32 protein-coding genes are annotated in these 44,743 nt (G+C 39.4%); 21 read left to right on the top strand and 11 right to left on the bottom strand.

Going from position 1 to position 44,743, the window contains the following annotated elements; genetic code table 11:
• Positions 1-154: 154 nt before the first annotated feature.
• Both ACFSR8_RS06280 and ACFSR8_RS06285 read right to left on the bottom strand, forming a co-directional pair.
• Positions 155-574 carry a hypothetical protein gene (locus ACFSR8_RS06280; RefSeq protein ID WP_380290165.1) on the bottom strand — a complete coding sequence of 140 codons (420 nt, stop codon included), beginning with the start codon at positions 572-574 and terminating at the stop codon, positions 155-157.
• Between the two features lie 61 nt (positions 575-635).
• The gene (locus ACFSR8_RS06285) at positions 636-872 is read right to left on the bottom strand and encodes a hypothetical protein (RefSeq protein WP_380290167.1); all 237 of its coding nucleotides are present in this window, start codon (positions 870-872) and stop codon (positions 636-638) included.
• 148 nt (positions 873-1,020) lie between these two features.
• Between ACFSR8_RS06285 and ACFSR8_RS06290 the strand changes: the two genes are divergently transcribed.
• The 6 genes from ACFSR8_RS06290 to ACFSR8_RS06315 all read left to right on the top strand — a co-directional run bounded on the left by ACFSR8_RS06290 (position 1,021) and on the right by ACFSR8_RS06315 (position 11,865).
• Positions 1,021-2,961, top strand: a complete 1,941-nt coding sequence (locus ACFSR8_RS06290) for a peptidylprolyl isomerase (RefSeq protein ID WP_380290169.1) — start codon at positions 1,021-1,023, stop codon at positions 2,959-2,961.
• Between the two features lie 7 nt (positions 2,962-2,968).
• Positions 2,969-3,823, top strand: a complete 855-nt coding sequence (locus ACFSR8_RS06295) for a peptidyl-prolyl cis-trans isomerase (RefSeq protein WP_380290171.1) — start codon at positions 2,969-2,971, stop codon at positions 3,821-3,823.
• Positions 3,786-5,240, top strand: coding sequence for a peptidylprolyl isomerase (locus ACFSR8_RS06300; protein WP_380290173.1), 1,455 nt, complete (start codon positions 3,786-3,788; stop codon positions 5,238-5,240). The genes ACFSR8_RS06295 and ACFSR8_RS06300 overlap by 38 nt, the downstream gene beginning before the upstream one ends.
• Before the next feature lie 3 nt (positions 5,241-5,243).
• The gene (locus ACFSR8_RS06305; protein WP_380290175.1) at positions 5,244-6,197 is read left to right on the top strand and encodes an AAA family ATPase; all 954 of its coding nucleotides are present in this window, start codon (positions 5,244-5,246) and stop codon (positions 6,195-6,197) included.
• A 415-nt stretch (positions 6,198-6,612) separates the two neighbouring features.
• Positions 6,613-9,390, top strand: coding sequence for a bifunctional aconitate hydratase 2/2-methylisocitrate dehydratase (locus tag ACFSR8_RS06310; RefSeq protein WP_380290177.1), 2,778 nt, complete (start codon positions 6,613-6,615; stop codon positions 9,388-9,390).
• A 207-nt stretch (positions 9,391-9,597) separates the two neighbouring features.
• Positions 9,598-11,865 (top strand): aconitate hydratase, encoded by a 2,268-nt coding sequence (locus ACFSR8_RS06315; RefSeq protein ID WP_380290179.1) that lies wholly within the window; start codon positions 9,598-9,600, stop codon positions 11,863-11,865.
• A gap of 71 nt (positions 11,866-11,936) precedes the next feature.
• Here the strand turns inward: ACFSR8_RS06315 and ACFSR8_RS06320 are convergent, their stop codons facing one another.
• The 3 genes from ACFSR8_RS06320 to ACFSR8_RS06330 all read right to left on the bottom strand — a co-directional run bounded on the left by ACFSR8_RS06320 (position 11,937) and on the right by ACFSR8_RS06330 (position 14,561).
• The gene (locus ACFSR8_RS06320; RefSeq protein WP_449272393.1) at positions 11,937-12,524 is read right to left on the bottom strand and encodes an outer membrane beta-barrel protein; all 588 of its coding nucleotides are present in this window, start codon (positions 12,522-12,524) and stop codon (positions 11,937-11,939) included.
• 219 nt (positions 12,525-12,743) lie between these two features.
• Entirely contained in the window at positions 12,744-13,697 is a 954-nt protein-coding gene (locus tag ACFSR8_RS06325) for a transketolase family protein (RefSeq protein WP_380290183.1), read from the bottom strand.
• An 18-nt stretch (positions 13,698-13,715) separates the two neighbouring features.
• Positions 13,716-14,561, bottom strand: coding sequence for a transketolase (locus ACFSR8_RS06330; RefSeq protein ID WP_380290185.1), 846 nt, complete (start codon positions 14,559-14,561; stop codon positions 13,716-13,718).
• A gap of 162 nt (positions 14,562-14,723) precedes the next feature.
• On the opposite strand from ACFSR8_RS06330, the gene tgt reads away from it, so the two are divergent.
• From tgt to ACFSR8_RS06360, 6 genes are all read left to right on the top strand, one after another.
• On the top strand, positions 14,724-15,854 hold the full coding sequence (gene tgt / locus ACFSR8_RS06335) for a tRNA guanosine(34) transglycosylase Tgt (RefSeq protein WP_380290187.1): 1,131 nt from the start codon (positions 14,724-14,726) through the stop codon (positions 15,852-15,854).
• A gap of 13 nt (positions 15,855-15,867) precedes the next feature.
• Positions 15,868-16,944: an LptF/LptG family permease gene (locus ACFSR8_RS06340; RefSeq protein WP_380290189.1), complete on the top strand. Its 1,077-nt coding sequence runs from the start codon at positions 15,868-15,870 to the stop codon at positions 16,942-16,944.
• Positions 16,931-17,830 (top strand): DMT family transporter, encoded by a 900-nt coding sequence (locus tag ACFSR8_RS06345; protein WP_380290191.1) that lies wholly within the window; start codon positions 16,931-16,933, stop codon positions 17,828-17,830. Before ACFSR8_RS06340 ends, ACFSR8_RS06345 begins: the two co-directional genes overlap by 14 nt.
• 131 nt (positions 17,831-17,961) lie before the next feature.
• The gene (locus tag ACFSR8_RS06350) at positions 17,962-18,915 is read left to right on the top strand and encodes an acetyl-CoA carboxylase carboxyltransferase subunit alpha (RefSeq protein WP_380290193.1); all 954 of its coding nucleotides are present in this window, start codon (positions 17,962-17,964) and stop codon (positions 18,913-18,915) included.
• A 167-nt stretch (positions 18,916-19,082) separates the two neighbouring features.
• On the top strand, positions 19,083-20,624 hold the full coding sequence (gene dnaB / locus ACFSR8_RS06355; RefSeq protein ID WP_380290195.1) for a replicative DNA helicase: 1,542 nt from the start codon (positions 19,083-19,085) through the stop codon (positions 20,622-20,624).
• A 46-nt stretch (positions 20,625-20,670) separates the two neighbouring features.
• Entirely contained in the window at positions 20,671-21,930 is a 1,260-nt protein-coding gene (locus ACFSR8_RS06360) for an asparagine synthetase B (protein ID WP_380290197.1), read from the top strand.
• An 11-nt stretch (positions 21,931-21,941) separates the two neighbouring features.
• On the opposite strand, the gene ACFSR8_RS06365 is transcribed toward ACFSR8_RS06360, so the two are convergent.
• Both ACFSR8_RS06365 and ACFSR8_RS06370 read right to left on the bottom strand, forming a co-directional pair.
• Positions 21,942-22,406, bottom strand: a complete 465-nt coding sequence (locus ACFSR8_RS06365; protein WP_380290199.1) for a hypothetical protein — start codon at positions 22,404-22,406, stop codon at positions 21,942-21,944.
• A gap of 70 nt (positions 22,407-22,476) precedes the next feature.
• The gene (locus ACFSR8_RS06370) at positions 22,477-23,307 is read right to left on the bottom strand and encodes an HAD family hydrolase (RefSeq protein ID WP_380290201.1); all 831 of its coding nucleotides are present in this window, start codon (positions 23,305-23,307) and stop codon (positions 22,477-22,479) included.
• A 187-nt stretch (positions 23,308-23,494) separates the two neighbouring features.
• On the opposite strand from ACFSR8_RS06370, the gene ACFSR8_RS06375 reads away from it, so the two are divergent.
• The 9 genes from ACFSR8_RS06375 (at position 23,495) to ACFSR8_RS06415 (ending at position 40,924) form a co-directional block, all read left to right on the top strand.
• Complete coding sequence (locus ACFSR8_RS06375) at positions 23,495-23,941, top strand: hypothetical protein (RefSeq protein ID WP_380290203.1); 447 nt, start codon at positions 23,495-23,497, stop codon at positions 23,939-23,941.
• A 349-nt stretch (positions 23,942-24,290) separates the two neighbouring features.
• Complete coding sequence (locus ACFSR8_RS06380) at positions 24,291-25,613, top strand: hypothetical protein (RefSeq protein WP_380290205.1); 1,323 nt, start codon at positions 24,291-24,293, stop codon at positions 25,611-25,613.
• A 130-nt stretch (positions 25,614-25,743) separates the two neighbouring features.
• Positions 25,744-27,171, top strand: coding sequence for a T9SS type B sorting domain-containing protein (locus ACFSR8_RS06385; RefSeq protein WP_380290206.1), 1,428 nt, complete (start codon positions 25,744-25,746; stop codon positions 27,169-27,171).
• A gap of 1 nt (position 27,172) precedes the next feature.
• The gene (locus ACFSR8_RS06390) at positions 27,173-29,647 is read left to right on the top strand and encodes a PorP/SprF family type IX secretion system membrane protein (RefSeq protein WP_380290208.1); all 2,475 of its coding nucleotides are present in this window, start codon (positions 27,173-27,175) and stop codon (positions 29,645-29,647) included.
• 64 nt (positions 29,648-29,711) lie between these two features.
• On the top strand, positions 29,712-37,937 hold the full coding sequence (locus tag ACFSR8_RS06395) for a T9SS type B sorting domain-containing protein (protein WP_380290210.1): 8,226 nt from the start codon (positions 29,712-29,714) through the stop codon (positions 37,935-37,937).
• 42 nt (positions 37,938-37,979) lie between these two features.
• Positions 37,980-38,960, top strand: a complete 981-nt coding sequence (locus tag ACFSR8_RS06400) for a PorP/SprF family type IX secretion system membrane protein (protein WP_449272394.1) — start codon at positions 37,980-37,982, stop codon at positions 38,958-38,960.
• Between the two features lie 70 nt (positions 38,961-39,030).
• On the top strand, positions 39,031-39,309 hold the full coding sequence (locus ACFSR8_RS06405) for an EF-hand domain-containing protein (RefSeq protein WP_380290213.1): 279 nt from the start codon (positions 39,031-39,033) through the stop codon (positions 39,307-39,309).
• A gap of 31 nt (positions 39,310-39,340) precedes the next feature.
• Positions 39,341-39,763: a secondary thiamine-phosphate synthase enzyme YjbQ gene (locus ACFSR8_RS06410; protein ID WP_380290215.1), complete on the top strand. Its 423-nt coding sequence runs from the start codon at positions 39,341-39,343 to the stop codon at positions 39,761-39,763.
• 51 nt (positions 39,764-39,814) lie between these two features.
• Positions 39,815-40,924 carry an ATP-grasp domain-containing protein gene (locus ACFSR8_RS06415; protein ID WP_380290217.1) on the top strand — a complete coding sequence of 370 codons (1,110 nt, stop codon included), beginning with the start codon at positions 39,815-39,817 and terminating at the stop codon, positions 40,922-40,924.
• Between the two features lie 78 nt (positions 40,925-41,002).
• Here ACFSR8_RS06415 and rplT read toward each other — a convergent pair whose 3' ends face one another.
• The 4 genes from rplT to thrS form a co-directional block, all read right to left on the bottom strand.
• Positions 41,003-41,347, bottom strand: a complete 345-nt coding sequence (rplT, locus tag ACFSR8_RS06420; protein ID WP_380290219.1) for a 50S ribosomal protein L20 — start codon at positions 41,345-41,347, stop codon at positions 41,003-41,005.
• Between the two features lie 102 nt (positions 41,348-41,449).
• Positions 41,450-41,647 carry a 50S ribosomal protein L35 gene (gene rpmI, locus ACFSR8_RS06425; protein WP_019388182.1) on the bottom strand — a complete coding sequence of 66 codons (198 nt, stop codon included), beginning with the start codon at positions 41,645-41,647 and terminating at the stop codon, positions 41,450-41,452.
• Between the two features lie 104 nt (positions 41,648-41,751).
• Positions 41,752-42,270: a translation initiation factor IF-3 gene (infC, locus tag ACFSR8_RS06430; RefSeq protein WP_380290224.1), complete on the bottom strand. Its 519-nt coding sequence runs from the start codon at positions 42,268-42,270 to the stop codon at positions 41,752-41,754.
• 70 nt (positions 42,271-42,340) lie between these two features.
• Positions 42,341-44,275: a threonine--tRNA ligase gene (thrS, locus tag ACFSR8_RS06435; RefSeq protein ID WP_380290222.1), complete on the bottom strand. Its 1,935-nt coding sequence runs from the start codon at positions 44,273-44,275 to the stop codon at positions 42,341-42,343.
• Between the last annotated feature and the right edge of the window lie 468 nt (positions 44,276-44,743).

Genomic DNA, 44,743 nt, shown 5'->3' on the forward strand with positions numbered 1-44,743 from the left:
AGCTCCTTAAAACGAGTCTGTTGCAGAAATTATGGGTTTTTATGGCGGCTTGCGCAACGGTTACCAATGTTGTAAGTAGTTATTTATTATCTAAATGAATCATATATTGAAGAGTTTCTACGAATTCTTTTCATTTTATAAACAAATAATTCTGTCAATTTTTCTTTATAGGGTGTTCGGGGTTAAAACAATCTTTTCCATTAGAATCAAAAACCATTAAACAAGCAAAATAGTCAGTCATAGTTTCTTTACCGTCAGCAACTACTGTGAATTTTTCATCAATTTCATTCTGGAGATTGATGTCACTCCAAACAATTCTATTAATATTTTGTTGATGTTTTCCATCGACTTTTTTATTCCAATTCCCATAGTTTTCATACATTAATTTCATTCCGTCTAGTGCTGACTGAATTCTATAAAATCGAAGCTCATTCATATAAATTGTATCATTTTCAACTACTAATGGTGTGTTCACAATTTCGAATTTTCCATGATTTGTTTTTTTTGATACTTCTTTTGAAGATGAACAACAATATAAAATTAGGCTAAATAATATCAGAATGCATTTTTTCATAATTACTTACAACTTTATGATATGAAGTAAGTTGAAATTTTTTACTAAATCAAACGAAAAATCATCCAAAATACACCGCCCCACGATGAGGCTTCAAAGCATCCCGTACCGGCCTCATATCCGATTCATCAACTACCAAAAAAGCAATGCTATGTGCTTCGCTCAGCACTTCAACACCCGTTATATTCAAATCGAGTTGCTCCCTTTTAATGTATTCCTTTAAATGAATTTCGTGGTGCTCGGCAATCCTTTGGGCATCAGGCCCCCTAAAATCCCAAATTAGTTTTAATTGTCGCATGCGGTTTGTTTTCATTGTAAATGTCTAAAAATTATCTGTTTTGGCATCCGATTATGTGAAATAAATCTATCCCCAATACGTTTGCATTCAACTTGTTTAAAAGTGATATATTGTTATTTTTGTAGCCGTTGATTAAAAATCCTAATTTATGAAAATGAAGTGGTTTGCCCTTGTTTTTACTGTTTTATTCATTTCGACATCTTTTGCCCAAAGTGATGACGTGCTTTTTACTGTGGATGGCGATGCGGTGTTAACTTCCGAGTTTAAAAGAGTCTATAGCAAAAATCTTAATTTAGTTCAGGATGAATCCCAAAAGGACGTAGACGAATACTTAAAGTTGTTTGTCAACTATAAGGTAAAACTTAAAGAGGCACGTGCTCAGGGGTTGCATGAAAAGCCCAATTACCAAAGGGAATTGTCCAACTACAAAAAGCAGTTGGCAAAAAACTATATGTCTGACAACACCGTGAGCGAAGCCTTGGTAAAAGAGGCCTATGCACATTTTTCACAGGATGTTAAAGCCAATCATATTTTGGTAAGGGTTTCCGATAATGCCACTGCCGAGGATACTTTGGCCGCATTCAATCTCATTTCAGAAATTAAGACCCGTACCGAAACCGAGGGGTTTGAGCCAGTGCGGAAAGAAGTGCACGACGGCAAAAAAGTATACGGTGAAGAATTGGGTTGGTTTACCGCTTTCAGAATGGTATATCCTTTTGAGAAAGTAGCCTTTAATACGCCAGTTGGGGAAACTTCAGAACCGTTTAGAACTCAATTTGGTTTCCATATTGTGCATGTATTGGACAAGCGCAAATCCCCGGGGAAATGCACCGTGAAGCACATTATGGTGATGCATAAAAAGGAGGAGGGCCTTGCTGATTTCTCGGAGAACCGAATAAAGGAACTTTACCAAAAAATACAACAGGGAGAGGAATTTGAAACAATTGCCAAGGAATTTTCAGATGATAAAAACACCGCCCCAAGGGGTGGCGAACTGCAGCCTTTTTCAAGTGGGCAATTAAGTGTTCCTGAATTTGAGGAAACAGCGTTTGCGCTAGAAAACCCCGGGGATATTTCTGAGCCGATACGGACTGAGTTTGGGTGGCACATCATTAAATTGAAAGAAATCGAACCTATTGGTAGCTTTGAGCAGTTAAAATCTGAATTAGAGGCTAAGGTAAAGCGTGATGACCGCTCTAAATTAATCGAGGAAGCACTAATTGCTAAGTTGAAGAAAAAGCGAAATATTGGGGAGGAGACACCTAACTTAGAATATTTTGCCTCAATTTTGAATGACGATTTCTTTACAAGAAAATGGCAGTTGCCTGAAGATTTTAAAGCCGACCAATCATTTTTAAACATAGGAGAAAAGAGCTTAACCTTTGCTGATTTTGGGGAGTATCTTGTCAAATATCAACGTACCTCACGAGGTAGAAAACCTTTTGAGGCGATTGCAAAAGAGGCTTATAATGCCTTTTTGAGCAACGAGCTAAAAGCCTATGAAGAGGAACATCTTGAGGCTGAAAATGAAGATTTTGCTCATATTTTATCAGAATACAGGGACGGTTTGCTACTATTTGATTTGATGGAAAATACCATTTGGAAAACGGCGAAAACGGATTCTTTGGAGATTCAAAAGTATTATGATAACAATAAGGACAAATACTACTGGCCCGAACGCGTGGTTGTGGATGTGGCCTCTGCTTCAAAGCGAAAAATCATTAATAGAGTATCAAAAATGCTACACGAAGAAATGTCGTTTGAGCACATCAAAAAGTTGGTAAATACCAATGGTGATGTTCATGTGATTATTACCTCAGATACCATGCCTGCCGATCATCAGGCGCTACCAAAAGATTTTGAGTTTAAGCCGGGCATTTCAAAAGTATATAAGCACAATAAAGGTTATGTAGTTGCCAAAGTACAAGAGGTGTTGCCAAAAACTTTAAAACCTTTTGAGGATATTAAAGGCTTGGTGATGAGCGATTATCAAACCCACAAGGAATCACTTTGGCTTGCCGAGCTAAAAGAAAAGTATAAAGTGGAGGTGAACGCCGATGCCCTAAAAAAGGTAAAAGCAGAATTATAAAAAGCGAATGCAATTAAAATCCCTCATATTAGTTGTTGTTTTGGCGAGTATGGCTTCGTGCGACTTTTTTAAGAAAACTGAAGGAAAAAAGCCCATCGCCCGAGTAAATAACAGCTATTTGTACTATGAGGATTTAGAGGATGCTTTTTCCGAAGGAATTAGCAAAGCGGACAGTACTTTGATGGTCCAGAATTTTATTAATAATTGGGCCACCCAGCAATTACTTGTGGACGGTGCACTGATCAATTTGGGTGAGGACAAGCAAAAAACTTTTAGTAAACTGGTGGATCAGTACAAAAAGGACTTATACAGCAAGGCGTATTTGGAGGCTTTGGTGAGACAAAATATCGATACGTCGGTATCAAAAGAAGCGGCCACGGCCTACTACGAATCCCACAAGGATGTGTTCAAATTAAACGAGGAGCTTATCAAATTCAGATATATTCACGTAGATGAGGATATCATTGATTTGGAAACTATCAAGGATCGTTTCAGACGGTTTGACGAAGAGGACAAAAGGGCTCTAGATTCCATAGCTATTCAATTCAGATCGTACTCGTTAAATGATTCTATATGGGTGAAAATGAGCCAAGTAATTGCGAAGATTCCGGGGGTGAATTCTGAAAATAAAAGTCAACTGTTAAAAAAATCCCATTTTGTGCAACTCAAAGATTCATTAGGTTTATATTTGATGCAGATAAATGATGTGTTGTTTCGTAACGATACTGCGCCGTTGGAATATGTAAAACCTACCATTCATCAAATTGTTATCAACAGGCGCAAATTGGAACTCATAAAAAAATTGGAGAAAGATATTACTAAGGATGCTATTAAAAACAAAGAGTTTGAAATCTATAATTGACGTAAGATTGCTTTTGGTCTTGCTGTTTGTTTGGGCTTTGCCCTCGCACTCACAGGAGATCATTGAAGATGAAGTTGAAGAAGAAACACAAGAAGTGACCCAAGTAGATTCCACACAAACCTTTCAGCGCGTAAAAGTGGACGGTGTTGCAGGTGTGGTGGGCGAATATATTGTGTTGCAATCTGATATCGATAAAACATTAATTCAGATGCAGGCCCAGGGGGTGAATACCAAGGATATCACACGTTGTCAAATTTTCGGAAAATTATTGGAGGACAAACTGTATGCCCATCATGCCATTCAAGATAGTATTGAGGTGTCTGATGCTGAAATAAGGCGAAGTGTGGACTACCAATTGCAGCAGTTTTTGCAACAGGTAAATGGGAATATGGACCGCCTTTTGGAATTTTATAAAAAGGAAGATGAGGAAAGCTTGAAGGAAGAAATGTTTGAGATTAATAAATCCCAGATGTTGGCACAACGTATGCAGGCTAAAATTATTGAAGAGGTTGAGGTGACCCCTGAAGAGGTGAGGCAGTTTTTCAATAAGATTCCAGAGGAAGAAAGACCAACTTTTGGTACGGAGTTAAAAGTATCGCAGATTGTTGTGGAACCTGAGGTATCAGCAGAAGAAGAGCAAAAAGTGATAGAGCAACTAAAAGGTTTTAAAAAGGACGTTTTGGAAAATGGGGCAAGTTTTCGCTCAAAAGTAGTGTTGTACACAGATGATAAAGCTTCCATAAGCACTGGTGGAAAATACACCTTGAACCGGAAGCAACCAAGGATGGTAAAGGAGTTCAGGCAGGTTGCCTTTTCCCTGCAAGAGGGTGAGATATCGGACCCTTTCAAAACCGATTTTGGTTACCATATTGTTTATTGTGAAAAAATTAGGGGGCAGGAATATGATGTAAGCCATATCCTATTGATACCAAAGGTTTCGGATGAGGCGGTAACAGAAGCTCGCGAAGAAATTACCAAAGTAAGACAAAGGATTGTGGATGGCGACATTACCTTTGAAGCGGCCGCAAGGGAGTCCAGTGATGAAAAAGAAACCAAATTTGATGGCGGGAAATTGATTAACCCCGAAACTCAGGACTATAATTTTGAACTCACCCGAATGGATCCGGAATTGTACGGCCAAATCCAAGATTTAAAGGATGGAGAGGTTAGCCAAATTATTCCGGAATCGGATAGAACTGGGAAAGTAAAGTTCAAACTATTAACCGTGAATGATAGGATTGATGAGCATGAAGCCAACTATGCACGGGATTTCATGAAAATCAAGCAAATGGCCTTGAATGAGAAAAAGATTAAGGCCATTGAAAAATGGCAGGAAGAGAAAATCACAGATACTTATGTAAAAGTAACAGGAGAGATGCGCGACTGTGATTATGCAAGTAACTGGTTAAAAAAATAACATATGTCTGACGTTGTCGCTGTAAAGGAGTTTGTTAAAAAATACCAAGATTTAAAGCAGGAAATTGCAAAGGTCATTGTGGGTCAGGATGACGTCATCAATCAAATATTGATTTCTATTTTTTCAGGAGGCCATTCTTTGTTAATTGGAGTTCCGGGATTAGCGAAAACCCTTATGGTAAATACCATTGCCCAAGCTTTAGGGTTGGATTTCAAACGAATACAATTTACTCCAGATTTAATGCCAAGCGATATTTTAGGGAGTGAAATTTTGGATGAAGACCGTCATTTTAAATTCGTAAAGGGTCCAATTTTCGCCAATATCATTTTAGCTGACGAAATCAACAGAACACCACCTAAAACTCAGGCGGCCTTATTGGAAGCCATGCAGGAAAGAGCTGTGACGGTGGCGGGACATCATTACAAATTGAGTTTGCCCTATTTCGTACTTGCAACTCAAAACCCAATTGAGCAGGAAGGGACGTACCCCTTGCCAGAGGCACAATTGGACCGTTTTATGTTTGCCATTAATTTGGAGTATCCTTCTTTTCAAGAAGAAGTAGAAGTGGTAAAGGCTACAACCAACGATGAGGCGGTTAAAGTGAACGCCTTGTTTACGGCTGAAGAAATTCTAAACTTTCAGCACGTTATCAGAAGAATTCCTGTTGCAGATAATGTCATTGAATATGCGGTAGGGATGGTAGGCAAAACCCGACCCAATTCTGATGTGGCTTCCGATTTGGTAAAACAATATATCGATTGGGGAGCAGGGCCACGAGCTTCACAAAATTTAATTTTAGCGGCCAAAACCCACGCGGCCATAAACGGTAAATTCTCTCCTGATAATGAGGATGTTCAAGCGGTAGCCTACAGTATTTTGAGGCATCGTATCATCAAAAACTACAAAGCCGAGGCAGAAGGTATTTTGGAAAACGAAGTGATTTCGTCTTTGTTTTAGATGAATATAAAACAATTTATCATTCCTATAATTTTCTTTCTAATAGGAATTGGTTTTTCCTTGATTGGTGCTTTGTTGAAGATAATCCATTTTGGAATAGGCATAATAACAGGCAATTTATTGATATCCATTGCAACTGGCTTCAAAGTAATGGCCATAGTTTTGGCAATCGTGAAATTACTTAAGATTTATCGTGAAAGGTAGGAACTGGTTAGCCTTGTGAATAGCACTAAGAATTTTTTATTTTTCTACATGAATTAATGATAAAAATTCAAACATCACCGATAATTATGCGACTCTAGTAATTAAGTATTAATACTTAGTTTTATTGGGTCATTTATCTTTACACCTTTGCATTAAATTCGTATTTTGCATCGCTTTTTTAAAATAAAAATAACATTGAAATAATTCTTTTATGAACTACAACGATTACATCAAAGAAATTGAAGAAAGAAAAGCTCAGGGCTTGCACCCTAAGCCAATAGATGGAGGTGAATTATTGAGTGAAATTATTGCTCAAATTAAGGATGTAAATAATGCGCATCGTGAGGATTCTCTTAACTTTTTCATTTATAATGTTTTGCCTGGTACAACTAGTGCGGCAGGGGTGAAAGCGAAGTTTTTAAAAGAGATTATTCTCGGTGAATCCGTAGTTGAAGAAATAACATCAACTTTCGCTTTTGAACTATTGTCCCATATGAAAGGAGGGCCATCTATTGAGGTGCTTTTGGATCTGGTTTTGGAACAAAAAGATATCGATATAGCACAGAAGGCTGCAGAAGTTCTAAAAACGCAAGTTTTCCTGTACGAGGCGGATACTGAAAGACTCGAGGATGCCGTAAAGAAAGGTTGCCCTATTTCAAAAGGTATTATTGAAAGCTACGCACAGGCGGAGTTCTTCACTAAATTACCTGAAGTTGAAGAGGAAATTCAGGTGGTGACATATATTGCTGGAGTAGGTGATATTTCTACGGATTTATTGTCTCCAGGGGCGGATGCGCACTCAAGATCAGATAGAGAATTGCACGGACAATGTATTTTTGAGCATAACAAGGATATGCAACAAGAAGTGTTGGCTTTAAAAGAGCAGCACCCTGATAAACGTGTGATGTTAATCGCTGAAAAAGGAACTATGGGCGTAGGTTCTTCAAGAATGTCTGGAGTAAACAATGTGGCACTTTGGACAGGTATTTCATCTAGCCCATACGTACCGTTTATCAATATTGCTCCAGTAATTGCTGGGACTAATGGAATTGCACCAATTTTCTTAACAACTGTTGGAGTAACTGGAGGAATCGGAATCGACCTTAAAAACTGGGTGACTAAAAAGGATGCCGAAGGTAACACCATTTACGATGCTGATGGCGAGCCCTTATTAGAACAAGTATATTCTGTTGAAACAGGAACTGTTTTAACGATCAATACAAAAGAAAAGAAATTATATAACGGAGATCAAGAATTAAAAGATATCTCTGCGGCTTTAACGCCTCAAAAGGTGGAGTTCATTAAGGCTGGAGGTTCTTATGCGGTGGTTTTCGGTAAAAAATTACAAACTTTTGCATGTAAGGTTTTAGGTATAGATGTACCTCAAGTATATGCGCCTTCAAAAGAGATTTCTATTGAAGGACAAGGTTTAACAGCGGTTGAAAAAATCTTCAACAAAAATGCTGTTGGAACCACTCCGGGGAAAACGTTACATACAGGATCTAATGTTCGAGTTGAGGTGAACATTGTGGGATCTCAGGATACTACAGGTTTAATGACGTCTCAGGAGTTAGAAATGATGGCAGCAACAGTAGTTTCTCCTATTGTTGATGCTAGTTATCAATCAGGTTGTCATACGGCTTCGGTATGGGATGATAAGTCAAAAGCGAACATTCCTAAGCTAATGAAGTTTATGAACGACTTTGGGTTGATCACGGCTCGTGACCCTAAAGGTGTTTACCATGCCATGACCGATGTAATCCATAAAGTATTAAATGATATTACAGTTGATGATTGGGATATTATCATTGGAGGGGACTCACATACGCGTATGTCTAAAGGTGTAGCTTTTGGTGCAGATTCAGGAACCGTTGCCCTAGCATTGGCTACAGGTGAGGCTACCATGCCAATTCCAGAATCAGTGAAGGTAACCTTTAAAGGAAATATGAGGAGTTTCATGGATTTCCGTGATGTAGTACACGCCACTCAGCAACAAATGTTAAAGCAGTTTGGTGGTGAAAACGTATTTCAAGGAAGAATCATTGAGGTTCATATCGGTACATTAACTTCTGATCAAGCCTTTACATTTACAGACTGGACCGCTGAAATGAAAGCTAAAGCATCTATCTGTATTTCAGAAGACGACACTTTAATCGAATCTTTAGAGATTGCAAGAGATCGTATCCAAATCATGATTGAAAAAGGTATGGATAACGAAAATAAAGTGCTTCAAGGTTTAGTTGATAAAGCGAATACTAGAATTTCAGAGGTTAAGACTGGAATCAAACCTGCTTTAAAACCAGATGCTAATGCGAAGTATTATGCTGAGGTTGAAATCGACTTAGATGAAATTGCTGAGCCTATGATTGCCGATCCAGATGTAAATAATGATGATCCATCAAAACGTTATACGCACGATACGATCCGTCCATTATCTTATTACGGTGGTACTAAGCAAGTAGATTTAGGATTTGTTGGGTCTTGTATGGTTCACAAAGGAGATATGAAGATTTTGGCTCAAATGTTAAAGAACATTGAAGCGCAACATGGTAAAGTGGAGTTCAACGCACCGTTGGTGGTAGCACCTCCAACATATAACATTGTAGATGAGCTAAAGGAAGAAGGAGATTGGGAAGTATTACAGAAGTACTCGGGTTTTGAGTTTGACGATAGCGCACCAAAAGGATTGGCTCGTACCAAGTATGAAAACATGCTATATTTAGAGCGTCCGGGGTGTAACCTTTGTATGGGTAACCAAGAAAAGGCGGAACCAGGAGATACCGTTATGGCAACTTCTACACGACTGTTCCAAGGAAGAGTTGTGAAAGATTCTGGCGAAAAGAAAGGAGAATCTTTGTTGTCTTCAACTCCGGTGGTTGTATTGTCCACAATCTTAGGAAGAACCCCAACAATGCAAGAATATGAGGTTGCGGTAGACGGTATTGTGTTGACCAAGTTTAAGCCGTCACAAAAGGAATTGGTAATGTAGTTGTTGAAAATTTTAAATAATTAAAAGCCTGGGTTTTAATGCTCAGGCTTTTTTGTTACTACCAGTTTCATATTGAAATTATTTAAAAGATAGATTTTGACAAAGTTGGAATAAACTAAGTCTATTTTTTGAATATAAAAACAGCCTCGTAATTTCGTATATTAGTGCAACTTAAAATAAACTACTAAAAATTAAAACGGATAATATATGGCATTTGATATTGAAATGATTAAGGGCGTTTACTCCAAAATGGCTAAAAACGTCGATAAAGCCCGTGAAGTTGTTGGAAAGCCATTGACGCTTTCTGAAAAAATATTATATAACCACTTATGGGATGGTGCGCCGGACAAGGCATTTGTAAGAGGAAAGGATTATGTGGATTTTGCCCCGGATAGAATTGCATGTCAAGATGCTACAGCACAAATGGCCTTGTTGCAGTTTATGCAAGCAGGAAAAAGTAAAGTAGCGGTGCCAACAACTGTGCATTGCGACCACTTGATCCAAGCCAAAGAAGGTGCCGCAACGGATTTAAAACACGCCAACAATGTAAGTAGTGAGGTGTTCAATTTTCTTGAATCTGTATCCAATAAATACGGTATTGGATTCTGGAAACCTGGTGCAGGGATTATTCATCAAGTGGTTTTAGAAAATTATGCATTCCCTGGCGGGATGATGATTGGTACGGATTCGCACACTGTAAATGCAGGAGGTTTGGGCATGGTAGCCATTGGTGTGGGTGGAGCAGATGCTGTAGATGTTATGGCAGGTATGGCTTGGGAATTGAAGTTTCCTAAATTGATTGGTGTTAAATTGACCGGAAAGCTGTCAGGTTGGACAGCACCTAAAGATGTGATATTAAAAGTGGCCGAAATACTTACTGTTAAAGGCGGAACAGGGGCTATTGTTGAATATTTTGGCCCGGGAGCTTTGGCCATGTCCTGTACAGGTAAAGGTACTATCTGTAATATGGGAGCCGAGATAGGAGCAACTACCTCTACTTTTGGTTATGATGATTCTATGGAACGCTATTTAAAAGCCACGGATAGGGAAGACGTTGCCGAAGAAGCCAATAAAATTAGGGAATACTTAACTGCAGACCCTGAGGTTTATGCCAATCCGGAACAGTATTTCGACCAATTGATAGAAATTAACCTATCAGAGTTGAGCCCATTGTTAAATGGCCCTTTCACTCCAGATTTATCCACTCCAGTAGGTTCTGAAATGACCGGTAAGGCTAAAGATAATGATTGGCCTATAAAGGTAGAATGGGGCTTAATAGGCTCTTGTACTAATTCGTCCTACGAAGATTTATCGCGAGCTTCATCAATTGCGCAACAGGCATTGGATAAAGGCCTAAAAACCAAAGCTGAGTTTGGTATTAACCCGGGTTCGGAACAGGTAAGATATACCGCCGAGCGGGATGGTATCCTCCAAGTGTTTGAAAAACTGGACGCGAAAATATTTACTAACGCCTGCGGGCCATGTATCGGGCAGTGGGCAAGATATAGCGATCCAAAGAACGCACCAAAAAACAGTATTGTCCATTCCTTTAACCGAAACTTTGCAAAGCGTGCTGATGGAAATCCAAATACCCACGCCTTTGTAGCTTCACCCGAAATTACGGCGGCTATTGCCATAGCTGGGCGGTTGGATTTTAATCCGATGACCGACAGCCTTATCAACGAAAATGGCGAAGAAGTGATGTTGGACGAACCCACAGGATGGGAATTGCCACCAAAAGGTTTTGATGTGAAGGATAATGGTTATTTAGAGCCAGAAGAGGATGGGAGCCATGTAAATGTTGTTGTAAATGAAACTTCAGAACGTTTACAGTTATTAACGCCATTTGAGCCACTAGGTGATACCATTACTGGAGCAAAACTTTTGATTAAAGCTTTCGGAAAATGTACTACCGACCATATTTCCATGGCTGGGCCTTGGTTGCGCTTTAGAGGGCACTTGGATAACATTGCTAATAATACCTTGATTGGAGCCGTTAATGCCTTTAATCAAAAAACCAACTTTGTAAAGAATCAATTGACTGGCGAATATGGCGGTGTGCCGGACGTACAGCGACAATATAAAAAGGCCGGAATAAAAACTATTGTGGTTGGCGACCATAATTATGGTGAAGGTTCTTCCCGTGAACATGCGGCAATGCAACCAAGACATTTAGGCGTTGCTGCTGTAATTGTAAAATCTTTTGCGCGTATTCACGAAACCAATCTTAAAAAGCAAGGGATGCTAGGTTTAACCTTTGCCAATGAGAATGATTACGATTTAATTCAAGAAGACGATACTTTCAACTTTTTGGATTTAAACGAATTTGCACCAGACAAACAGTTAACTCTAGAGGTGGTGCATGCAGACGGAAGTAAAGATGCTATTAAGTTAAACCATTCATATAACGAAGCGCAAATTGCATGGTATAATGAAGGTTCTGCCCTTAATTTGATTAAGAAGCAAAATGCTTAATTTGATTTAAATGAAAAACCTGCAAGGCATTTTATTGCTCTTGCAGGTTTTTTTATAAACTGTACTTTCCACTATAGCAATAGAGACAAACTCAAAATTAATTGGTCTGGCCTGGTGTCCAAACGGCTCAGGGCATTCGGGTCAGAAGTAATATTGTTATTGATAAAGGTAGCTTCATTATTACTAAAGCCCCTTTCGTATCTCAAATCTATACCCAATTTTTTTAGATTAAAACCGATACCAAAATTAAGTCCAACGGAAAAATCGTTCTCAATATCACCAATGGTGATACCGTCAAATTCGGTATCCAAAATATACTGAAATGCCGGCCCACCAAAGACGCTTAGAGGACCAATTACTTTAGCACCAACTAAAATTGGGGCGTCCAATTTTTGCATTTTGAAATCATTGTTGTTGTATTCACTTTTTGTACTGGTGTACATAAGCTCTGGTCTTAGGTATACTTTCTTGCCAATTTTACCAAAAAGCCCAACATGAAAACCTACATTTCTGTCTGGATTCTGGGCATTATCGCCAATCGATTCAAAGTAATCTCCGTTGGCGTTATAGTTTAATCCTCCTTTTAGACCTATGCCTGTTTGGGTCTGGGCAAAGCCGGAGATTGTTGTTAAAACCAGGGCGATAACGAGCAATATCATTTTTCCTTTAGAGATATGGGTTTTCAACTCTCTTTTTAATTCGTGTGTGTTCTTCATAATTATTCGTTTTAAGATTTGAAGTTTAATATCAAAAACGTTGCCAAAAGCCTTTTATTCTTTTGGAATGGATTTTTTTAAGCAGGGGGATGAAAATGTAAGTATTAAAAAAGGGTTCATTTTATAAAAACGAACCCTTCAAAATTTTGTCAGGAATTAATTCTATTTCCTTTGGATAACAACTTTCGCTCTTTCTACAATAGATGCGCTGTTCAATCCATATTTTTCCATTAACTGTGCAGGGGTTCCAGACTCTCCAAATGTGTCGTTCGTCCCAATAAATTCCTGAGGAGCAGGGTTGTTTAAAGCCAAGGTACGTGCTACACTTTCTCCAAGTCCACCCAGGATATTGTGTTCCTCTGCCGTTACCACGCATCCTGTTTTAGCAACCGATTCAAGAATTGCCTCCTCATCTAAAGGTTTTATTGTATGTATATTGATAACCTCTGCAGATATTCCTTGCTGATCTAATACTTTGGAGGCCTCAAGTGCTTCCCATACCAAATGGCCTGTAGCTATTATGGTTACATCATTGCCTTCTGTCAATTTTATGGCTTTTCCAATTTCAAAAGTTTGGTCGGCAGGTGTAAAAATAGGAACAGATGGTCTTCCAAAACGCAGATAAACTGGTCCAACGTGGTCTGCAATAGCTATGGTAGCTGCTTTGGTTTGGTTATAGTCACAGGGGTTTATAACCGTCATACCCGGTAGCATTTTCATCATACCAATATCTTCAAGTATTTGATGCGTTGCTCCATCTTCACCTAGAGTTAATCCAGCGTGAGACGCACAAATTTTCACATTCTTACCCGAATAGGCAATAGATTGACGGATTTGGTCATAAACCCTACCTGTTGAGAAATTGGCAAATGTTCCTGTGAACGGAATCTTTCCACCAATCGTCAAACCTGCGGCAATCCCCATCATATTGGCTTCCGCAATTCCTATTTGAAAGAAGCGCTCAGGGTTTTCTTTTATAAACTCGTTCATTTTTAAAGAACCAATTAAATCCGCGCAAAGTGCAACCACATTAGGGTTGGTTCTTCCCAATTCAGCCAGTCCAGCTCCAAAACCACTTCTTGTATCTTTCTTCTCTGTATAAGTGTATGTTTTCATTTTTCCTTGTGTAAGTGGTTAGTAATCGCCTAGGGTTTCAGGGTTTTGCTCCAAACCAATAGCTAATTGCTCATCGTTCGGTGCTTTCCCGTGCCACGCATGTGTATGCATCATAAAATCCACACCATTACCCATTACGGTGGTTAACAAAACACAAACTGGCTTTCCTTTTCCAGTTTGGGCTTTCGCTTTTTTCATACCTTCAATCACCGCTTCCAGGTTATTACCGTCCTTAATTTCCAAAACGAGCCAGCCAAAAGCTTCAAACTTTGCTTTCAGGTCACCCATCGGTAAGACATCATTGGTGGCACCATCGATTTGCTGTCCGTTGTAATCGACCGTTGAAATCAAATTGTCCACATTATTACCGGCGGCATACATAATTGCTTCCCAATTTTGCCCCTCTTGTAATTCTCCATCACCGTGCAAGGAATACACGATTTTATCATCGTTGTTCAATTTTTTGGCTTGTGCCGCACCAATTGCTACGGACATACCTTGACCTAAAGAACCTGAGGCAATTCTCACTCCTGGTAAGCCCTCGTGGGTTGTAGGGTGTCCTTGCAAACGGGAATCAATCAATCTAAAGGTGCTCAATTCCTCAACCGGAAAGTACCCCGCTCTGGCCAGAACACTATAGAAAACTGGAGAAATATGACCATTGGACAAGAAGAACAAATCCTCACCTATCCCGTCCATATCAAATAAGTCTTTGGTTTCCATGAGATTGTTGTAAAGCGCAACGAAAAATTCAGTACAGCCCAAAGAACCTCCAGGGTGCCCTGAATTCACTTTGTGTACCTGTCTTAAGATATCCCTTCGCACCTGCGTACAAATATCTTCTAAGTGTTTAATGTCTGGCATGTTAAATGATTGTTTTTTGCCCGACAAAAATAGGAGATTAGAATAGTTTTACAAAGTATAACTGGTGCAATTATTTTCATTTTCACGAAACCTTTAAGTACTGTTAATAAGTTTATTTTTTTGATATAAAATATGTAGGTTTGCGCACCGGTTATTAGGCTTATGAAATTCGATTTAGCACAAAAAGATGTCCAAAGTAAAGCTAGGGCAGGTCAGATCACCACGGATCATGGCGTGATTGAAACCCCTATTTTTATGCCTGTTGGCACCGTTGCCACTGTAAAAGGTGTGCACCAACGCGAACTTAAAAATGATATCAATCCAGATATCATTTTGGGAAATACCTATCATCTTTATTTGAGGCCACAAACTAATATCATTGAAAAGGCCGGCGGACTTCATAAATTTATGAATTGGGATCGAAATATCTTGACAGATTCTGGAGGCTATCAGGTGTATTCGCTTTCAGCAAACAGAAAGATTAAAGAAGAGGGCGTAAAATTCAAATCCCATATTGATGGAAGTTACCATATATTTACACCAGAAAATGTGATGGAAATCCAGCGCAGTATAGGCGCTGATATTATAATGGCGTTTGATGAATGCACCCCTTACCCCTGTGATTATAATTATGCCAAACGTTCCATGCATATGACACATCGTTGGTTGGACCGATGTATCAATCATCTAGAAAAAACACCATTGAAATATGATTACAGTCAAGCTTTTTTTCCAATAGTTCAGGGGAGTACTTACAAAGATTTACGTATTCAGTCGGCCGAGTATATTGCGAATGCTGGTGCAGTAGGCAATGCTATTGGCGGACTTTCCGTAGGGGAGCCTGCCGAAGAAATGTATGCCATGACTGAAGTAGTTTGTAAGGTTTTGCCTGAAGATAAGCCAAGATATTTAATGGGAGTGGGTACACCAATCAATATTTTGGAAAATATTGCGTTAGGTATTGATATGTTTGATTGTGTGATGCCCACACGAAACGCGAGGAACGGCATGTTGTTTACCGCCCACGGTACCATCAACATCAAAAACAAAAAGTGGGAGGACGATTTTTCCTCAATCGATGAGATGGGAATTACTTTTGTGGACACTGAATATAGTAAAGCCTATTTAAAGCATTTGTTTTCAGTTAACGAATTGTTGGGCAAGCAAATCGCCACTATTCATAATTTAGGATTTTATTTGTGGTTGGTTCGCGAAGCCAGAAAACATATATTAGCAGGAGATTTCGCAATATGGAAAAATAAGATGGTGAAACAAATGGATAAACGATTATAGCAAAATTCCCTAAGTGAAGATATTAGATTGGTACATATTAAAGCGTTATTTGTTTACCTTCATCATGATGCTTTTGCTGTTTATTCCTATTGGAATTACGGTGAACCTGGCTGAAAAAATTGGTAAGATTTTGGATAATAACGTGCCCTTTAATGAGGTGGCGCTTTTTTATCTGGACTTTACTATTTATTTTGCCAATTTATTATTTCCACTTTTTTTGTTCTTATCGGTGATTTGGTTTACTTCAAAGTTGGCCAACAATACGGAGATCGTGGCTTTTTTGAGTTCAGGAGTTTCGTTTTCAAGATTTTTACGCCCCTATTTGTACGGTGCTACTATTACTGCCTTTTTCGCGTTGATTTTAGGTTTGTTTTTGGCCCCTGAGGCCAGTAAAGGTTTTAATGAGTTTGACTACAAATACTTCAAAAGAGGGCGAAGTGCCACGGATAATAAAAACGTTTTTCGACAAATTAACGAAAACGATTATATCTATGTGAGTAGTTTTAATTCCAAAAGTAAAACAGGTCAAAACTTCACACTAGAGCATTTTGAGGACAACAAATTGACTACGAAAATTAGCGCCCGAAGCATCCGATACGTTGAAGCGGATACAACTTATAGATTGATTGATTACGTAAAACGAAACGTTGGCGAATTGACCGATACTTTGGAAATTGAAAGGCGCAAGGACACGTTGTTTACATTTGACGTAGCGGACTTGACACCTGTTATTTATATAGCTGAAACACTGTCCTATTCTGAATTGACTGATTTTATTGCTAAAGAAGAGGCAAGAGGCTCTTCCAATATTGGCCGTTATAAATTGGTGCTCTATAGAAAATGGAGCTTACCCGTATCCATATTTATATTAACGATTATTGCCGTGGCAGTATCTTCCATTAAAAGACGAGGTGGAATGGGGGTAAATCTAGCTTTGGGGATATGTATCGCTATGGTGTTTATCTTTTTCGATAAAATTTTTGGGGTAATGGCTCAGCAGTCTGACTTTCCGCCTGTTATTGCAGTCTGGTTTCCTAATGTCATTTTTGGTATTTTAGCTGTATATCTTCTGTACAATGCCAAACGCTAAGCTAAGAAACTACTTTCACCTTCATTTTTTAGTATTCATTGCCGGCTTTACAGCCATTCTGGGAGAATTGATTTCGATAGGTGCCGTGCCATTAGTGTGGTTCAGAATGGGAATGGCCACCATTTTGATGTTTATTTATATCAAAATAGCTGGAGTCAAATTAAAAATTAATGGGAAATCTATTCTAAGATTGTCTTTGGCAGGCATCATCATTGCTTTACATTGGATCACCTTTTTTGCTTCCATCAAAGCGGCCAACGTATCTATTGCCCTGGCCATGTTTTCCACGGGAGCATTTTTTGCGTCTATTATTGAACCTGTTTTTTACAAACGAAAAGTAATCCCATATGAAATCATTTTTGGATTGCTGGTGATACTTGGCGTATTTCTCATTACCAAAGGCGAAATAAAATATCTAAAAGGTATTCTTTTGGGAATTTCATCTGCTTTTTTTTCATCGCTTTTTGCAGTTTTAAACGGCGTTTTTTTAAAGAAACATTCGGCTACGGTGATTTCGTTTTACGAATTTATCAGTGGCGTACTGTTCATATCGATTTTCATTCTTTGTTTCGAAGGAGGTTTTTCTACAGATTTTTTTAAACTGAGCACCTCAGATTTTGGCTATTTGTTCATTTTGGCCTCTGTTTGTACGGCTTATGCTTTTATAGCGTCTGTAAATGTAATGAAGCTGATAAGCCCTTATACGGTGGTGCTTACCTATAATTTGGAGCCCATCTATGGTATCGTTATTGCACTATTTCTATTCCCTGAAAAGGAAAAAATGAGTCCGATGTTTTATTATGGTGCAATTTTGATTATTTCAACTGTCCTACTCAATGGTCTTTTGAAAAATAAGGATGCAATAAAAAGAAGGCGGGTATTTTAGAGGAGAGTTGCTTAGTCAAGCAATTAATTCTTAACTTGTAAAAGCTTTTTCTGAAGTTTAATTAATGATATGAAACAAAATAAATTGCTTAATTTTGTACGCTAACTAATTAAAACCGAATTGTAATTTCTATGGAGTATTTAGAATTTGAACTTCCCATTAAAGACCTCGAAGACCAGCTTCAAAAATGTAAAATCATTGGTGAAGAGAGTGAAGTGGATGTTACCGAAACCTGTGCCCAGATAGAGAAAAAATTAAAAACCACAACCACAGATATTTATAAAAACCTAACGCCATGGCAAAGGGTGCAATTGTCAAGACACCCCGATAGACCATATACCATGGACTATATCAAAGCGATTTGTGGAGACACATTTCTAGAATTACATGGAGACCGTAGCTTTAAGGACGATAAGGCTATGGTTGGTGGATTAGGCAAGATTGGGGATCAAAGCTACATGTTTATTGGTCAGCAAAAAGGTTATAACACCAAAACACGTCAATACAGAAATTTTGGTATGGCGAACCCCGAAGGCTATCGTAAGGCTTTGAGGTTAATGAAATCTGCTGAAAAGTTTGGAATTCCGGTGGTAACCCTTTTGGATACTCCAGGAGCCTACCCGGGTCTGGAAGCTGAAGAAAGGGGCCAGGGTGAAGCTATTGCCCGAAATATTTTGGAAATGACACGTTTGAAAGTTCCAATTATTACCATAATTATTGGTGAAGGCGCCTCAGGTGGGGCCTTAGGAATAGGAGTTGGAGACAGAGTTTTGATGCTGGAGAATACGTGGTATTCGGTAATTTCGCCAGAATCCTGTTCGTCAATTCTTTGGCGTAGTTGGGAGCACAAGGAAACAGCGGCAAAGGCTTTGAAATTGACAGCGGGGGACATGAAAAAATTGAAATTAATTGATGATATCATTAAAGAACCGCTAGGTGGTGCGCATAGAGATAGGGAGAAGACATTTAAAACCGTTAGTGGCGCCATTGAAAAATGTTTTGGGGATTTAAAAAACTTATCACCAGAGGAATTAGTGAAACAACGCCAAGATAAATACGCCAATATGGGGGTATTTAAAGGCTAAATGCTTTAAAACCAAATCATGTTAAAACCTGAAGTTTTCGCTTCAGGTTTTTTTAGCGGTTATTCACAATACTTTTTAGTTATTAACAGTTATTTTGTTAACGAAACGTTGACAATGAAAATAGCCCGTTCTAAAAACCAACACTTTATTTGACTATTTTCGCAGTTATGAAGCAACCCAATCAAATTGCAGGATATAAAGTAGATAAAAGTACTCTAATTAGTTTGGAGAAAGGGAAAATACCTCCCCAAGCACTTGATTTAGAGGAGGTTGTATTGGGCGCGATGATGATTGATAAAAAAGGCGTTGATGAGGTTATCGATATTTTAAGCCCGGAGGCATTTTATAAAGAAGCACATCAATTTATTTTTGAAGCCATTTTTCAATTGTTCGAGGGCAGTGAGCCGGTGGACTTATTAACCGTTTCAACGCAATTAAAGAAAAACGGAAAGCTGGAAATGGTGGGTGGCGATTTTTACTTGATTTCACTGACCCAAAAGGTGTCGTCTTCGGCACACATCGAGTTTCATGCCCGAATTATTCTTCAAAAATTCATTCAGAGAAGTTTGATCAAAATTTCAAACGAGATTATTGAAGATTCCTATGATGAAACTAAAGATGTTTTTGATTTGTTGGATAAAGCCGAAGCCAAGCTATATGAAGTTACCCAAGGAAACATAAAAAAATCCAGTGAAACTGCTCAAGACTTGGTAATTCAGGCCAAGAAAAAGATTGAAGAAATTTCTAATAAAGAAGGCTTAAGCGGTATACCAACCGGTTTTCATAAACTTGATAAACTAACTTCTGGTTGGCAACCGTCGGATTTAATTATTGTTGCCGCCCGACCGGGTATGGGTAAAACGGCATTGACACTTTCTATGGCCCGTAATATAGCGGTAGACCAAAATATTCCGGTAGCGTTCTTTTCTTTGGAAATGGCTTCGGTCCAGTTGATTACACGTTTGATTTCTAGTGAAACAGGTCTTTCTTCTGAAAAGTTAAGAACTGGTAAATTGGAAAAGCACGAATGGGAACAACTCAACGTCAAGGTAAAGGACTTGGAAAAAGCACCTTTATTTATTGATGACACCCCATCGCTTTCTATTTTTGACCTTAGGGCAAAAGCGCGTCGACTGTCTTCTCAACACGGTATTAAACTTATCATGATTGATTACTTACAGTTGATGACAGGCGGTAGCAGTCATGCAGGGAATAGGGAACAGGAAATCTCTATGATTTCAAGAAACCTTAAAGCATTGGCAAAAGAATTGAACGTACCTGTAATTGCACTTTCACAGTTGTCCCGTGCGGTTGAAACTAGGGGAGGTAGTAAACGACCATTATTATCTGACTTACGGGAGTCTGGAGCAATAGAGCAGGATGCCGATATCGTAAGTTTTATTTATCGCCCTGAATACTACAAAATTGATGAATGGGATGACGAAGAGCGTTCTCCAACCGAAGGGCAAGCGGAATTTATTATCGCGAAGCATAGAAACGGTGGACTGGAAAATATTCGTTTGAAGTTTATGGGACATCTTGGTAAGTTCGATAACTTAGATGATTTTGATTCACCCTTTGAATTCCATAGCAAAATGAATGCAGCGGCCAACGATGATACATTTAAATCGGATAATTTCACCGCTAGTCCAGATGAGGCGTTCGGCAGTTCTTTTAACGACGACGAGGATAACGACGTGCCGTTTTAACAAATGATTGATGCTTTAGGTTGATATTTTCTTTATCTTTCAGCCTATGAAAAAGGCCCTAATTCTTTTCGCTTTTCTTTTTTTTAGTCTAAGTGCTTTTGCATCTTACATTCTGTTACCCATGGATGCAGAAAGCCAAAAAAATCATTTAAAAGCATACGGAATTACATATTGGACACTGGACAAAAAGTTGAAGGTGAAATGGTTACTTAATTATCGGGGCGGTTCATTTTTATTACCAGATACTGATGCGATCCGTCAGGAATGTCAAATCAGGGGTGTGTCTTTCGAAGTCCTTTCCAATGCGAAGGCCGAAAGTATTTTAGAGGAAATAGCTAGCCCAAGCCAAAATATGGAGGCAGTAGTTTTAGAGAAAGCTCCCAAAATTGCTGTGTATACGCCAAAAGGGAAATTGCCTTGGGACGACGCTGTAACCATGGTATTGCAATATGCCGAAATTCCATATGAAACGGTTTACGACGAAGAAGTCTTAAACGATGGCTTATTGCTGTTCGATTGGTTGCATTTACACCATGAGGATTTTACTGGTCAATACGGGAAATTCTACGGAATGTACCGTGCCGCATCTTGGTATATTCAAGAAAAAAAAGAGGCGGAGGCTTTAGCGACGAGTCTGGGATATAGTAAAGTTTCTCAAGCCAAAATGGATGTGGCTTTAAAAATCCGAGACTATGTCATTGGTGGCGGATTTATGTTTGCCATGTGCAGTGCTACAGATAGTTTCGATGTGGCCTTATCTGCCGAAGGTATCGATATTTGCGAGCCTATGTTTGATGGGGACGGTAGTGAGCCAAGCTACCAAAAAAAGATCGACTACAATAAGACCTTTGCGTTTAAAGATTTTACTTTGGAGCGCAACCCTATGGTGTACGAGTTTTCCTCTATTGATATGACTAGGAAGCGGAATATTACTAAAACCGCTGATTATTTTTCGCTAATGGAATTCTCTGCAAAATGGGATCCTATACCCACAATGTTATGCCAAAACCATACCGCATTGGTGAAGGGATTTATGGGACAAACCACGGCATTTACAAGAGATGAAATAAAATCCAATGTATTGGTTATGGGGGAGAACAAGGCTAATGGAGAGGCCAAATACATTCACGGTATCAAGGGTAAAGGATTTTTTACATTTTATGGGGGGCACGACCCAGAAGATTACCAGCATCGCGTAGGCGATGCAAAAACAGAATTGGACCTGCATCCAACTTCACCAGGATACCGCCTGATTTTGAACAACGTGCTGTTTCCAGCGGCCCGAAAAAAGAAGCAGAAAACCTAAATTCTAGTGAATTACGAACCTGTTTCGATTAAAACAGTCTTCAATCTAAAAGTATAAATAAAACCGTCGGATAGCGTGCCATTTGCGGTTTTATTTTGGTCTATGACCAAACCATCAGATTGCAAATCTACATGGCCGAATTCATCGTTTTCTATAAAAAGGTACTCCTCATTTTCATTATCAATAACAGTGGAAAAGGTATACGAACCCGAATCCAATCCGTCTTCCAAGCCTTCGTCACCATTATTGTTTTCAACAACCAAAATAGCCTCATTAAAGGCATTAACCGTAAACACCCATATTACTGTATCCATATCAAAAGTATGGTCAACACCTGCGATACCACCCGTAACTTTTATTAAATGATATTGCGGGATTTCAAATTCTTCTTGGGCTTGCGTTGTATCATTTGTGGTTGAACACCCACTAATCGTCAAAAAGGAAAGAAGGGTAACAAACAAAATTTGGAATTTCATAATCAAAAGGGTTGTGCTTTCTTAGTAGATGTAAAAACCAATGAATGGTTGCGCCTTGGACACAGAAAACTTAGGTTTGATTCATGCTTTTTGAACATAAGTTTTTTTCATTAATCAACTGTTCCAAAATGGCTTCAACCCCAAATTCATTATTAGATTTAGTTTTAAATCTGGCTGTAGATTTTACCTTTGGATGGGCGTTTTCCATCGCGTAACTAAAATAAGCATTTTCAAGCATCTCAAGGTCGTTATTATAGTCTCCAAATGCAAGTGTTTCCTCTGGTTTGATACCATATTGATCCTGTATAAGTTCAATAGCGTACCCTTTATTCGCTATGTTTTCTGAGATATCAACCCAATGCGTTGCTGAGAGTTTCACCTTAAAATCAGACTCTAGGTGCTTTACATGGGGATAAATAAATTCTGAAGAACTTTTTTCATGGAACAACGCTACTTTATAAACTTCGGTTTTTATGTCCGCAACGGAATTAATCAAGGTATATTTAGCATAATATTCAGAAAGTAAATTCAACAATGGTTGAGATTTGCTCATGACATAGGCCTGATTTTTAGTGCAGAAAACTGGATGTGCATCTTCAATCGAGCTAATGGTTTCTACTATGAGATCAAAATTTTGAGGTTGTAAGGGGTTTGATGACAAGACGGTGCCATTCTTAACCACCAAGCCGCCATTTTCGGCCACTATTATAATGTGATCCTGTATTTCTGATAGTTTGTCCGTAATACCATAAAAAGGTCTGCCGCTGGCGGCGACAAATAGAACACCCTCTGCATTTAGGATATTGAATTGTTGTAAAAAGCGCCTACTAACTTCATGTTTGGAATTCAACAACGTACCATCCATATCAGAAACGATCAGTTTTACTTGGGATAAATTCATAGTCTAATTTATTAATCGGCACAAAAGTAAGCATGCAAAATAACCGAACTTAATAAGGTTTATTAATTTTACATTAACTGCGATACTTTTCTTTGCGAGGTCAAATTTAATATAAAAAAATCGATAAAACGCTTGTTTTTTACGATAAATTGCATAAATTAGCGGCCAGAACCCTTAAATCATATCCATGAAAACGAAATTAATCTTTGTTAGTTTTTGCCTGCTTTTAGTATCGAGTGTGTGTTTTGCCCAAAAGAAAAAAGGCGAGAAAAGTATCATCAGGGACGATGTTGCGATAAAAAAATATCACAATAAATCAGAGTTGGATCGCATGCACAAAGGAGAGCTTTTGGTGCTATATATAGAAAGGATCGAAAGTTTGGTGAAATTAATGCCATACATTGCCTTTGCTACTAAGCCGGGAGTAACCATGTCGTCATTGGGTATTCCCAATGACAATGATAATAGAAAATCACTGGAAGAGCAATTCGAATCTACCGATAAATTTTTGGAAAATACAGCAGAATTCCAGCATAGAATGTTGCCTTATTCTGACACCGATGATTTGGTTGCAGCAATTATATTTTATGAAGAAACCTTAAAATCGTTGCACCAGTACAGCGAGTTCCACTAGTTTGTAGTATCCAAATATTTTTCTTCCAATCTTAACAGTTGATATTAATATAATTTGGATATTTTCTTCTTTGGGAAGTATTTGGTTCGTTAGGAGCCTTGAGCTCTGGCATTATTCTGCTTTTTTTATTGAAAAATTCATAGAGAATTACCAATTCATTTTCATGTAGGCCTTTTCTTGTTTATCATGAATTTAACTTTTAAAAGTGTATTTCATCGAAAAAATACTCTAAAATTGTTGTGTAAAAGTGTATTTCATCGAAATAATTGGTATTTCATGGATTTTAATGTTAGTTTTGATTCATAACTTATGTGAAACATTTTATTGATAGAATTATAAATTTTCAATTATGAAAAACTTTACCCAAATCGTGTTTTTCTTTCTTCTCGTAACACCGATTGTTTTTGCGCAACAAGAAAAAGGTATAATCGGCGTGAACAATTGGTTGAGCAATTGGACCGAGTTTAAGCCACATCAGGAGGATTATGGAGAACCCACCCAAATACTGGCAGGCAATATTTCAGAAAGTACTATACTCCGCAAAGGAGAGGTTTACTTACTGTTGGGCAGCGTTTTTGTTACCAACAATGCTACGCTTACCATAGAGCCAGGTACCGTAATCCTTGGAGATTTCAAAACCAATGGTAGTTTAACGATTTCAAAGGGATCAACTATTATTGCAAAGGGAGCGTCTACAGATCCCATTATTTTTTCATCCAGCCGAAGTGTGAAACGTCCTGGAGATTGGGGTGGCTTAACAGTTTTAGGAGAGGCCCCGATCAATAGGTACAGCTCAGGGTCCGTAACGGCCTATCACCCAAAACTTAAACCTGCCGACTATGCGCATACCAATTTTGGCGGTGATAGCTTGGATTGTAGTTCGGGTATTATAAAATATGTGAGAATAGAATTTGCTGGAAGAAGACTTTCAGAAGAGGACTATTTTAGCGGGCTTTTATTGGCAGGTGTTGGTAATTATACTAAACTGGATCATATTATGGTAAGCCACTCAGAGGGAAATGCTTTTGAGGTTTGGGGCGGTAAGGTGGATATGCACAATTTTGTATCCTTTAAATCCCATGGTACAGATTTTAGGTTTAATCATGGGGCAAGGGTAATTTTAAATAACTCTTTAGCTGTTAGATCACCTTATGCATCAAATGGTATGGGGGCCAACTGTTTGGAAGTGCTTGCCTACGACCAAAAAGAAGAATTTGACTTTTCTAAGCCCACTACTTTTGTGAAGGCAAAAAACTTAACATTTGTCAACGAAAGTAAAACGCTTGAGGCGGATATTAAAATGAACTTGATCAAGGAGGCCGTCTATGTTGGCGACAATGCTGAGTTGGATATATTCAAAAGTGTTGTTTCCGGTTTCAATCCTGCCGTGATATTGGATGAAGATATCTATATCAATCAAGAAAGCTTAGATAAGATAAAGCTGTCCGAAATGTATTTTAATAACTGTAACGGAAACATTTTTGTTGAAAACAATTCCAATAATGACGATTTGGAAAATTGGTATGGCAATAGTACGTTTTTTAATGTTTACTCTAAAGGCGACCACGCGGAAACTTTTATAGATATAAACAATTACAATAGGCCAGATTTTAGGTTGAGAATCAACAAGATTATCGCCTCAAATGCAGATCCGGATTTAAGAGACGATTAATAAAAGTTGAATTAAAAAACGCAATAGATTGATAGAACTCTAGGTCGTTCATTTTTCTGGGTTTACTTTCTCATAAATCTTTAGAGAGTGCTGTTCCTAGACGTTTTATTTAATATGAAAATAAAATGGCATGAGGAACTTTACTCTTTTTTTTAAAATTTTCTTCGTTTGTGTCTTGACCACTTCGGTAAAGGCGCAAATCGCTATTGCGAAGCCAAATCTTGGTTTTAGCCAGGCATGTGCCAACCCATCCTTTAATACGTATAACGTTTCGTTTTCTTTTTCTCCCGAGGCGGAGTTGGAGGGGGCAAACCAGTTTATAATTGAGCTGTCAGATGCCACAGGTAGTTTTTCAAATGCTGAAATAATCTATACCTCGTCTGCAGGAAGTGTTACAACTTCGCCTGCAACATTAACCTTTGCCTTTCCAACCGATGTATCGGGAGAGGCTTATAAACTAAGAATCAAAAGTACGGCTCCATCTGCTACAAGTAGCAGCTCCAATGCATTTGCGGCATATTATAAGTTGCAGGATACGCCATTTTCTATCAACAATTTAATAGAAACAGGGGTGTACTGTACTGGAGGAAGTTATTTATTAACTATAGATAACCCGGGAAACCCCACTAACGATTCACCTTTACAATACCCTTCTTTAACCTTTAAATGGTATAAGGAAACTGGCCCAACTACTTCGGTTTATGTGGCCGATGGAGAGAGTTTGTCAGTAAATGAGCCAGGAACGTATTTTGTGAAAACCGATTACGGCACTTGTACCTCAAGTTCCTATTCAAACCGGGTTACCGTAAACGAATCCAGTACAGGCGCATCCTCAAGTATTAATTCTAGTTTGGGCAATCCATTTTGTGCCAGTGAAGGCTCAACAACTTTAAGTGCCATTTCCGGTAATAGTTATCAGTGGTTTAAAGACGGCGAGGCAATTTCAGGAGCAACAGAACAGAGGTATATAACTGACGAATCGGGTGAATATTCTGTTCGGATAGATTTAGGGAATTGTATCGAAAATGCATCTATTGATTTGAGTAGCGAGGGATTTTCAAGTAGCATTGATATAGAAAGAAATTCCATTTTGGATGAAGGCGAAACAGTCATGGTGACTATATCTTCCGATGCTTCAAATCCTGAATACAAATGGTACAGAAATAATGAGTTGATTTCCGGTGCAACGAGCAATTCATATGAAGCCATGCAAACCGGAAGCTATATGGCTGTAGTCACACAAACCAACGGATGCGTGTCTTCTGGTCAGCATGAATTTCTATTGAGTCCACCAGCAGATAATATCCCAAATTTGGTGAGCCCCAATAACGACGGTTTTAATGACACATGGATTCTGCCCCCAGAATATTTGGGAGGAACAGGAACTGAAGTGGCCATATACAATGCCCAAGGAAAAAAAGTATTATTAACCAATAATTATCAAAATAACTGGCCTGAAAATCAATTGGATTTTAAGGACGTTAACCCGATATATTATTACATCATAACAACACGAGGCCAGCAGACCCGAAAAGGATCGATAACGGTAGTGAAATAAAATGAACAAATATTTATTATATATGTTTTTATTCTTCTGTACGATACAACAGTTCCATTCTCAAGAGGATGGAGTTGTTGCGTTGGCACTTCCCGTTAGAAATTCTCTAAGGTTTAACCGCTTTGTGGTCAATCCAACCTTTAGTTTTGTTAGGGAAAATAACAGATTTGCAAGTTTTAGCAATAAACGGGAGTGGGTGCAATTTGAAGATGCCCCTCAAACATATTTGTTCAGTTACTCCGGAAGGTTTAGGGAAAATATTGGAGCTGGTATTGGCCTGTTCCAGCAGAATTACGGGGTGTTTACAACCTTTGGAGGAGTGGTCAACTTTGCATACAATGCCGTTCTAAATCGGGAAAGTAATTTCACCTTTGGTCTCAATGCCGGGTTTTATCAAAGTGGTATAAATGATGGAAGAGTAGTCACAAATGTTCCTGACCCCGCACTAAACAATATAGAGTCCAACTCAGTAATCACTATTAATCCAGGCATTAATTACGGCACTGGCTTTTTCGATTTTGGGGTATCGGTCAACAATTTGGTGGCCTATAATTTGACCAGCTCAAAAATAATCGAGGAAAACCCCGAACAAGGTATACAGCCCCATGTGATGTACACGGGATACATGAATTCGCGAGGTTTCTTTGATATGAGTAGATTTTCAACCTTGATAAGGTCGGAATTCAAAAAAGATGAAACAGTATTATCTGGTATGGTCATGTTGGCTGTTCCAAAGGGTATTTGGGCACAAGCGGGATACAATACGAAGTTCGGTGTTTCCGCTGGTATTGGATTGAATATCACCAAGTCCATAGCTTTTGAATACAACTATGAAAAATCGGCCGGTGGGTTTTCGGAATTTGGAAGTTCCCACGAATTTACCTTGGCATACCGATTTAAAAATGACAGACGTTTTAACTACGCCGATGAGAGCGAAGAAACGGCACTAATTACTCCAAATAAAAGAAAAGCGAACGTTACCAAAAGAAAGGCTAACAGTAGTTCGGATGCTGAGTTTAGAGCGAATAGAATTGCAAATGCCAAGTTAAAAGAACAGCGAAAAGCGCAACTGGCACAAGCTAAGAGGGAAGAGGCTGAAGAAACAAAATTAAAACAGGAAGCAGAGGCGAAAACACGAGAAATAGCTTCGGCGAAAGCTGAGGAAGAATCCAAATTGAAGGCTGAAAAAGATGCTAAGATAAAATTGGCAGAACAGCAAAAACAAAAAGAAGCCGAAGCCAAGAGAAAGGTTGATGAGGCTGCCAAAAAAGAAGCCGCACGATTGAAGGCTCAAGAACAGGCGAGAGCTAAAGCCGAGGAGGAAGCAAGATTAAAATTAGAAGCACAGAAAAAGGCTGAGGAAGAGGCAAGAATTAAAGCCCAGGCCGAAGCGGAAAGAAAACGTTTAGAAGCGCAACAAAAAGCCGAAGCAGATAAAAAAGCAAAAGAGGCAGAAGAAGCGAAACTGAAAGCAGAGCAGGAAGCCCAAGAAAAGGTGCGACTTGAATCTGAAGCCAAAGCCAAGGAGGAAGCGAAACGTTTAAAAGCAGAGCAAGAAGCTATGGCAATTGCTGAAGCCGAAGCTACAGTTACTCCCCAAGCTGAGGATGCAGAGTCCAAAACCATGAAAGCTATGGCTGAGGCAACAGAAAATGCCAAAAAAGCACAACAGGAATTGCTGAAGAGATTATCTGATAAAGTAGCTGTGAAGCAACAGGATTTGGATGATTTAAAAGAAGAAAATGACTTAAGCGAAAAAGGCATCTTTAAGCAACCTAAAGCTTTCAAAAGTGTAAGTGCTGAAAATGCAACTATTGAAAAACTAATAGAGGATATCGATAAAACCATCAAAGACCAGGAGGCTCAGCTAATAGAATTGGAGGCCGTTTATCTCACAAGAAAGAAGAAAAAGAGAAGTAAAACAGATTCGGTAAACGCTTTCTATCTTAAAGAAATAGAAAGACTAAAGGCAGAGCAAGCTAAAATCAAAATGTACAAAAAAGAGCTTGTGGCTAACCTGGAAGATATTAAGGTGAAGACCGAGGTGGAAAGAAGAAGGCGCATCAAACGTGCAGCTTATGACAACGAAAAAGACCGTTATGAAAAGGATAGAGGTGCTCTAGAGCGTATCAAAAGGTTTACTAATGACGCCGACGAGCCGCTTTCTGAAGCTGATTTTGATTTTGGTGAAAAACAAAATGATAATATCAAGATTGTTAAGAATATTTTGAATGCCGAACCAGGTTATTACCTAGTAATTGCCGTTCATAATGATGTTGAAAAACGTGATGAGTTCTTAACTAAAGTGGTATCGCTCGGACAAAAGAATATTGACTTTTTCTTTGATGTAAAAACAAATCAATATTACATCTATCACAAAAAGTTTAACAATATAAGTCAAGCTAAACAAGAAATGCAATCTAATACTAAACAACCTTATGACAAAAACATGTCTCTCGTAAAAATCGAGAATTAGAAATTAAATTAACTAGCCGTTTCCTTCGGACCCCCAACCGAAGGCAACACAAAACGAAATTAAAATGAAAAAGCCTACTTATGTAAAATTCGGTGTACCTGTCTTAGCGCTCCTTTTGAGTCTACAGTGTCTCGCGCAAAACCACGTGCCATATGTGCCAAGGTATGATGAGGCCATCAAAGGGGATATGCTGTTGATAGGTAATAGTAACGTGGGGATACATGTGTCCGACCCCTATAATGGAAACAATACCAACGATAGGATTGACGCTGCGGTTTATGTGGACATTGATGGAGACCCAACGACTTTTAATTCCAGTACTGCAGATTTGGATGTACCCGATTATGTCACTTGTTATCGTATTGTATATGCAGGACTGTACTGGAGTGCAGTTGTGAACGGGCCTGACCCCATTTCGGATATCAAATTTAAACTACCGGGTGGTTCATATCAAGATATCACCGGAACTGAGATCTATTTTCAGAATGCTCCAAATAACCGTGAGTCCAATACTTATGTCTATTATCATGACGTAACGGATATGCTAACGGCTTTGCCTGATCCCGAGGGAACTTATGGTGTAGCCAATATTTCGTCATTGGTTGGTCCAAAACCAAATTCCGAGGGATTGTCTGCAGGTTGGTCGCTTTTCGTTATATATGAAGATCCGCTATTGCCAAGCAAGTATATTACCTCATTTGACGGTTTTACAAAAATCACCAGTGTGATAAATGAGACGTTCCCAATTTCTGGATTCCAAACGATTCCTGTAGGGCCTGTGCGTGCAAAGTATGCTTTTAGTACCATTGAAGGGGATAGAAGATACACGGGCGATTATTTAACATTGAATGGAAATACAATTAACGCCACCGATAATTCGGGTACTGTCATACGGCCCGGAAACAACTTTTTCAACAGTACGGTATCCATTATTGACCCTGCAACGAATACCCCTGAACTCTTTTTCGATAGGGTTCCAGATGGAACGAACACGCTTGGTTTTGATGCCGGAATTATCAATATTCCAAATGCGGGAAACTCTATCATCGGAAATGGAGACACCACTGCTTCTATAAGCCTTGGTAGTAATCTAGATATTTATTATTTCTATTTCAGTGCCTTCGCTATTGAAATTATAGCACCAAACATCGTTTTGACCAAAATCGTAGAGGATGAATTGGGCAATAATATTGAAGGCCAATTGGTCGATTTAGGTGATGAATTGAATTACGTCATCGGTTTTCAAAATACAGGAAACGACGATGCCACGGATTTGACTATTAGGGATATCCTTCCTATAAATATTGTATTTAATTATCCTGCGGATATTTTGTCATTGCCCACTGGGGTAACGGTGGAAAGCTATGATGCGTCAACCCGTGAGATTGTATTTAGAGTGGACCGGTCCATCGTTGAGGAAAATGATCCGGCGCAGGATATCAGGTTTAGGGTAACCGTAGTTTCAGCTTGTAGTTTGTTAACGGATGCTTGTTCCAATATTATTGATAACCAGGCTTATGCTACCTATCGAGGAACGATTAATCCTGACTTCGTGATTTCAGACGACCCAAGTTATAATAGTGCCTCAGGCTGTTTGTTGACACCTCGTGCGACCAACTTTTTGGCAGATTTAAATTGTAATTTTACGGAAGAAGTCGCCCTTTGTGGAGATAGTACCGTATTGACAGCTGGGGATGGTTATGATTCCTATACATGGTCAACAAGTCCGTCCTTAACACCGGTAATTGGAACCGACCAGTCATTGACCGTTACCCAAACAGGTACTTATTATGTTTACAATGCTGCTACTGCACCTTGTCAGTCCATCACGCAAATATTTAATGTAACCCTTTTCGGAGCGAATGTTACCAATCCAGTTATTCCTTTTGCTGATGAAGTGGTGATTTGCCCTAATGACGGAAAGGAATTGCCAAATATCTTTTTATGTGGAGCCAATGATTCAAGGTTTATTCAAACGAACATCACCGATACATCTTCAATGATTTGGGAAGTATTGGACGAGTCGAGTTGTGCTGCAGTAGCCAATCCTGATTGTGCCAACGAAGATAGTGCCTGTACTTGGACTCAGGTGGCTACAGGTCCAGATTATAATGCCGATACGGCAGGGCAGTACCGATTAACGTTAAACTATGCTGGCGGATGTTTCAACCAATTCTATTTTAATGTATATGAGAATTTATTGGTGCCAACGGTAACTTCAAGGGATATCTATTGTACAACTCCTGGGGAAATCACCGTTGGGGGAGTGCCATCGGGGTATGAATTCAGTATTGATGGTATCAGCTTTCAGTCCAGTAATACCTTTATCGTAAATACAGCAGGAATTTATACGGTTTACGTTAGACAGACTGGGATAACGACCAACCCCTGTATTTTTACCGTTCCCGATGTGCAAATTCGCGAACGGGATTTTACGGTATCCGTCGATGTGACGCAACCCTTATGTCATGGTGAAAGGGGAAGTGTAATTTTGGCAGCCAACGATGTGCGTCCTCAATATTTTTATTCCATTTATGATGGTGCAACATTGGTGAATAGTGTTGGTCCTATCAATGATGATAACTATACTTTTGCCAACCTTAATCCCGGTACTTATGCAGTTAACGTTTCCACCGAAGATGGATGTACATACACAGGTGATATCGAAATTGTTGAACCGCCATTACTGGATATTTCACTGGCATTAACCACACCATTAACTTGTACCAATGGCGAAATAACGGCTTATCCAGTAGGAGGGACTCCCCCATACTATTACTTTGTAAATGGAGCTTCAACCTTCCAAAGCATACCAACAATTGATGTGCCAACTGCCGGCACTTACACTGTAAGAGTAGTAGATTTTAACAATTGTGAAGCTGAGGCTTCCATTGTTGTGAATGATACACCAGCTCCTGATTTCACAGTAAGTTCTACGGATATTTTATGTTCTGATACGCCAGATAGCGGTAGTATAAATATCAACGTCAGTAACCCAAATGGGAATACCTTGCGATATAGCATCGACAACGGTGCGACCTTTTTCAATTCAGCAGTATTTAATGGATTGACTGCCGGAGATTATGAGGTGGTGGTGGAATATACTAGCGGAACGGATGTCTGTACATCGGCACCGCAAACGGTAACTATTATTGCCTTAGATGCAGTAAATGGTACGGTTGCTCTGACTGCACCATACAGTTGTACCTCTACAGGGGTGATAACGGTTTCCGGAGTTACTGGAGGAACGGCTCCTTATGAATACAGTATCGATGGTGTAAATTACCAAACAGCAACAACATTTACCGGTTTAACAAACGGTACTTATACGGTTACAATTCGCGATGCCAATATATGTACATTCGTAGCGGCCCCAATAATTATTGATGCCCTGAATCCCCAAACGGATTTAGGTTTTAGTAGTACACCAATTACTTGTCCTGCGAACACTTCGGATGTTGCGCTAACAGCAACGGGAGGTACAAGTCCTTTAGAATATAGAATCATTGCACCTTCGGGAGCAAGTACAGCATATCAATCATCAAACCTTTTTGCAGGATTGGCACCAGATACTTACACCTTTCAAGTGAGGGATGCCAATAACTGTGAGTACAGTGAAACTTATACCATTTCACCATTACCACCATTGACCGTAAATACGATTATCACAAAGAATTTGGACTGTACGGCCTCACCGGACGGCGTAATAGAAGGTGTGGTTTCTGGAGGATCTGCTCCATTTAGTTATGAAGTATCATTTAACGGCGGTGCATTTGGAGGTTTAACTTCTGTTGTTGGAACTACGTTTTCACATGCTGTTCCTGTTGATGGTCAGTACCAGTTCAGAATTACAGATGCCAACAATTGTACGGTAGATTCTTCGGTGCAAACGATAAATGCTATTTCATTACCCGAAATCACTTCTGTAATACAACAAGATATTTTATGTAATGGGGATAATACTGGAGCGTTAGATATTACTATTAATAGCAGTGTGGGTACACCGCCATTTGTTATTAATGTGAACAACGATACAACGGGTACGAATTTTGGTACCCAAACTTCTGGTTTACCTGCAGGTAACTACACTATTACATTAACAGATGCCAATTCTTGTGAAGATTTGGAAATTGTTACCATCGCAGAACCAAGTCCAATTGTAGTTAATCACACCTCTTTACCAATTACATGTGATATCTCAAGTGGCGGTATTTCGAAAGGTTCGGTTATTGTGCAGGGTGTAACTGGAGGTACGGCACCATATAATTATTATGTAACGGGTACCAATGGATATTCAGCCACGGAATTAAATGCTTCTGGAACTACATCTACCACTTTTGATGTCGTCGATTTTGGATTGTATCAAATTAATGTTGTGGACTCCAATGGCTGTTCTGTATTGGTGCAGGATGTACTTGTAGCATCTCCGCCAAATGATTTGGATATTTCTGTGAATACAGTTGTGAATTGTACCACGGGAGGGGAGGCCATCGTTAGTATTGGAACGACTTTAGCGAGTGTAGGCCCCTTCTTTTTTGATATTTATCGTGGTGTTATTCCACCGCCACCGCCAGGAGGCACTTGGGTAGCGGAAGATGCTCCTGGTAGTCAAAGTGCCACATTTACAGGATTGATTCCTGGTGTTACATATACATTTATTGTGTTCGATGCATCAACGGGATGTAGTTATTACGAAACTGCCACAGCATCCGTACCCACAAATTCAACGTTGACGGCGACAGGCTTAACCTCTAATAATATTACCTGTGTGGGCAGTGCGGACGGCAATGTGTCCTTCACTATCAATAGTATCTATGCAGGTGCTACCAACGTAAATTATGAAATAGTTAATTCCTTGTCATTGGTGACAACGGGAATTACAGGCTCGGGTAGTGTACCGGCTAGTGGTTCACTTTCCGTATCAAATCTAGGCCCGTTACCTTTCGGAACTTATTTTGTAAATATTACCGAAACCAGTGGCCCAAATGCGGGCTGTGGGGTAGTAACGGTACCTTTCAATATTACTGAATCTGCAATTGATTTGAGTATTACAGCTACGGTGGATAACAACGCAAATTGTAACCCTAATTCTGGATTAATCAGTGCGATTGCCAGAGATGGTACACCCCCATATGCTTATCAAATTACAACTACGGCAACAGCACCGTTGGCTTCTGACCCATCGTGGGCTTCTGTAAATACGTTTAATTTGGATGCAAATACATATTATGTTCACGTAAAGGATGCCTACGATTGTATCAGAACTACATCGGCTATTGTATTGCCTCAAGACCCAGAACCAGTTATTTCAGCTACGCTAAATAATCAATGTACGGTGACGGAAGGCAATTTTGAAATTGACGTGACACTAACTTCGGCTGGAATTCTGCCATATAGTTTTAGTATTGATGGTGGTGCATTTCAAACGAGAACAGCACCGTTCACCATTTCGAATTTGGTGTCGGGAACGCATACTATAGAAATTCAAGATGCTAATGGATGTGGCAATTTAGTTTCAGTTGATATCGCTCAACCTGTGGATTTAACACCTGCTGTTACAGCATTGCCAACGTGTAACAATGATGATGGTGAAATTACTATAACAGGCACGGGAGGAACAGGCGCATATACCTATGCCATTAGTCCAAGCCCTGCTGGGGTAACTTTAACGGGAAATGTATTTTCCGGTGTACCTTCAGGAACTTATACCATTACGATAACTGATGCGAATACATGTTTTGCAGATGTTGAAGTGGTTTTACCTGAAGCGATACCACCAGTTGTAACAACAACGCCTTCAGCAATAACATGTTTTAGTGATAATACGGGAAGTTTTGAATTGAATATTGCAGGCTATTCTGGGCCTTATACTTATGAAGTTTTTGACAGTACATCTACTTCGGTAACTGGAGTAGTTTCTTCCAATACTTCAACAAACCCATTAACAGTTTCGGGAATGACTTCGGGAACTTACTCTGTGGTTATCACGCAAACGGCCAGTCCATTCTGTTCTGCAACGTCGGAGGTGATTATTCCTTCGCCTTTAGCACCATTATCAGTGGTGGCTTCTGAAACTTCAAACGTGACCTGTGATGACGATAAGGGCACAATTACCGCAGTAGCAAGTGGTGGTTGGGGCAGTTATGAATATGAATTGACGGGAGCATCAACTGTTCCTTTTTCATCTAATGGAACCTTTACAGATTTATCAGCAGGTGTCTACACGGTGAATGTTAGGGATGCTGGTGGGTGTATTGCTTCGGATGGTATTACTTTGGTGATTCCTCCGCCAATTAGCGCTACCGTTTCTGCGACACCAACGACATTGTCTTGTTTTGGTGATGACAATGCCACGATAACCGTGAGTAGCGTTACGGGAGGACAAGGAAGTAATTATACGTATATCTTGAATATGATTGCGCCGACAGCGAGTACTTCAGGACCACAAACATCGCCTGTATTCAGTAACTTAGGGGAGGGGACATATAATATTACGGTTTCGGATGGTTATAATTGTTCGTTTAATTCGCCAAATGTTGTCATTACGGAGCCTACTCCTGTTGAAGCAACTTTGGTAAAAGCGACAACTCAAACTTGTTTGACAGAAGCTACTTTAACACTAAGTGCAACCGGAGGTAACGGTCCATATACCTATAGTGATACGGCAAGTTTTGCAACAGTTTTGGGAACATTTACCAGTTCAATTACATTCTCCGTTCCAGTAGGCACTTACGAATACTACGTTAGGGATGCCAATGGCTGTACCGCCGATGTGTCCAACCAAATTGATAATGACCCATTGCCTACCTTAACTTTGAATTTGGATACTTCAAATGCGACTATTAACTGCGCTGGTGATACTACAGGTGTTATTGTTTCGGAGGCCCAAGGCGGTTTAGGCAGTTATGTTTACACACTTCAGGATACTTCTGGAAATGCCATTCCTGCTACACAAAACAGCCCGGGTGTCTTTTCGGATTTGCCTGTGGGCGATTATCAAGTAAGAGTGGATAGTGGTGATTGTTTATACACTTCGGCAACGATTTCAATTACCGAACCATCATTACCATTGGATGTAACCTTTACAACAACCAATGTAACTTGTACAGGGCAAAATGATGGCGTTTTAGAAATTGTAGCAACTGGTGGTACGAGTATTATCAAATATGCCATTTCACCACAAATGGACCAATTCTTTGATTCACCAATTTTTGAAGATTTGGCTCCAGGAACATATCAGGCTATTGCCCAAGATGAATTGGGTTGTTACGTAGTAATCGATTTCACTATTGATGAACCCACTCCAGTATTCCTAATCGTAGTGCCTAATTCTATTGTTCCAGAGCTATGTGATGGCGATTTAAATGGAAGTTTCAGTGTAGATATTTCTGGCGGAAGCCTGCCATATAACGTGAGTTTGGACAATTATGAAGGCCCTTACACAACGGGAACTGCCACACAAACAATTTTTGATTTTACATCTTTAGCCGGTGGAAACCATGTGGTTTATATTCGAGACAATGAAGGCTGTGAGGCCGAATTTGAGATTGATTTCCCAGAGTCCGTAAGTTTTGACCCTGAATTGGTGCTTGAATTTGGGTGTGTGGACAACCGTTCAACGAATACGGTTACGGTAACGGTAGATGAAACCCTTGTCGATCCATCGGATTTAGAATATGCTCTGAACGGAGGCACATACCAAACAAGCAATGTATTTGTAAACGTACCTGCAGGATTTAGCCATTATATTGATGTGAGGCATACTAACGGCTGTGTGCAACAAACGGCTTTCTTCGATATTGATGATTACCAACCGTTAGCCATAAGTTTAAGAGAAGGCCAAGGTTTCAACGAAATCGAAGCGATTGTAACAGGTGGAACAGGAAACTACGAATTCACATTAAATGGTGAATCCTATGGAAGCGAGAATACATTTATTATTTACGAAACCGGTATTTACACGGTTGTTGTAACTGATAGTAATGGCTGTTCGGTCTCTGCATCAATTCCTATGGAATTTATTGATGTGTGTATCCCAAATTATTTTACCCCTAATGGTGATGGCACCTTGGATCAATGGGGGCCTGGTTGTGCGAATCAGTATGACGATTTAACCTATGATATTTTCGATAGATATGGTAGAAAAGTGGTCACCCTGACCGTTAATCAAAAATGGGATGGTAAGTACAACGGAAAGGAATTGCCAACTGGCGATTACTGGTATGTAGTAAACCTAAACGATAGCCGAAATGATAAATCATTTGTTGGGCATTTCACCCTTTACAGATAAACCAACGAACAGAAGATGAGGACAGTAATAACAACTAAAATAATGCGAAAGGTAATTACAGGACTGGCAATATTGGTAATGACTATGGGGTATGCCCAGGAGTTAAACTTACCTGTGTTTACCCAATATTTGGCAGACAATAATTTTGTGGTATCGCCTACATTTGCGGGTATTGGTGACAATTTAAAAATCAGGGCCAATGCATTGACGCAATGGGTTGGAATTAAGAATGCGCCCGATAACCAATCCATATATGGTGATGTCAGGATCGCCGATCGCTCTGGTGTCGGTCTATCTCTGTATAATGATAGTAATGGTTTTACAAGGCAATCAGGAGCAAAGGTTTCTTTCGCCCACCATTTGATTGTGGATTATTATTCAAAACAATACCTGTCATTTGGTATATCGTACAACCTCAATAATTTTAGGTTGGACGTTGAGGAAATTAATAGGCAGAATAGGGAAGACCCATTTCCGTTACCCGCCTTATTAGATGATCGAAGAAGATCCAACAATAATTTTGACGTCGGAGTCCTTTACCGTTTTGGTGGCCTTTTTGTAAGTTTTAATGCCAATAACATCTTAAGCAAGGATCTTGATGAGTTTATTGAAAATACCGAGCCGGGATTACTTTTGAATTTTCAATTGTATTCGGGTTATACATTTAGAGGACCAAAAAAGAGTGGTTTAGAGTACGAACCTTCCATTTTTTATCAAAGGTTTCACAGTGATAAGCGCTCAGCAACTGATTTAACCTTCAAATTTAGAAAGTACAACCGATATGGTGATTATTATTGGGGAGGAATTTCATACCGCTACTTAAACGATCAGCTCTTCAAACCATTGAATATCGGCCCGATGATTGGTTTCCAAAAGTCTATTTTTTACTTTGGTTATGCCTACCAGATTACAATTAATGATTTGGCAGGATACAACACAGGTACCCATGTCGTAACCCTTGGGCTAAACTTTTTACAAGGTATAAGTAACTGTCCTTGTACGCAAGATCCTGTTCATCATTAAACATTGGGGTAGCTCTGGATTAATTTCTTTTTCGCTATTTTAGTTTCAAATAAATTTTAAAACTAGGAAGATGGACACTAAGGAAATTATACTCAACAAAATCCAGATTCTTATTACCAATCACTTTGCAACTCCCGAAGAGGCTTTCAGGTTTTTTGATGAAGACAGTGATGGCAAATTGACCAAAAGTGAAATCGTTAAATTGCTGAAGGAAGCCGAAATCAACGGTTTTATTCGCGGTTTGGTGTCTTCAAAATTGATTGAAGGTTATGATAAAGATGGAGATGGGTTGATCGATTGGCATGAATTTAAGGCAGCTATTGATGAGATTGCCGAAGACGCCGTTTAACTATTATGTCGAAATCATTCAAAACGAAACCATGAAATGTTTTCAAAAGGAAATACGTTTAAGGTCTTTTTCTCGTGGTTTTCATTTAATCACCTCCGAAGTTCTGGCTTCAATACCTGAAATCAAGGACATCCAAAGCGGACAGTTGCAGGTATTTATCAAACATACATCAGCTAGTTTGACCATTAACGAAAACGCCGATTATACAGTAAGGACAGATTTTGAAAACCATTTTAATAAAATGGTGCCAGAAAATGCACCATATTATGAGCATACTTATGAAGGCTCCGACGATATGCCTGCACATATTAAGGCCTCGCTTTTGGGAGCATCGGTACATATTCCAATTACCAATGGACGATTGAATCTGGGCACTTGGCAGGGTATTTATTTGTGCGAGCATCGCAATCACGGCGGTGGCCGAAAACTGGTTATTACAGCTTTTGGCATATAGATTTTTGAGTTAGAAACAGGAATTTTAAAGGGTTTATCGATTTTAAGCAAAGTGAAGGAAAAAGATATTATTTCAGTTTTAATTCCAGACGGAGAAAATCCGTTGCTTTTCAATGTTCTAAATTGTTTGTCTTTAGCAGATGAAGTAGAAGTTTACGTGATGTCTTCTTCTCAAAACAGTCCTTATAAATTCTCCCGTTTTGTCAAAAAGTTTAGTCATCATCCAATACCCAAAAATGATTTGGAGTGGATTGAAAACATCAATAACGAGCTCCATAAGTACAATGTTGATAAAGTGTTGCCCATTTTTGAAAAAGGGTTGGAGATACTGATAAGGCATCGCGATTTGATTCCCAAAGAAAAATTGGTTGAGTTGCCATCAATGCAAAGTTTTAAAACGGCTTTGAACAAAGGTTTGTTAATGAGATTTATGGATGAAAATAAAATTCAAACCTCGAATAGCATTGTCGTCAAACCCGGGGAGCGATTCGTTTCAAACGGAAAAATTAAGTATCCCGTTTTGGCAAAGCCTACCTTAGATTCCGGTGGGGGCGAGGGGATTGAAAAGTTGTATAACGAAGAGGAAGTCGAGGCGTTTTTCAAAAAGAACAAATTTTATAAAGATTATTTGGTCGAAGAGTTTATCGAAGGCTATGACTTGTGTTGTAATGTATTGTGTAACGATGGTGAAATACTAGCACACACCATTCATAAAGGACTGATGAAGGGACAAAAGGTCTTTGGGCCTTCCGTGGGTTTGGAGTTTTTATACAATGATGATGTATTGGAACTTACTGCCCATTTGATGAAAGCCTTAAAATGGAATGGCGTTGCCAATTTGGATTTACGATATGACCAGGTGTCAAAAAGGTTTAAAATTATCGAAATTAACCCCAGATTTTGGTATAATGTTGATGCTTCGGCGGTATTTGGTGTCAACTTTCCACATCTTTACCTGATGTCGAGTTTGGGGTATTGCATAGAATTTGGAAGTTACGAAACGAAAAAATATCTGAATATTAATGGTATAATGAAACGGGTGAAATCTAATCCCTTTTCCCTTTTCAACTTAAAATCCACGTTTAAGAATAGTCAGTTGAGGTTTGCTCTGCGAGATCCATTGCCATTGCTATCCAGAATATTTGCTAAATCCAAAACATAGCACAATCAAAAAAATCCGACTCTTACGAATCGGATTTTCAAATTAAGCGAAATATGTTTTACAAATAGGCTAAGCGCCTTATTTTACTTTATCTACAATTGCTTTAAAAGCTTCAGGGTTGTTCATCGCTAAATCTGCAAGTACCTTACGGTTCAATTCGATATTGTTAGCTTTAAGTTTTCCCATAAATTGAGAATAGGACAAACCGTGTAGTCTGGCTCCGGCGTTTATACGCGTAATCCACAGTGCGCGGAATGTTCTCTTTTTGTTTCTACGGTCTCTATACGAATATTGCATCGCTTTATCCACCGCATTTTTAGCTACTGTCCAAACGTTTTTACGTCTTCCAAAGTAACCTTTTGCTTGCTTAAGCACCTTTTTTCTTCGGGCTCTTTTTGCTACAGAATTTACTGATCTTGGCATAATTTTAAATGTTTTGTAGTAGGCGGCCGTTAATCGACACTTGCTAAATTATTTTGCCTAGCTCCAGGGTTTATAAATTGTTTTAACCGATTAAAACGTATGTTACTTTAAACGTAACATGGTTTTAATATTATCTTCGTCAGCCTTGTGCACCAATGTGTCATGGGTTAACGCAAGCTTACGCTTTTTAGATTTTTTTGTCAAAATATGACTCTTAAAAGCGTGCTTTCTTTTAATCTTACCAGTACCCGTCAACTTAAAACGTTTTTTGGCACTAGATTTTGTTTTCATTTTAGGCATTTCTTCTCCTAGTTTTAATTATCGCGCTTAATTACGAAGTGCTGAATTTATTTCAGCATCTTATCTTTATGCTTCGGTCGCTGTCGCTGAGCGAAGTCGAAGCCCTATTTCTTATCTTTTTTAGGAGCAATAAACATCGTCATTCGTTTTCCTTCCAGTTTTGGCATTTGCTCTACCTTGCCAAACTCCTCTAAATCCTGAGCCAAACGTAATAATAAAATTTGTCCCTGCTCTTTAAACACTATCGATCGTCCTTTGAAAAACACAAAAGCTTTCAGTTTTGCGCCGTCCTTTAGGAACTTCTCAGCATGCTTCTTTTTAAATTCGTAATCGTGGTCATCCGTTTGAGGTCCAAATCGAATTTCCTTAACAACTACTTTTGTGGCTTTCGCCTTTAAAGCTTTTTCCCGCTTCTTCTGTTCGTAAAGAAACTTTTTGTAATCCATAATTTTACAGACAGGAGGATCTGCTTTTGGTGAAATCTCTACCAAGTCCAAGCCTAATTCATCGGCTTTTCTTAGGGCATCACCTTTGGTGTAAATACCTACTTCTACATTATCTCCTACCAAGCGCAACTTTTGCGCCGTAATTTTGGAGTTGATTTTGTGTTTGTCTTCCTGTATTACCCTTCTTTGGGGCTGTCTTCTTCTTCTGATTGCTATGGCTTACTAAATTTTAATTAAACTTTATTTGTTAGAACGATTTTAACGTTTTACTAATATCTTCATTTATAATATTGGCGAATGCTTCAATGGAAATCATTCCTAAATCCTCGCCACCATGCTTACGCACGGTTATTTTACCTTCTTTTTCCTCGTGCTCACCGATAATCAGCATATAGGGGTATTTTTGCATTTCTGCCTCACGAATTTTCTTTCCTATCGTCTCGTTTCGGTGGTCAACGAGCGCGCGAATTTCGTGATTTTCAAGCAAATTTAAAACTTTTTCAGAATATTTTTCATATTTCTCACTCAGCGACAATATTTTAACCTGAACCGGCATCAACCATATCGGGAAGTTTCCTCCTGTGTGTTCCAACAATAATGCCACAAAGCGCTCCATGCTTCCAAATGGTGCACGGTGTATCATCACAGGGCGATGTTCCTCATTATCACTGCCTTTATAAGTCAATTCAAAACGTTCCGGTAAGTTGTAATCCACTTGAATTGTGCCCAATTGCCACTTTCTACCCAAAGCGTCTTTCACCATAAAATCAAGCTTAGGACCATAAAAGGCCGCTTCACCTTCCTCGATTACAAAATCAAGGCCTTTATCCTGAGCTGCATTAATAATGGCTTGCTCAGCTTTTTCCCAGTTTTCAACATCACCAATATATTTGTCTGGATTTTCAGGATCCCTTAAGGATACTTGCGCCGTAAAGTTTTCAAACCCTAAAGACCCGAAAACATAAAGCACTAAATCAATAACATTTTTGAACTCCGCATCCAACTGCTCCGGAGTACAAAATATGTGGGCATCATCCTGAGTAAAACCTCTTACGCGGGTCAAACCATGTAATTCGCCACTTTGCTCATATCTATATACCGTGCCAAACTCAGTGTAGCGCACGGGTAAATCTTTGTAACTCCACTGAAAACTATTATACATCTCGCAGTGGTGCGGACAGTTCATAGGCTTCAGTAAAAACTCCTCATCGTCCTTAGGTGTCGTAATCGGTTGAAAACTATCTTCACCATATTTGGCATAGTGTCCCGAAGTAACATATAATTCTTTCTGGCCAATATGGGGTGATACTACCATATCGTAACCCGCTTTTTTCTGCGCAGCCTTCAAAAAGTTTTCCAAACGTTCACGAAGTGCGGCACCCTTTGGCAACCACAACGGTAAACCTTGGCCCACCTTTTGCGAAAAGGTAAACAATTCCAGTTCCTTTCCAAGCTTTCGGTGGTCACGTTTTTTAGCTTCCTCCAGCAATTCCAAATATTCCTTTAGTTCCTTTTGCTTCGGAAACGAAATACCATAAACCCGCGTTAACTGCGGCTTGTTTTCATCGCCGCGCCAGTAAGCACCGGCAATACTAGTCACCTTTACAGCTTTTATAATACCCGTATTAGGAATGTGCCCACCACGGCATAAATCCGTAAACGTGCTATGGTCGCAAAACGTAATCGTACCGTCTTCAAGGTTTTCGATTAGTTCAGCCTTAAATTCGTTGTCCTTATATAAAGCAAGCGCATCAGCTTTACTAACCGATCGCATTTTAAAATCATGCTTACCACGCGCAATCTCCAACATTTTATCCTCAATGCGCTTCGAATCCTTTTCCGAAATGGTGTGCTCCCCAAAATCCACATCATAATAAAACCCATTTTCAATCGCCGGTCCAATGGTCAATTTAGCCCCGGGATACAATTCCTCAAGCGCCTGTGCCAGCACGTGAGCCGAAGAGTGCCAAAACGCCTGCTTCCCATTACCGTCCCTCCAGGTATAAAGCACCAACGCCCCGTCCGTGGTCAAAGGCGTCACTGTTTCAACAGTTGTACCATTAAAACTGGCCGAAATCACATTCCTAGCCAAGCCTTCGCTAATGCTTTTCGCAACGTCCATAGGCGTCACGTTCTCCTCAAACGCCTTAACGCTCCCGTCGGGCAAAGTAATCTGTATCATAAATCAAATTAAAAATAGGTCGCAAAGATAATAGTATAAACAAATCCACACAATATAATTTGCGTCATATATATTAAGGTAAACAATTTGGGCGTTACCCTCCTTAGGTCGGGTCGGGCTTTCCGTTCCAAGTCCTCGCTCCGCCCTTTTGGGGCTCCGCTGTGGGCTTTCCCCTGCAATCCCTAACGCGGGCCAGCCTGTCCCGTCCCGGTTCCGTATTTCGCTCTGCGTCCTTGCTAGAGGGCGCCGGTCCGTCCCGTCGGGTCGCTTCCGGCTTGGCGCAAAAAAACCGACGTTGCAACCCGCGCATTTTGAGCACGTTGCGTTGGCCGTTCAAAAAAGTTGAAAAAAAGGCGCAAAAATCCATTGCCCAATTAAAAATAGGTTTTATGTTTGCACCCGCAAAAACGGGGAAGCCCGATGTTGCGGAGTTCATTTGCAGTAGTTTTTTTGGTCAAAGAGGGGGGG

The sequence above is a fragment of the Hyunsoonleella rubra genome (assembly GCF_042684665.1).
GTDB lineage: Bacteria > Bacteroidota > Bacteroidia > Flavobacteriales > Flavobacteriaceae > Jejuia > Jejuia rubra.

Coding starts and splice junctions, on each gene's coding strand:
- ACFSR8_RS06280 (WP_380290165.1), bottom strand. CDS start 574: ATGAAAAAATGCATTCTGATATTATTTAGCCTAATTTTATATTGTTGT.
- ACFSR8_RS06285 (WP_380290167.1), bottom strand. CDS start 872: ATGCGACAATTAAAACTAATTTGGGATTTTAGGGGGCCTGATGCCCAA.
- ACFSR8_RS06290 (WP_380290169.1), top strand. CDS start 1,021: ATGAAAATGAAGTGGTTTGCCCTTGTTTTTACTGTTTTATTCATTTCG.
- ACFSR8_RS06295 (WP_380290171.1), top strand. CDS start 2,969: ATGCAATTAAAATCCCTCATATTAGTTGTTGTTTTGGCGAGTATGGCT.
- ACFSR8_RS06300 (WP_380290173.1), top strand. CDS start 3,786: ATGCTATTAAAAACAAAGAGTTTGAAATCTATAATTGACGTAAGATTG.
- ACFSR8_RS06305 (WP_380290175.1), top strand. CDS start 5,244: ATGTCTGACGTTGTCGCTGTAAAGGAGTTTGTTAAAAAATACCAAGAT.
- ACFSR8_RS06310 (WP_380290177.1), top strand. CDS start 6,613: ATGAACTACAACGATTACATCAAAGAAATTGAAGAAAGAAAAGCTCAG.
- ACFSR8_RS06315 (WP_380290179.1), top strand. CDS start 9,598: ATGGCATTTGATATTGAAATGATTAAGGGCGTTTACTCCAAAATGGCT.
- ACFSR8_RS06320 (WP_449272393.1), bottom strand. CDS start 12,524: ATGATATTGCTCGTTATCGCCCTGGTTTTAACAACAATCTCCGGCTTT.
- ACFSR8_RS06325 (WP_380290183.1), bottom strand. CDS start 13,697: ATGAAAACATACACTTATACAGAGAAGAAAGATACAAGAAGTGGTTTT.
- ACFSR8_RS06330 (WP_380290185.1), bottom strand. CDS start 14,561: ATGCCAGACATTAAACACTTAGAAGATATTTGTACGCAGGTGCGAAGG.
- tgt (WP_380290187.1), top strand. CDS start 14,724: ATGAAATTCGATTTAGCACAAAAAGATGTCCAAAGTAAAGCTAGGGCA.
- ACFSR8_RS06345 (WP_380290191.1), top strand. CDS start 16,931: ATGCCAAACGCTAAGCTAAGAAACTACTTTCACCTTCATTTTTTAGTA.
- ACFSR8_RS06350 (WP_380290193.1), top strand. CDS start 17,962: ATGGAGTATTTAGAATTTGAACTTCCCATTAAAGACCTCGAAGACCAG.
- dnaB (WP_380290195.1), top strand. CDS start 19,083: ATGAAGCAACCCAATCAAATTGCAGGATATAAAGTAGATAAAAGTACT.
- ACFSR8_RS06360 (WP_380290197.1), top strand. CDS start 20,671: ATGAAAAAGGCCCTAATTCTTTTCGCTTTTCTTTTTTTTAGTCTAAGT.
- ACFSR8_RS06365 (WP_380290199.1), bottom strand. CDS start 22,406: ATGAAATTCCAAATTTTGTTTGTTACCCTTCTTTCCTTTTTGACGATT.
- ACFSR8_RS06370 (WP_380290201.1), bottom strand. CDS start 23,307: ATGAATTTATCCCAAGTAAAACTGATCGTTTCTGATATGGATGGTACG.
- ACFSR8_RS06375 (WP_380290203.1), top strand. CDS start 23,495: ATGAAAACGAAATTAATCTTTGTTAGTTTTTGCCTGCTTTTAGTATCG.
- ACFSR8_RS06380 (WP_380290205.1), top strand. CDS start 24,291: ATGAAAAACTTTACCCAAATCGTGTTTTTCTTTCTTCTCGTAACACCG.
- ACFSR8_RS06385 (WP_380290206.1), top strand. CDS start 25,744: ATGAGGAACTTTACTCTTTTTTTTAAAATTTTCTTCGTTTGTGTCTTG.
- ACFSR8_RS06390 (WP_380290208.1), top strand. CDS start 27,173: ATGAACAAATATTTATTATATATGTTTTTATTCTTCTGTACGATACAA.
- ACFSR8_RS06395 (WP_380290210.1), top strand. CDS start 29,712: ATGAAAAAGCCTACTTATGTAAAATTCGGTGTACCTGTCTTAGCGCTC.
- ACFSR8_RS06400 (WP_449272394.1), top strand. CDS start 37,980: ATGCGAAAGGTAATTACAGGACTGGCAATATTGGTAATGACTATGGGG.
- ACFSR8_RS06405 (WP_380290213.1), top strand. CDS start 39,031: ATGGACACTAAGGAAATTATACTCAACAAAATCCAGATTCTTATTACC.
- ACFSR8_RS06410 (WP_380290215.1), top strand. CDS start 39,341: ATGAAATGTTTTCAAAAGGAAATACGTTTAAGGTCTTTTTCTCGTGGT.
- rplT (WP_380290219.1), bottom strand. CDS start 41,347: ATGCCAAGATCAGTAAATTCTGTAGCAAAAAGAGCCCGAAGAAAAAAG.
- rpmI (WP_019388182.1), bottom strand. CDS start 41,647: ATGCCTAAAATGAAAACAAAATCTAGTGCCAAAAAACGTTTTAAGTTG.
- thrS (WP_380290222.1), bottom strand. CDS start 44,275: ATGATACAGATTACTTTGCCCGACGGGAGCGTTAAGGCGTTTGAGGAG.